Genomic DNA, 48,968 nt, shown 5'->3' with positions numbered 1-48,968 from the left:
GCGGACGACTGGCGGCCGATGGCCTGGGGTGGGGCCCGGCGGCGCAGCGGGCGGTGCGGCATCGCCCTGAAGGGGGGCGGGGAACTGCGCGCCCAGCGACGACGGTGCGGCGGCCGTCCGGCGGCCGATGGCCTGGGGTGGGGCCCGGCGGCGCAGCGGGCGGTGCGGCATCGCCCTGAAGGGGGGCGGGGAACTGCGCGCCCAGCCACGACGGTGCGGCCGACGGCCGACGGCCGATGGCGGACGGCACCGCGCGGCGGCCGGACGGCCAAGCGCGGCGCTCAGCCGGAGGCTCAGGCGTGTGCGGGCTGCGCGGCCAGCCGGGCCGCGCGCGTGCCGAGCAGCGTGATCGTCGCGACGCCCGCCACCGCCAGCAGCCCGACCCCGACGGTCCCGGCCCAGCCCGCCGCGTGGAAGGCGACCGCGCCGACCGTGCTGCCGGCACTGGAGCCTACGTAGTACGCCGACTGGTACAGGGCCGACGCCTGGGCGCGCCCGGTCGTGGCCGTCCTGCTGACCGCCGAGGAGGCGACCGCGTGGCCCGCGAAGAAGCCGGCGGTGATCAGCACCAGCCCCAGCAGCACCAGCGGAACCGACTGCGCCAGGGACAGCACCAGGCCCGCCGCCGTCGTGCCGCCCGCCAGGTACAGGGCGCCACGGCGGCCCAGGCGGCCCACCAGCCGGCCGGCCGTGGACGCGGATACGGTGCCGACCAGGTACACCAGGAAGATCGAGCCGATGATGCCCTGCGGCAGCCCGAACGGCTCTGCCGTCAGGCGGTAGCCGATCACCGTGTACACGCCGCCGAACACCGTCATGAACAGGGCGCCGATGGCGTACAGCCGGCGCAGCAGCGGGTTCGCCAGGTGGTCGCGGACCGTGCCGGCCAGCACCCGCGGTCGCAGCGAGCCCGCCGTGAAGTGCCGGGGCGCCGGCAGCAGCAGCCGGAAGGCCACCGCGCAGCCGACCGCGATCACGCCGATCACGCCCACCGCGACCCGCCAGCCCCACACCTGAGCGACCCAGCCGGTGATGACCCGGCCGCTCATGCCGCCGACGCTGTTGCCCGCCACGAACAGGCCGATCGCCGTCACCAGGGCCCGCGGGCGGACCTCCTCCGCGAGGTACGCGGTCGCGGACGCGGGCAGACCCGCCAGTGCCGCGCCCTGCAGCGCCCGCAGCCCGACCAGGGCCGGCAGCGAGGGCGCGAAGGGGACCAGCAGTCCGACGGTCACCGCGACCGCCAGCGACGCCGTCATGACCGTACGCCGTCCGAACCGCTCCGACAGGGCGCTCATCGGCAGCACGAACAGCGCGAGGCCGCCGGTCGCCGCCGCCACCGTCCAGCTCGCCTCGCTCGCCGCCACCCCGAGGTCGTCGGAGATCAGCGGCAGCAGGGCCTGCGTGGAGTACAGCAGCGCGAAGGTCGCCACGCCGGCGAGGAACAGCGCGAGGCTCATCCGGCGGTAGCCGGGCGCGCCGGGGGTCAGACGGGAGTCGGAAACGGCGGCGGACGGGACGGCGCCCACGGTGGTGGACGCCCCGGTACTGGCGGGAGACATGCCTCGAACGTACGGAGACCTCTGCTCATCCGTCCAATGCATGGAATCGGCATAATCGTTCCCATGCCGCATCAGCACAGCTCATCGAGGCGCCTGTCACCGTCCGGTGACACAGAAGACATCGTCGCGCTGCTCGCCCCGCGCCTCGTCCACTTCGCCGGCGTGGCCCGCACCGAGCACGTCACGCGCGCCGCCCAGGAGATGCAGGTCCCCCAGTCCACCCTGTCGCGCGCGATGGTCCGCCTCGAACAGGACCTGGGCGTCGAGTTGTTCGCCCGCCGCGGCCGCACCGTTGCGCTGACCCCGGCCGGCCGCACCTTCCTCGGCTCCGTCGAACGCGCCCTCGCCGAGATCGAGCGCGCCGCCGAGGAGGTCCGCGCCGACGCCGACCCCGCCACCGGCAAGGTCGCCTTCGGGTTCCTGCACACGATGGGCGCGGAGACGGTCCCGGGCCTGATCCAGGCGTTCCGCGCCGACCATCCCCGCGTCCGCTTCAGCCTGGTCCAGAACTACGGCGAGGCGATGCTGGAGAAGCTGCGCGCCGGCGAACTCGACCTGTGCCTGACCTCGCCGGTGCCGGACGCCCCCGACCTGGTCGGCCGACGCCTGGACGAGCAGAAGCTGCGCCTGGTCGTGCCCGCCGACCACCGCCTGGCCGCCCGCCGGCGCGTCCGCCTAGCCGAGGCGTCCGAGGAGGCCTTCGTCACCCTGGAGACCGGCTACGGCCTGCGCCGCATCACCGACGACCTCTGCCAGGAGGCGGGCTTCAAGCCCCGTATCGCCTTCGAGGGGGAGGAGGCGGAGACCCTGCGCGGGCTGGTGGCGGCGGGACTGGGCGTCGCCCTGCTGCCCCCGCCCGCCGTCGCCCGTCCGGGAGTCGTCGAGCTGACGGTGACCGCGCCGAGAGCGGCGCGGGAGATCGGGGTGGCCTGGCTGGACGGACACCCCGACACACCTCCCGTGGCGGCCTTCAAGAAGTTCCTGCTGTCGAGGAGGGGCAGCCTGCTGCCGGCCTGAGCCGGCGCCGCGCGCGGTGACCGACCATCCACGGGCTGGATACGCGTGATCGGTGAGTCCAATGGTGCAAGGGGTAGGCACCGGGGACCGATCTGACCCAGAGTGTGCACGTCCTGACGCCCTGCCTTCCTTGCGGGCGTTTTCCTCGGTGCACCGGTACTCCGCGATATGGCACGGCCACGGCGGCAGCCCGCCGTGCACCCGTCCCGCCCGCGTGGAGGCCTCACGTGCCCGGATTCACCTACCCACCCGCACCCGCCGGCGATGTCGCCGGCCGGGGAACCGAGCCCGTGCCCGAGACCAGGGGCGGCCTGCGGGTGGCGCTGCTGATGGCCGGCAGCAGTCTGCCGGTCCTCGCCGCGGTGCTGCTCGCCCCGGGACTGCCGGACCTCCAGGACAGGTTCGGCACGGTGCCCGGCGCGGGCACGCTGGTCCCGCTGATCCTGACGGTCCCCGCGCTCGCGGTCGCCCTGCTGGCCCCGCTCGCGGGTGTGGTGATCGACCGGCTGGGCCGCAAACCGCTGCTGGTCGTCGCGACCGTCCTGTACGCGGTGTTCGGCACCGCGCCGCTGTGGCTGGACTCGCTGCGCGCCATCGTGATCAGCCGTGCCCTCCTCGGCGTCGCCGAGGCCGTCGTCATCACCTGCTGCACCACACTGATCGGCGACTACTGGACGGGCCGGGTCCGCGACCGGTACCTGGCCCTGCAGGCGGTGTGCGCGACCGTCTCCGCCACCGCCTTCTTCGTCCTCGGCGGCACGATGGGCGCCTCGGGCTGGCGTTCCCCGTTCCAGCTCTACGCGGTCGGGCTGCTCCTGGCCCCCGCGATGGCCGTGTTCCTGCCCGCGCGCAGACCGGGCGCAGCGGCGGACGAGGAGCCCGCCGCCGGGCGGCGGCCGTCCTCGACGGGCCGGCTGCTGGGCATCAGCGTGCTGTCGGTGTTCGGCGGCCTCGTCTTCTACACCGTCCCCGCGGAGACGGCCTACCTGGTGAACGGCCTCGGCGTGCAGTCCAGCGGCATCATCGGCCTCGTCACCGCGATCGCCAGCGCCGCCTCCGTCACCGGAAGCGTCATCTTCGCCTCGATGGTCGGCCGGCCGGAGCGCAGACTGCCGGTGATCTTCCTGCTGTGCGGGGCCGGGTTCGTGGCCATCGGCCTGGCCCACGACTTCGCGGTGCTGATCCTGGGCACCTTCCTCAACTGCCTGGGCACCGGTCTCCTGCTGCCCTCGCTGCTGACCTGGGCGATGTCCGGGCTGGAGTACCGCAACCGGGGCCGCGGCACCGGCCTGTGGACCGCGTCGTTCTTCCTCGGGCAGTTCCTCGGCCCGCTCGTCCTCACCTTCCTGGAGTCCAGGACCGGAGGCCTCGCCGCCGCCGTCGGCAGCCTCGGCCTCGCCTCGGCGGCGGTGGCGGTCATGCTGCTGCCCCTCCTCCGCCGGCCGAGGCCCGCCCAGCAGCCCGGGCGGCCCTGACCCGGCCCCGGCACCGCGCCGAAGCCGCCGTGCGCGTGGAGGGATGCCTGAACGAAGGCCGGCCACCTACTGCGACCGGGAGACCGGGCCGGGCCGACGCCCCTCGGACCACCGCCCGGGACGGCCCGGGGCCGTGTCCTACCGGCGCAGTGACTTGCCGAAGCCCGCGGCCAGCGGCATCCGTAGTCCCAGCGGCGGCGGAGCCGCGAACGCGTCCACCACCGGCCGGGAGAACGCCCGCCCGAACAGCGCCCCCATCACGAAGTCCTCGGCCAGCGCGTGCACTTCACTGCGGTACTGGTGCAACCCGTGGCCGTCGGAGTGCACTTCGAACCGGCACACGTCCCGGTTCGCCTTCTTCGCGCGGGCCGCCAGCCGGAACGACAGCTCCGGATCGGTCCGCTCGTCGTTCGTGCCGTGCACGATCAGCACGCGCCGCCCCGCGAGCTGCTTCACCGGCTCCGGCGACGCCGCCACGTCCTCCTCCGGCAGCCAGGGTGCGATCGCCAGGACCGAGTTGACGGCCTCGTGCCCGGCCGCCCGCAGCGCGGCCCGGCCGCCCATGCCGACGCCGACGAGGCAGACGGGGACGTCGCCGTAGCGCCGGACGATCTCGTCGGCGGCCCAGGACGCGTCCTGGGCCAGATGAGCCTCGCTGCCGTTCCAGCCGCGGTAGCGGTAGTGCACGACATGTGTGGCCAGGCCCTCGTCCCGGCCGGCCCGCGCCAGCCTGCGGCCGAGCGCCCGCATGGAGGCCGTCGCCCACATGGGAGACGGCCTGCGCTCGGATGCCTCATCGCCGCTGGGGAGCAGCAGTACCGCCCCGCTCACGGCCGTCGGCTCCGGGCCGAGCGCTCTCCCCAGCCGGGCCCGCCGCACCGGCGTCGCTTGGTGTGCCATGACAGAACAGTGTCAGAAGGCCTGGTGTACGCCACCCTTCGGTGCGGTCACCGTTACGTATCGGCGCAGATGTACACCCTGTGATCTACGCGCGTAGGAGTTAGAGTGCGTCAATGACGAGCCAGACTGTCCAGAGTGGGAACACCCCGAGCTCCGACCAGATCCGCCGGGCGCCCAAGGTTCTGCTGCACGACCACCTCGACGGCGGCCTCCGCCCCGGCACCGTCGCGGACCTCGCCCGCGAGCACGGGTACACCCAGCTCCCCGAGACCGACCCCGACAAGCTCGGCGTCTGGTTCCGCGAGGCCGCCGACTCCGGTTCGCTGGAGCGGTACCTGGAGACCTTCTCGCACACCGTCGGGGTGATGCAGACGCGGGACGCGCTGGTGCGGGTGGCCCGCGAGTGTGCCGAGGACCTCGCCGAGGACGGCGTCGTCTACGCCGAGGTGCGCTACGCCCCCGAGCAGCACCTCGAGGGCGGGCTCAGCCTCGAAGAGGTCGTCGAGGCCGTCAACGAGGGCTTCCGGCAGGGGGAACGGCTCGCCCGCGAGAACGGCCACCGCATCCGCGTCGGCGCCCTGCTCACCGCGATGCGGCACGCCGCCCGCGCCCTGGAGATCGCCGAACTGGCCAACCGCTACCGCGACCTGGGCGTCGTCGGCTTCGACATCGCGGGCGCCGAGGCCGGCTACCCGCCCACCCGGCACCTCGACGCCTTCGAGTACCTCAAGCGCGAGAACAACCACTTCACCATCCATGCCGGCGAGGCGTTCGGGCTGCCGTCCATCTGGCAGGCCCTGCAGTGGTGCGGCGCGGACCGGCTCGGGCACGGCGTGCGCATCATCGACGACATCGAGGTCCGTGCCGACGGCTCGGTCGGGCTCGGCCGGCTCGCCTCCTACGTGCGCGACAAGCGCATCCCGCTCGAACTGTGCCCCAGTTCCAACTTGCAGACCGGGGCGGCGTCCTCCTACGCCGAGCACCCGATCGGGCTGCTGCGGCGGCTGCACTTCCGGGCCACGGTGAACACCGACAACCGGCTGATGTCCGGAACCAGCATGAGCCGTGAATTCGAGCACCTCGTCGAGGCGTTCGGCTACACGCTCGACGACATGCAGTGGTTCACCGTCAATGCGATGAAATCAGCATTCATTCCTTTCGATGAACGACTGGCGATGATCAATGACGTCATCAAGCCGGGATACGCGGCGCTGAAATCCGAATGGCTGTTCCGGGAAACCGCCTCCACCAGCGGTTCTGTCGTGCAGCAGGACTGAACAGGGGGACCTCGGCGGCACGGAATGCGGACGGGTATTCACAGCCCGTCCGCATTTCGGTGTTTGCGGCGGGCGGCCGGCCGTGTTTACGGTCGTGGACCGCTCGCATCCCCGTCATCCCATTCAAGGACGCATTCACCATGAAGCAGTCTGCCGCCAAGACCCTCGGCGTCGCCGCCCTCGGTGCCGCCTTCGCCGCCGCCGGTGCGGGTGCCGCGAACGCCGCCCCGGCCCTCCCGGACTCCGGCCAGGCCCTGGGCGGCGTCACCAAGACGCTCCCCGTGGAGAACGTGGGCAAGGCGGTGCCGACGGCCGGCCAGGCGCTGGCCCAGGCGCAGCCCGCGGCCCGCGACGGGCTGGCCGCCGCCCGGCCGGCCGTCGGCAACGTGCTCGCCCAGGGTCCCGCCGCGCAGGCCTCCGGGCTCCTCGGCGGCCTGCCGCTGCAGGGGCTGCCGGTCAACGGCCTCCCCGTCAACGGCCTGCCGGTCAATGGCCTGCCCGTCAACGGTCTGCCGGTCGGCTGACCGCCCGCCGCCGAACGCTCCGGTGGGGCGCACCCCTGATCCACGGAGTGCGCCCCACCGGCGTTCGCGCGCGGCTTCGGCTCACCAGGCGCTGCGGGCCTTGTCCTCCGAGGGCAGCAGGATCCACAGCGCTATGTAGAGCAGGAACTGCGGCCCCGGCAGCAGGCAGGACAGCAGAAAGATCACCCGCATCGTCGTGGAGGAAGTGCCGAAGCGCCGCGCCAGGGCAGCACACACTCCGCCGATCATCCGGTCGTTCGTGGGGCGGGCAAGGGCGGTCATCGTAGGCGCTCCCCTTTTGTCTGGGTCGGTGTGGGCCGGTTCACTGCTCATCTGCCCTCAACGCTACGGTCCCCAACCGGACAAAGCATCACTCTAAGGAGCCATTCCGACCCTGGGGATCGTCGGGGTCCGACCCTGAGCCGGCTCCTCCTGCCTGACGGTCGTGCGGTCCCGGCGGTCGGACCTGCGGCGCAGCCGGGCCCGTCCCGCGGGGACGACCGCCAGGTGCGCCACCGCCACGCCCAGGGTGTTCAGCAGCAGCGAGTCCACGTCCGGAACGCGGCCGGGCACGCCGGTCTGCAGCAGCGTGATGCCGAGGGAGACCAGGGCGCCGGCGGCGACCGTGCGCAGCAGGGAGCCGAGCGGGGAGGCGTCCAGTCTGCCGTGGGCCGCCGGGAGCAGGACGCCGAGCGGGGCGAGCAGACCGAGGCCCGCGCCGATGCGCCGGGCGGCCTCCATCCCGCCGAGCGCCAGGTCGGCACGGATGCCGGCGAACGGACGGAGGTTCGCGGGCATCACCCACGGGACGTCCAGCGGACGCAGCGTGAGCCAGGCGACGAACGCGAGGTGTGCGACGAGGAGGACACCCCCTGTCACACGCATGCGGATCGCGGCGCTGCCGCCGATGGAGCCTTGACGCTGCACGCCCCCCAAGACGCGGCCCCCGGCAGGATCGGTTCCGCGTTACCCCCAGGTACCTGTACGAGGCGTGCGCCACACCCGGACGACGCCCCCGTCACCGCGCACATCACCCGCCGTCCGCCGGGCCGACCGAGTCCTCCGTCCGCGACGAGCGGACCGTCCGCGCGTCCGCCGTGCGGTGGGTCGGCGGTCCGTCTGCCGCGTGGCAGGCCGTCCGTCCGTCCGCCGTGCAGCGGGTCAGCGGTCGGTGGTCCGCCCGTGCGGGCTGGGACAGCCGTCGGCCGGCTGGGCGGGGCGCCTGTCGGTTCCGCCCGTTGCGGCGGGTCGGCGGTCGGTCCGCCCGTGTGAGCTGATGCAGCCGACGGGTCAGCTGCTGGCCCTCCGGGCGGACCGGGCGGACCGGGCGGACCGGGCGGGCCGGGTGGACCTGGCGTGCCCGGGCGGGCCGGTCGTACCGGGCCCTTCGGACGGACCGGCGGTCAGCCGTCCGTCACCGCGCCGCGCTGGAGGGTGGCTGTTCGCTGCCCGGGCGGGAGCGGACCTCGTCGGTGCACTCGTAGCGGCGCGGCGGGGCGGAGCCCGGACCGCCGAGGACCACCGAGCCGTCGCTCTCGGCGGCCGCCGAGTCGGAGAACGTGCACACGACCTGGGCGAGCGCGGCCGAGGTCAGGTCGCCGGGCGCGATGCTCAGGCGCAGCGTGTCCTCCGGGTCGCCGGCCCGCGGCCCGCCCGCGGTCATGCCGCCGCGCACGTCCGTGACGTACCCGGCCGCCTGCTCGGCGGACGACGGCGTCGCGGCGAGCTCGTCGAGCAGCCCCTGCGCCACCAGCACCCGCCGCCGGGAGTCCGCCGTGCCGTCCGGGACGCGCACCGACCTGTCGACGGCGACCAGCGACGAGCTGCACAGCAGGAACACCCGGACGTCCAGCCCGCCCGACGGCTGCGCGGAGACGTCCGGCCCGGCCGACGAGCACTGCACCCGGGAGGGCGCCGCCCCGAAGTCCGTCGGCACCTCGGTGGCCCGTATGCCGCAGCCGGACAGCAGCACGGCGAGGACGGGAAGCGCCAGCAGGCGCCGTACGGTCATCAGGCTCCCCCCTTCGTGCCCGCGCCCTCGGTGGTCTCCTGCGTCAGCGAGGAGGCGTCCCGCGGCAGCCGCAGCGTGAACACCGCGCCGCCGTCGGGAGAGTTGGCGGCGGTGATCTCGCCGCCGTGGATGTGGGCGTTCTCCAGGGCGATGGACAGGCCCAGGCCGCTGCCCTCGGACCGCGGCCGGGAGGCGCTCGCCTTGTAGAAGCGGTCGAAGACGTGCGGCAGGACGTCCTCGGGGATGCCGGGGCCGTGGTCCCGCACCTCGATGACGATCTCGTCGGCCGCCTCGCGGACGGACACCCGCACCGGGGAGCCGCCGTGCTTGAGGGCGTTGCCGATGAGGTTGGCGAGGATCACGTCGAGGCGGCGCGGGTCGAGCCGTGCGTGCAGGCCGCGCGCCGCGTCCAGGTCCACGGCGTCCAGCCAGGCCCGCGCGTCTATGCAGGCGGTGATCTGGTCGGCGAGGTCGACGTCGTCCAGGACCAGCCGGGCGGTGCCCGCGTCGAACCGGGTGACCTCCATGAGGTTCTCGACCAGGTCGTTCAGCCGCCGGGTCTCGCTGACCACCAGGCGCACGGCGGGCTCGACCATCGGGTCGATGCCGCCCCCCTCCGACTCCAGTTCCTCCTCCAGCACCTCCGTCACGGCGGTGATGGCGGTGAGCGGCGTGCGCAGCTCGTGGCTCATGTCCGCGACGAAGCGACGGGACGCGTCGTCGCGCGCGGCCATGTCGGCGACCCGTTTCTCCAGCGCCTCGGCCGCGTTGTTGAAGGTCCGCGACAGGTCGGCGAGTTCGTCGGTGCCGGACACGCGCAGCCGGGTGTCCAGCCTGCCCTCACCGAGGCGCCGGGCGGCCACGCCGAGCCGGTGCACCGGCTTCAGTACGGTCGTCGCGGCGGCCTGAGCGAGCAGCGCGGAGCCGATCAGGGCGAGCCCGGTGGCGATGCCGAGCGACCAGGCCAGCGAGTTGAGGTCCTTCGCCTCCGGCTCCAGCGACTTGAGCATGTAACCGGTCGTACCGCCGCCGATCACCTTCGCACCGGCCACCAGGTACGGCGTGCCGTGCTCGACGACGCGCTGCCAGTACAGGTGGTAGGCGTACTTGTCGCCGGAGCCGGCCGTGTGCCGTTTGTCCACCGCCGCGCGCAGCGACTCGGGCACGTCCCGCAGCGAGAAGCCGTTCAGGGCGCCCGAGGTGCCGTAGACGGTCGTGCCGTCGGTGTCCTGCGCCACCAGCAGCACGCTGAAGCGCTGGCTGCTGCCCGCCATCTGGCCGGCGGTGCGCTGCAGCTGGTCCTGCGAGGGCTGCGCGGGAAGCGCGCCCGCGCGGTTCTGCATCTCCTGCTGGAAGTCGCGCAGCACCGCGTCCTGGGCGCGGGTGAGGACGGCCTCCCGGTTGAGCCAGTACGCGATCCCGGACGCCGACACGGCGGCGGTCAGCGCCACCAGCCCGAACACGACCACCAGCCGCAGCCGCAGGCTGGTGAAGCGCAGCCGCGACCAGACTCCCTTGCGCGCCGCGGACCAGCCGCGGAACCCCCCGTGCGGTCTCGTCACTGAGGCGCGTCCAGCCGGTAGCCGACACCGCGGACGGTACGGATCAGCGTCGGCGACGACGGGACGTCCTCCACCTTGGCGCGCAGCCGCTGGACGCAGGCGTCCACGAGCCGCGAGTCGCCGAGGTAGTCGTGCTCCCACACCAGCCGCAGCAGCTGCTGCCGCGACAGCGCCTGTCCGGGCCGCCGGCTCAGTTCCAGCAGCAGCCGGAGTTCGGTCGGGGTGAGCTGCAGGTCCTCGCCGTTCTTCGTCACCGTCATCGCCGCGCGGTCGATGACGAGGCTGCCGAAGCTCGCCGCGTCGTTCGCCTCCCGCTCGCCGCGCCGCAGCACGGCCCGGATCCGGGCGTCGAGCACCCGCCCCTGCACGGGCTTGACGACGTAGTCGTCGGCGCCGGACTCCAGCCCGACCACCACGTCGATGTCGTCGCTGCGCGCGGTCAGCAGGATGATCGGCAACTGGTCGGTGCGCCGGATGCGCCGGCACACCTCGAAGCCGTCGATGCCGGGCAGCATCACGTCCAGCACGATCAGGTCCGGCCGCTGCTCGCGCAGCAGTTTCAGGCCGTCCTCACCGGTGGCAGCAGTGGCGACCCGGTGTCCCTGGCGCGTCAGTGAGAGCTCCAGGGCCGTCCGGATGGCGTCGTCGTCCTCGATCAGCAACAGGGAAGGCACGAGGCTCATTCTGGCCCATGCACGGGCGGTGTTTCGACACCTGTACGGATACGTCCCATTACCGCTTTTCTCTGTGACCGTCCTGTGTCCCCGCCGATGCCGGGCCCTGTGACAGGTCTGTGACAGTCGGCGGACACGGCGATGAAGGTGCGGCGGCAAGCTTTTGGGCACAGGCAGGAACCACCGCCTGAGCAAGACGAAACACCGGAAGTCCACGACGGGGGGCGCGAGATGAACACGCTGCACAGCACCAGCACCAGCGCAGTGGTCACGCGCCTGCACGACGTGACCCGGGGTTCCGAGAAGTCCGGTGCCGCCGTGAGCGGGCGGGGGTGCGCTCGCGGCGGCGCCGGGCGTCAGCACACCGCTTACATGAAGGTGTGTGACGCACACACGGGGGAGAAGCACGGGGGAGCCGCGTACGGGGAGGACCCGGGGGAGCGTCGTTCCCTGTCGGAGGCGGAGTTCACCGCCTACGTCCAGGAGCGCCGCGCCTCCCTGTACGCAACCGCCTACCACCTGACCGGCGACCGCTTCGAGGCCGAGGACCTGCTGCAGAGCGCGCTGTTCTCGACGTACCGGGCGTGGGACCGGATCAGCGACAAGGCGGCGGTCGGCGGATACCTCCGCCGCACGATGACGAACCTGCACATCAGCGCGTGGCGCCGCCGCAAGCTGAACGAGTACCCGACCGAGGAACTGCCGGAGACGCCCGGCGACACGGACGCGATGCGCGGCACCGAGCTGCGCGCGGTCCTGTGGCAGGCGCTGGCCCGGCTGCCCGAACTCCAGCGGACGATGCTGGTCCTGCGCTACTACGAGGGCCGCACCGACCCGGAGATCGCGGAGATCCTCGACATCAGTGTCGGCACGGTCAAGTCCAGCATCTGGCGTTCACTGCGCCGGCTGCGCGAGGACGAGGTCCTCAGCCTCGGCCGTGACGAGGAGGACGCCTTCGGCGAACTCGTCGCCTGAGGGCAGGGGGGAACGGGGAAACGGGGGACAACGGGGAATCGGGGGAATCGGGGGGACGGGACGCACCGGCTCGTGCCACGGGGGACACGGGCCACGGGGGATGCGTTTCACGGGGGAGCAACACCCCTTGACCCACGGGGGACACGGGGGTCAAGGGGGGCACGGGGGAGCACAACGGGGACACCCCACGGGGGACGCGGGGGACAACGGGGGGAAGCGGGGCTGGAGGGCCGGGGGGTCCGTCCAGCCCCGCTCTCGTGTGCGCTGTGCGCTGTGCGCTCAGCGGACCTGCGCGTCGGGAGCGGGCGTCGCCGGCCGGCGGTCCGCGACGGCGGCCGCGGCGAGGCGGCCCAGGGCCTCGTCCTTGTCGCAGGGGTGTGCGCCCAACGCGGTCTGGCGGGCGACGATCGAGCGCTCCCGCCGCATCAGCCGCCAGCCGCGGCGCAGCAGGAACGGCACCGACTTGCGGCCCTCCTTCAGGTCCCGCAGGAAGCGCCGACGGAACGTGCGCACCGGGCCGCGGCTCAGGCACAGCGCGTCGGCCAGCAGTCCCGCCTCCCGGCAGCGGGCGATGATCTCGGCCGCGAAGATGCCCTCCGCTATGAACAGCGGGGTCCGCCCGATGCCGACGGTGTCCTCGCCGGTGCGGGCGCTGAGGGCGATGTCGTAGACGGGGACGTTCGTGCGGCCCGTGCCGCACAGTTCGGCGATCGCGGCGACGGCCGTGTCGGCGTCCCAGGAGTCCGGGTGGTCCCAGTCGATGTCGGAGCTCCCCGCCACCAGCGGCAGCGTCGGGTCGTCGCCCTCCTTGTAGAAGTCGTCCAGGCGCAGCACGGGCAGACCGGAGCGGGCTGCGACGAGGGACTTGCCCGAACCCGAAGGACCGCAGAGCAGCACGACACGGGCGGAAGAGGGGAGTTGGATGCTCACGGGACACCAGTTTGACGTATTCCGTACGCCTTGCCGACCCCGCGGGTCGTCTTTGGAGTGCGCGTCACACCTCAACTACCCTGCGTGTCTGTCCGACCGCGCAGAGCTTCAGAAGGTGGCCCCCAGACATGGCACGACACGCGTCCCCCTCCCGCCCGACCGTCCGGCGCGCCCTGTTCGCCCTCGCGACGACGGGGGTGGCACTCGGCGCGGGCGCGGCGACGGCGTCCGCGGACGACCGGCCGGCGGTGGACGTGCCGCACACGCGGCCCGCCTCGCTGGGTGCCATCGACCCGCAGGCCGGGACCCAGGCGCTGACCGGCACGGTCGGCCACGTCACCGGTCCGGTCGCCGGTCTGAAGCCCAACCCCCTCGCCGGCACCGGCGTCGACCCGCTCGACAACGGCGTCGCCACCCAGCTCGACGACTTCCGCCCGCTGTCCTCCCAGGCGCTGACCCGCCCGGTCGCCGAGGCGGAATCCATCGGCTCGATCCCGGTCCTGGGCCGGGCGACCACCCTGCTGGGCGGCTGACCCGCGGTCACGTACGCGGCAGCCGCGCCCTTCGGGGTGGGGTGCGGCCCCGTGTTCCGGTCAGGGCGTGCGGCCGCGATGCGTGACCATGTGGATGACGTCCTCTTCGATGACGTACAGAACCCGGTAGTTTCCGACGTGCAGGCGGCGCAGGTCGGGGGATCCGTTAGGAATGGAACCGGGGGGCCGCGGCTGATCGGCCAGGTCGTCCACGGCCTCGTACACGGCGGACAATCCGGCTGGATCGTCCTTGAGGAACCTCACGGCCGCGCTTGTGGCGCGCGGTTCCCGGATGATCTCGTAGGCCACTTATCGCAGCCCCAGCATCCGGCCGACTTCCTCGTGCGGGACGCCCGGCTCGAGCGTCCCCTCCGCCTTGCGCCGCTGGTAGTCGGCGAAGACAAGGGCGTCTTCCAGATCCTCTATCACCTGGGGTGACACGAGCAGGGCTGCCACGTGCCCGTGGTCGGTGAGAGCGATGGTCTCGCGACCGTGGGCGGCGCGACGGACCAGGTCGCCGAGCTGGGAGCGGGCTGCGCTGACAGCAATCTCGACCATGTTGCAGATCATTCCAAATGGTGCATCTTGTGGTCAATTGATGCCTGAGGTGCCACGTGCGGGGCGGGGAGTCGCGCCGCCCTGGGCCCGCCCTCGGGCGGCCGGGCGGCGCGGCTCGTTCGCGGGCGGCTCAGTACGACGAGCCCGACGCGCCCAGGGAACCCGTCGGGTGCCAGACCGTCTTGGTCTCCAGGAACGCCGTCATGCGCTCGGTGCCCGGAGTCGCCGTCCAGTCGTCCACAGGCTGTGGACGCAGGACGCGCTTGAGGTTGTCCGCCGCCGCGACCTCAAGCTCCTTCGCGAGGGCGTCGTCCGCGCCCGCGAGGTCGATCGCGTTGACGTCCATGTGGGCCGCGAGCGGCGCCGCGATCTCGGCCGTGCGGCCGGAGAGGACGTTGACGACACCGCCGGGCAGGTCGGAGGTGGCCAGCACCTCACCCAGGGAGAGCGCCGGGAGCGGCGCCCGCTCGGAGGCGATCACGACCGCCGTGTTGCCGGTCGCGATCACCGGGGCGACCACCGACACCAGGCCCAGGAACGACGACTCCTGCGGCGCGAGGACGGCGACCACGCCGGTCGGCTCGGGGGAGGAGAGGTTGAAGAACGGGCCCGCGACCGGGTTGGCCGCGCCGGTCACCTGCGCGATCTTGTCGGTCCACCCGGCGTACCAGACCCAGCGGTCGACCGCCGCGTCCACCTGGGCGGCCGCCTTGGACTTCGACAGCCCCTCGGCGTCGGCGACCTCACGCACGAACTGGTCCCGGCGGCCCTCCAGCATCTCCGCGATCCGGTAGAGCACCTGGCCGCGGTTGTACGCCGTCGCGCCGGACCAGCCGCCGAACGCCTTGCGCGCGGCGACCACCGCGTCCCGGGCGTCCTTGCGGGAGGACTGCGGCGCGTTGGCCAGCCAGTTGCCCTTTGCGTCGGTCACCTCGTACACCCGGCCGCTCTCGGAACGCGGGAACTTGCCACCCACGTACAGCTTGTAGGTCTTGAAGACGGACAGCCGCCCGGCCGTCTCGGACTTGTCAGACATCGAGGTACGCCTCCAGGCCGTGGCGGCCGCCCTCGCGGCCGAAGCCCGACTCCTTGTAACCGCCGAACGGCGCGGCCGGGTCGAACTTGTTGAACGTGTTGGACCAGATCACGCCCGCGCGCAGCTTCCGCGCCACCGCGAGCACCCGGGAGCCCTTCTCCGACCAGATGCCCGCCGACAGGCCGTACTGGGTGTTGTTGGCCTTGGCGACGGCCTCGTCGGGCGTGCGGAAGGTCAGCACCGAGAGCACCGGGCCGAAGATCTCCTCGCGGGCGACGGTGTGCGCCTGGGTGACGTCGGTGAACAGCGTCGGGGCGAACCAGTAACCGGACGACGGCAGTTCGCAGGCGGGCGACCAGCGCTCGGCGCCCTCCGCCTCGCCCCGCTCGACGAGCGAGGTGATCCGCGCGAGCTGCTCGGCCGAGTTGATCGCGCCGATGTCCGTGTTCTTGTCGAGCGGGTCGCCCAGACGCAGCGTCGACAGGCGGCGCTTGAGGGAGTCCAGCAGCTCGTCCCGGATCGACTCCTGGACCAGCAGCCGCGAGCCCGCGCAGCACACCTGGCCCTGGTTGAAGAAGATGCCGGTGACGATGCCCTCGACGGCCTGGTCGACCGGGGCGTCGTCGAAGACGATGTTGGCGCCCTTGCCGCCCAGTTCCAGGGTGAGCTTCTTGCGGGTGCCGGCGACGGCCCGCGCGATCTCCTTGCCGACGGGCGTGGAGCCGGTGAAGGCGACCTTGTCCACGTCCGGGTGGGCGACCAGCGCGGCGCCCGTGTCGCCGTATCCGGGAAGGATGTTGACGACGCCCTTCGGCAGGCCCGCCTGGCGGCAGACGTCCGCGAAGAACAGGGCGCTCAGCGGCGTGGTCTCGGCCGGCTTCAGGACGACCGTGTTGCCGGTCGCCAGCGCCGGGGCGACCTTCCACGCCAGCATCAGCAGCGGGAAGTTCCAGGGGATGACCTGGCCGGCCACGCCCAGCGGCCGCGGGGACGGGCCGAAACCGGCGTGCTCCAGCTTGTCGGCCCAGCCCGCGTGGTAGAAGAAGTGCGCCGCGACCAGGGGCAGGTCGGCGTCGCGGGTCTCCCGGATCGGCTTGCCGTTGTCCAGCGTCTCCAGCACCGCCAGCTCGCGGCTGCGCTCCTGGATGATCCGGGCGATGCGGAACAGGTACTTGGCGCGCTCGGAGCCGGGCAGCGCCGACCACTTCTCGAACGCCCTGCGGGCGGCCTTCACCGCGCGGTCGACGTCCGCCTCACCGGCCTGCGCGACCTCCGACAGCACCTCCTCCGTGCTGGGGGAGACGGTCTTGAAGACCCTGCCGTCGGCCGCCTCGACGAACTCGCCGTCGATGAAGAGGCCGTAGGAGGGCGCGATGTCCACGATCGCCCGTGACTCGGGAGCCGGTGCGTAGGTGAATGCCGACGTCTGCAATTCCATGTCCATGGTGTCTCAGTCCACCGTCACGTAGTCGGGGCCGGAGTAGCGTCCGGTGGCCAGCTTCTGACGCTGCATCAGCAAGTCGTTCAGCAGCGAGGAGGCGCCGAAGCGGAACCAGTGGTTGTCCAGCCAGTCCCCGCCGACGGTCTCGTTGACCAGCACCAGGAACTTGATCGCGTCCTTGCTGGTACGGATGCCGCCGGCCGGCTTCACCCCGACCTGGACGCCGGTCTGCGCGCGGAAGTCGCGGACCGCCTCCAGCATCAGGAGCGTGTTCGCGGGCGTGGCGTTCACCGCCACCTTGCCGGTGGACGTCTTGATGAAGTCCGCGCCCGCCAGCATGCCGAGCCAGGAGGCGCGGCGGATGTTGTCGTACGTCGACAGCTCGCCGGTCTCGAAGATGACCTTCAGGCGGGCGTGCGCGCCGCAGGCCTCCTTCACGGCGACGATCTCGTCGTACACCTTCAGGTAGCGGCCCGCGAGGAACGCCCCCCGGTCGATGACCATGTCGATCTCGTCGGCGCCCGCGGCCACGCCCTCGCGCACGTCCGCCAGCTTCACGGACAGCGCGGCGCGGCCCGCCGGGAAGGCGGTGGCGACCGACGCGACCTTCACCGAGGAGCCGGCGACGGCCTCCTTGGCGACGGCCACCATGTCGGGGTAGACGCACACCGCCGCCGTCGCGGGCGTGGCGGGGTCCGTCGGGTCGGGGTGGACCGCCTTGGCGCCGAGCGCCCGGACCTTGCCCGGGGTGTCCGCGCCTTCCAGGGTCGTCAGGTCGACCATCGAGATGGCGAGGTCGATGGCGTAGGCCTTCGCGGTCGTCTTGATGGAACGGGTGCCGAGCGAGGCGGCGCGCGCCTCGAGGCCGACCGCGTCGACGCCGGGCAGCCCGTGCAGGAAGCGGCGCAGCGCGCCGTCGGACGCGGTGACGTCCGCGAGGGCGTGGGCGTGGGCGCCGGGGGTGCCGGGGGTGCCTCCCACGCGTTCGGCGGTTGCGGAGGGTGCGTTGATGGGCATGGTCACCAGACGAGCATATCTACGCGCGTAGCGGCTGTACACCCCGGGATAACCGGCGACTGGGGGGAGGCTGGCGCCGGGCGGGTGCGGGTGTCGGTGTGTGTGGGCGGGCCAGTGGCGCGGGCTGCGGCCGGGCGGGGGCGGGCGGGTGTGGGTGGAGGGCCCGGCGGGTGCGGGTTGTGGGCCGGTGGCAGTGGACGGGCGGATTCGGGTGATGGGCCGGTGGCGCGGACTGTGGTCCGGCGGGTCCGGGTGGTGGCACCGCCGCAGCGGGTGGTGGGCCGGTGGTAGCGGACGGCGGCCCGGCGGCAGCGGAGGGCGGGTGCCGGTGGCGGGCCCGGCGGGCGTGGGTGGCGGCCGGGCGGCGTGGACGGGAGCCCGGCGGTAGCGGGCGGTGGCCGGGGGGCCGGGTGGCCGGTGGCAGTGGGCGGTGGCCGGGTGGCCGGTCGGTCCGCACGGGCGTGCGGCACAATCGGCACCATGACGACCCCCGAGCCCCAGTCACCCGCACCGCGGTCCCCGGCAGCCCAGCCCAGGGACCGCGTCTACCGGTCGCCCGCGGGCATCGCGGGCGGTGTCCTGCTGCTCGCCATCGTCGTCTGGCTCGGCATCGACGCGATCGTCGCCGGACACGGGCGCACCCCGTGGCTGGCGCTGGCCTCGCTGCTCCTGATCGTGCCGCCGGTCGTCGCCTTCAGCCTGCGCCCCGCCGTCTACGCCGACGAGAACCGGCTGCGCATCCGCAACCCCTTGCGCGTCGTCGTGCTGCCGTGGGGGCAGGTCGCCTCGCTGCGTTCCGGCTACTCCAACGAGGTGGTCACCGAGTCCGGCGCCAAGTACCAGCTGTGGGCCATCCCCGTCTCCCTGCGGGCGCGCAAGAAGGCGGCCCGCCGGGAGGACCGCGCGTCGGCGGAGCGGGCCGGGGAGAAGGCGGGCCGCGGCGGTCGCGCCGGCCGCGGCGGGGCGTTCGGAGCCGGGCAGGCGTTCGGCGGGTCCCGGCGCGCGGCGGTTCCGGACGCGCCCGTGCGCGCCGAGACCGACAAGGTCATGGACGACCTGCGCGAGCTGCTGGAGACCCGGGGACAGGCGGAGACGGCCCAGGGCGAGGTGACCGTGCGCTGGGCGTACGAGATCGCGGCTCCGACGCTGGCCGGCGCGGTGCTGCTGGCGGTGCTGCTCGCGACGGGCTGACGGGATCGCCGCGATGCGGGACGACCCCGCCCGCCGACCGCTCGCCGCGCCCGCCGACCGCTCGCCCCGCCCGCCGACCGCTCGCCTCGCCCGCCGACCGCTCGCCGCGCCCGCCGACCGCTCGCCCCGCCCGCCGACCGCTCGCCTCGCCCGCCGACCGCTCGCCGCGGCCGGCGACCGGAGCGCGCCCGCCGCCTGTGGGCGCCTGCCCTGCTGTGGGCGCTCGCCTGGACGACCGCGCTCCCGCTGCTGCCGTAGGACCGCCGCTCCTGCTGCTGCCGTAGACGCTGCTCCCGCTGCTGCCGTAGGCCGCCGTTCCCGCTGTGCCGTAGGACCTGCTGCCCGTGGGGCCGCTCAGGGTGCGCCCGGCCACAGCAGGGCCATGTGGGCGCCCCAGTACGCGGAGCCCAGCACGGCCGCCGTCAGGAACAGCGTGCGGTACCTGCGGGAGGCGCGGGTCAGGTGCAGGGCGAGCGGCATCAGCAGCGGGAAGCCCGGCAGCAGGAAGCGGGCGCGCGGGAAGTAGACGCCGCCGCTGCCCAGCACGATCACCAGCAGCACGCCCGTGAACACCAGCAGGGGCAGCGGCTGGCGGTCCCCCACCGACAGGGCGAACAGCACCACCGACGCGATCAGTGTGCCCGTCACCATCACCAGGAACAGGTGCGGCCGCGGATCCGAGACCAGCATCTCCCGGATCCGGCGCACCGTCTGCCGGCCGCCGTCCAGCTCGTTGCGCCACAGCCGCTGCACGGCGAAGTAGCCGTCCCAGCGGCCCACCCGCAGGCCCACCCAGCCGACGTACCCGCACCAGCCCAGCGGCGCCAGGGCGGCCGCCGCGAGCAGGCGGGCGTCGAACGGGCGGCGGCGCACGGCGAGCAGCGCCCACCCGGCGACCGCGGCCGCCACCGCGACACCGGTCGGCCGGGTCAGGCCCGCCAGGCTCGCCAGGCAGGCCGCGGTGAGCGGACGGCCGGTGAGCACCGCGTACAGCGCCCACGCGGCGAACGCCGTGAACAGGGACTCGGTGTAGCCCATCCACTGCACCAGGCCGACCGGGAGGGCTGCCCACAGGACGGTGAGCAGTACGCCGGTCCGGTGGCCGTACAGCCGGTCGCCGACCGCGAACACGCCCCAGGCGGCGGCCAGTGACGCGAGGACGGCGATGCCCAGGCCGGTGGAGGCGCGGCTGCCGGGGGTGAGCACCGCGACCGCCTTCACCAGGTACGGGTACAGCGGGAAGAAGGCCAGGTTGTTGGCGTTGTACGCGGTGCCGAGCTCATGGGCGTAGCCGTGGTCGGCGACGCCGAGGTACCAGTCGGCGTCCCAGTGCAGCGCCAGCACCGGCCAGACGCCGTGGTGCCGGCGGTGGGCCCACAGGGCCAGCACGGCAAGGCCCGTCAACCGCACGGCGAGGTAGGCGAGCAGGGCCGGGGCCGCCCGGCGCAGCGCGGCGCGCAGCCGGGACGGCGGCGGCGCCTGTGGGGGCGGGGAGCCCGGGGATGCGGTCGCTCGGGGTGTCGGCCGGAATGCGGTCGTGGACACGGCGGCGGCTCCAGGCTGGCTCGGCGGTGCGTTTCCGCTCCACCGTTGCCCGGCGGCCGGTCCGGAGCGTGGAGCCCGGGTCAACAGACCGCGGAAAACCACCCGACGGGGTGCCCCCCGGACGGCGCAAGGGGGGCACCCCGTCGGGTGCGGGCCGAAGTCCGCCCGGTCGGGTGCGGCCCGGAGTCCCGCAGTGCGGCATGGGTCGGACCCCGGCCCGTACCGGAGCCAGGTACGGGCCGGGGCCCGGATGCAGGCCGGAGTCCGGACACGGGCCGGAATCCGGATACGGGTCAGATGCCGGCCGCCGCCGACAGGTCCCGCCGGATGTCCGCCAGCAGGCCGGCCGCCCTGGCGCGGGCCGCGGGCAGGTCGGCGTGCGCGGAGACCGGGACGACGACCTCCAGGTAGCACTTCAGCTTCGGCTCGGTGCCGCTCGGGCGGACGACGACGCGGGCCCCGTCGAGGGTGTAGCGCAGCCCGTCCGTCGGCGGCAGCCGGTCCGTGCCCCGCGTGAGGTCCTCGGCCTTCGTGACGGTCAGGCCCGCGAGCTCGGCCGGGGGCCGCTCGCGCAGGCGCCGCATCGCGTCGGCGATGAGCGACAGGTCCTCGACGCGCACCGAGAGCTGGTCGGTGGCGTGCAGGCCGTGCTCCACGGCGAGGTCGTCGAGCAGGTCGGGCAGCGTGCGGCCCTGCTCCCTGAGGACGGAGGCCAGCTCCGTGATCAGCAGCGCGGCGGTGATGCCGTCCTTGTCGCGCACGCCGTCGGGGTCGACGCAGTAGCCGAGCGCCTCCTCGTAGCCGTAGCGCAGGCCCTCGACGCGGGAGATCCACTTGAAGCCGGTGAGGGTCTCCTCGTACGGCAGACCGGCCCGCCCGGCGATCCGGCCGAGGAGGGAGGAGGAGACGATGGACTCGGCGAGGGTGCCCCGCGCCCCGCTGCGCACCAGGTGGGCGGCGAGGAGCGCGCCCACCTCGTCGCCGCGCAGCATCCGCCACTCGCCGCCGTCCTTGACGGCCACGGCGAGGCGGTCGGCGTCGGGGTCGTTGGCGATGATCAGGTCGGGGTCCGTCTCGCGGGCCCGCGCGAAGGCCAGGTCCATGGCGCCGGGCTCTTCCGGGTTGGGGAAGGCGACCGTCGGGAAGTCCGGGTCGGGCTCGGCCTGCTCGGCGACGAGGACGGGCTCCGGGAACCCGGCACGGGCGAACGCGGCCAGCAGGACGTCCTTGCCCACGCCGTGCATCGCCGTGTAGACGGTGCGGGCGGTGCGCGGGGAGCCGTCGGCGAGGACGGCGTCCGTGCGGGCGAGGTAGGCGTCCAGGACGGAGTCGTCCAGGGTCTGCCAGCCGGACTCCGGGCGTGGGACGTCGTGCAGGGAGGCGATCGCGGCGATCTCGGCGGCGATCTCCGCGTCGGCCGGCGGGACGATCTGCGAGCCGTCGCCGAGGTAGACCTTGTAGCCGTTGTCCCGGGGCGGGTTGTGGCTGGCGGTGACCTCCACGCCGGCGACCGCACCGAGGTGCCTGATGGCGAAGGCGAGCACCGGGGTCGGCAGCGGCCGGGGGAGCACGGCGGCGCGCAGCCCCGCTCCCGTCACGACGGCGGCCGTGTCGCGGGCGAAGTCGGCGGACTTGTGCCGGGCGTCGTAGCCGATGACGACGAGGCCGCCGGTGTCGCCCTTCTTCTTCAGGTACGCCGCGAGGCCGGCGGCCGCGCGGATGACGACCGCGCGGTTCATGCGCTGGGGACCGGCGCCGAGTTCGCCGCGCAGGCCCGCGGTGCCGAACTGGAGGGTGCCGCTGAAGCGGGCCGACAGTTCCGTCACGTCACCGGCCTCGATGAGCTTGCCCAGCTCCTCGCGGGTGTCCGGGTCGGGGTCCTCGGCGAGCCAGGTCCGGGCCCGGGCGAAGAGTTCGTCGTGCACGTCGGGTCAACCTCCGGTTGCTTGTCGATGCCGGTCACGGCCGGTCACGCATTGTCCACTTCAGTCCACTCCGGTCCGCTCCGGCGAGTGCCGGGGCGGGCTCTCAGAGCCGGCCGAGCACCTGCGCCAGCAGCGTGCCCATCCGCGCCGCGCTGTCCCGCCCGGCCTGCAGGACCTCCTCGTGGTTCAGCGGCTCCCCCGTCATGCCCGCGGCGAGGTTGGTCACCAGGGAGATGCCCAGCACCTCGGCCCCCGCCTCGCGCGCCGCGATCGCCTCCAGCACCGTCGACATGCCCACCAGGTCCGCGCCGATGACCCGGGCCATCCGGATCTCGGCGGGGGTCTCGTAGTGCGGGCCGGGGAACTGGGCGTAGACGCCCTCCTCCAGGCTCGGGTCGATCTCCTTGCACAGCGCGCGCAGCCGCGGCGAGTACAGGTCCGTCAGGTCGACGAAGTTCGCGCCGACGATGGGGGAGGTGGCGGTGAGGTTGATGTGGTCGCTGATCAGGACGGGCTGGCCGGGGCGCATGCCCTCGCGCAGGCCTCCGCAGCCGTTGGTGAGGACCACGGTCTTGCAGCCGGCCGCCACCGCCGTGCGCACCCCGTGCGCGACCGCGGCGACACCGCGGCCCTCGTAATAGTGCGTCCGCCCGAGGAAGACCAGGGCGTGCTTGTCGCCGGTCCGGTACGAGCGGACCGTGCCGCCGTGTCCCTCCACCGCCGGCGCCGGGAAGCCGGGCAGGTCGGTCACCGGGAACTCGGCGTCGGGGGCGCCGAGGGCGTCCACGGCCGGCGCCCAGCCGGAGCCCATCACGAGGGCGACGTCGTGGGTCTCGGCGCCGGTGAGTTCGCGCAGCCGCGCGGCGGCGGCGTCGGCGGCCGCGTGGGGGTCGCCCTGGATGTCGTCCGGAAGAAGAGATGCGTTCACGCCGATGAGGGTAACCGCTCCGGGCCTACGCGCGTAGATGGTTGGGGCGACGCATTGGCGATCGTTGTCTTGTCGTTTTCAACGAACGGCGTGACACAACGGGATGTTTGCGTCCGCTGCGGACAGAACGTTCACCCTGCCTCGCCCGGCCGTCCTCGGCAGCGGCTCGGCAGCGGCTCGGCGGTGGGCTGAGCAGTGGGCTGAGCAGTGGGCAGTGGGCTCAGCAGGGCCGCTTGCGCAGCTCCATCACATAGTCGTACGGAGCGCCGGCCGACTCCGCGGCGTCGGCGATCTCGCCGAGGTAGCGGGCCGAGGGCAGGCCGCCCTCGTAGCCGTTGAGGACGTACACCCAGGCCGCCTCCTCGCCCTCGAGCGTGTGCACCCGCACCCGCATCCGGCGGTAGATGCCGAGCCCGACGCCCTCCCAGCGGTCCATGGACTCCTCGTCGAGCGGCGCGACGTCGTACAGCGCGACGAAGACCTGGGAGCCCGGCGCCTCGGCGATCGTCGCCAGCGCCCCTTCCCAGCCCATGTGCTCGCCCCCGAAGGTCAGCCGCCACCCGTTCAGCCAGCCGGTGGCGCGCAGCGGCGAGTGCGGGGCACGGCGGGTCATCAGCCGCGCGTCGAGGTTGCCGGCGTACGCGGCGTAGAGCGACATGCGTGAAGGGTACGGCAGCGGCCCGCCCGCCCCCGGCGTCCCCGGGGCGACACGACGTCCCCGAGGCAACGAGAGCCCCCCGGCGCGGGACGTGCCACCTGCGCGTCACGGCTTCCCGCCGCCCCGGGCGGGAGCATCTCCCGCCGTGCGGGACAATGGAGTACGTGACTCGGATCGTGATCATCGGTGGCGGACCCGGCGGATACGAAGCGGCGCTGGTGGCCGCTCAGCTCGGCGCGGAGGTGACCGTCGTCGACTGCGACGGACTGGGCGGTGCGTCGGTGCTGACCGACTGCGTGCCCTCGAAGACCCTCATCGCCACGGCCGAGGTGATGACCACCTTCGACTCCTCCTACGAGGAGCTCGGCATCATCGTCGCCGACGACACCCCGCCCCTGGAGCAGGCGGCCCGGGTCGTCGGCGTCGACCTCGGCAAGGTCAACCGGCGTGTCAAGCGGCTCGCCCTCGCGCAGTCGCACGACATCACCGCCTCCGTCACCCGGGCCGGCGCCCGGGTGCTGCGCGGCCGGGGCCGGCTGGAGGGCATGCAGGCTCTCGACGGCTCCCGCAAGGTCGTGGTCACCGCGGCCGACGGCACGGAGGAGACCCTCACCGCCGACGCCGTGCTCATCGCCACCGGCGGTCACCCGCGCGAGCTGCCCGACGCCCGGCCCGACGGCGAGCGCATCCTCAACTGGACCCAGGTCTACGACCTGACCGAGCTGCCCGAGGAACTCATCGTGGTCGGCTCCGGTGTCACCGGCGCCGAGTTCGCCGGCGCCTACCAGGCCCTCGGCTCCAAGGTCACCCTGGTCTCCTCCCGCGACCGGGTGCTGCCCGGCGAGGACCCGGACGCCGCCGCCGTCCTGGAGGACGTCTTCCGCCGCCGCGGCATGAACGTCATGGCCCGCTCGCGCGCCGCCGCCGCCAAGCGGGTCGGCGACCGGGTCGAGGTCACCCTCGCCGACGGGCGGGTCATCACCGGCTCGCACTGCCTCATGGCCGTCGGCGCCGTCCCCAACAGCGCGGGCCTCGGGCTGGAGGAGGCGGGCGTCCGGCTGCGCGAGTCCGGGCACATCTGGACCGACAAGGTCTCGCGCACGTCCGCGCCGGGCGTGTACGCCGCCGGTGACGTGACCGGCGTCTTCGCGCTCGCCTCGGTCGCGGCCATGCAGGGCCGCATCGCCATGTACCACTTCCTCGGCGACTCGGTGGCCCCGCTCAACCTCAAGACGGTCTCCTCGAACGTCTTCACCGACCCCGAGATCGCCACCGTCGGCTACAGCCAGGCCGACGTGGACGCGGGGAAGATCGACGCGCGGGCGGTCAAGCTGCCGCTGCTGCGCAACCCCCGGGCGAAGATGCAGGGCATCCGGGACGGCTTCGTCAAGATCTTCTGCCGGCCGGGCACCGGGATCGTCGTGGGCGGCGTGGTCGTGGCCCCGCGCGCTTCGGAACTGATCCATCCGATCTCGATCGCCGTGGACAACAATCTGACGGTCGAACAGATCGCGAACGCCTTCACCGTGTACCCCTCCCTTTCGGGCTCGATCGCGGAGGTCGCACGGCAGCTGCACACGCGCAAGACGAGCGGCGGGATCTGAGCCGCCGGATCCGGTTTCCCCGCTGATCACGGGGAGTTGCCGGGCATGCGGCCGGCATGGGCGGGGCCGTTATGGCCTTATACCACTTGCTGCCCCGCTGTGCGAACAACTTCTGCTATTCGGCGCAAACTGCTGAAAGCAGACGGTCGTTGGGGTTACTGTCAGTTTCGTGTTCGCTGCAGAACGTCGCCAATTGATCCTCGAAATGGTGCGCGCGAACGGGGCTGTGTCGCTCCGTGAGCTCGCCCGCGTCGTCCAGACCTCCGAAGTGACCGTACGGCGGGACGTGCGCGCGCTGGAGGCAGAAGGACTCCTCGACCGCCGGCACGGCGGTGCGGTATTGCCGGGCGGGTTCACGCGGGAGTCCGGCTTTCCGCAGAAGTCACATCTCGCGACCGCCGAGAAGACGGCCATCGCCGACCTCGCCGCCAACTTCGTGGAGGAGGGCGAGGCGATCGTCGTCGGGGCGGGCACCACCACACAGGAGCTGGCGCGCCGGCTCGCCCGGGTGCCCGGGCTGACCGTCGTCACCAACTCCCTGCTGGTGGCCCAGGCGCTGGCCCACGCCAACCGGGTGGAGGTCGTGATGACCGGCGGCACCCTGCGCGGCTCCAACTACGCCCTGGTCGGCAGCGGCGCCGAGCAGTCCCTGCAGGGGCTGCGCGTGTCGCGGGCCTTCCTGTCCGGGAGCGGTCTGACCGCCGAGCGCGGGCTGTCCACGTCCAACATGCTGTCGGCGTCGGTCGACCGCGCGCTCGTCCAGGCGGCCGCGGAGGTCTTCGTCCTCGCCGACCACACCAAGCTCGGCACCGACACCATGTTCCAGACCGTGCCGACGGACGTGATCACCCGCCTCGTGACGGACGAGCCGCCGCCGCACGACGACCGCGCGGCCACCGAACTGCAGGCCCTCGCCGACCAGGGCGTCCAGATCGCCGTGGCCGGGGCCTCGTCGGGCTCGGGGAGTGATGCGGTCCCCCCACGCAGGCCGCGCCGGGACGTGTCGCTCCCCGGCCCGCGCCGCGGCCAGGTCCCCGGCAACGGCCTCCGGACGGCCGCCGCGCTCGGTGACACGCCCCCCGGCACGGAACGCGGCCGCGTCGCGGACCTGCGCCGCCGGTAGCCGACCCGCGGGGCCGCGGCGCCACCTCCGGACCCGCGAGACTGCCGCACTCACCTCGGCCCTGCGGGCGCCGGGCCGGCCCGTGCCCCACCACGGGCCGCAGTCCCCGCGGGATCGCCCGCGCCGACTGCGGGGCAGCGCGAGGGTGATCCGCTTACGCCGGGTCAGCGGGGTCCGTACGTGTTCACTCCGGGTCAGTGGGTCCGTGCGTGCTCACTTCGGGCCAGTGGGGTCCGTACGTGTTGACTCCGGGTCAGTGGGTCCGTGCGTGCTCACTTCGGGCCAGTGGGGTCCGGGCGCTCACGTCGGGCCTGCGTGGTCCGCCCGCGCCCAGCGGGCCGCAGTCCACTCGGGATGCAACCGTGCTGACACCGCACGCACTCCGGGCCGATGGGCGTCGCTCGCGCCCCATCGCGGGGCCGCAACGCGAGTCCCGGCGAGCGGCCGGTCCGCCGCCTCTGGTCCGCGCCTGCGTCTGGTTCACGCCCCCAGTCCGCCCAGCCTCCGTCGGGCCTCCCGTCGCCGGTCGGGGTGCGCGGGCCGGTCCCGGCGACGTGGCGGACGCCCCCACCAGGGCACGCACCGCGCGGCAGCGCTCACCCCGGGGACGATGACGCCCTGCCGCCGGGACGTCAGCCCCGCCCGGTGCTGAGGGGGAGACGGGGCGGGCGACAGGCGTCACGCGCCGGGCCGCAGGCCGGTCGTGTCCGTCGTGCGGTGAGACGGCGGAGGGGGGGGGGGGGGGGGGGGGGGGGGCGGGGGGGGGGGGCGGGGGGGGGGGGGGGGGGGGGGGGGGGGGGGGGGGGGGGGGGCGGGGGCGGCGGGCGCGGGGGCGGGGCGCCCCCCCCCCCCCGCCCGGCCGCGCCCCCGCCCCCCCCCCCCCCCCCCCCCCCCCCCTGTCTGGATGCGGACGAGGGTCAGCTCTTGGCGGAGCGCGTGAGGCATCCCGCCGGCACCTGCCCGCCGGGGACGATCCGCCACAGAGAGCCCCCGCCGCACTCGTGGTACTCCGACCACCCGCCGCGGCCCACCGCGACGATGCACGACGTCACGGTCTCGCCCCGGCGCAGATGCCGCACGATCGGTGAGTGCGTCGTCGCGACTGCGCCCTCGTTCCACGCCGGTTTGCGCACGGCGATGCGTTGGACCGCCGTCCACTTGGACGTGCAGGGCGACGACGCGGCGGCCGTGGACGTGGCAGGCGCGGTGATCAGCGCGGCGCCGAGGACAGCAACGGCGACGGCCGCAGCTCGGCGGACGCGAGGGTGAGTGTTCGTGGATCGCATGCCCGGCCAACCACTCTCCCCCGAGCCGAGTCACGCGCCGCCCGGAGTGATCACCTCGACGAGCGACCGCACGGCGCGGCCCCGAAACTCCGAAGGGTTCCGGGGCCGGTTGCCGACGCGAGACGCTAACCGCGCCAGACGCCGGGCGGGACGTCCTCGGCGGGAAGGTCGGCGTCGCAGTAGTAGAAGGTGCCGCGCTCGGGGTCCTGAACCTTCCAGATCACGGGCCTGTCGCACGGCTGGCCGTTCGCGCGGATCGGCGCCGCGCACAGCGGATTGACGAGACCGGACGACGGATGTCCCTTGAGTTGCCGCTCGGCCGTCCGGATGCTCCTCGCCCCGGCGGGCCGCCACGTGAACCGTGCGCCCCCGTCGCCGAGCTGTTCGCCGTAGCGGCCTTCGATCCGGCTGGACAGAATCGGGAGAGGGGGCACGCCGTTGCGCGCCGCGTACTCCACGACCAGGCCGACGACGTCCGCCACCGCGACCGGCACCCGGTGGCCGTGCGAGAGGTGATCGGCCACCTGCTTGAAGATGGCCGCCACCGGGGCCGGGACATAGGTCGTGATCGGCACGCCCGCGGGAGGCGACACCTCGGGCTCGCGCTGCCCGGCGCCCGCCCCCTCCTCGGCCGCGGTCTCCTCCTCGGCCTCCGCGGGTGCCGGCGCCGTCTCGGCGACGGCGGCCCGCTGCTCAGGCACTACCACCCCGTTCGAGTTTTCCGCGGAAAATCCAGGGTCTGCCGACGAGGAGTCACCGGCCCCGGCGGGTGCCTCCGAGGGCTCGGCCGGTGTCGGCCCGGAAGACTGCGGGCGTGGCTCCGGGGTCGGTTCCGGGGCCGGGGCGGGCGCGTCGGATTCCTCGCGGGCCCTGCGCCGGACGGCCTTCCGTTCCTGGCTCGCCTTGTCGTCGCCGCGCAGGAGTTCGGCGAGGGCCTGGCGCTGCTCGCCGAGCCCCATGTCGCTGATCCCCTTCACGGAGCCGAGGCGCCGAGCGACGTTGATCGAAAGGCCCTCCTCGCCGCGGGCCCTGGCCCGTACCTCCTCCTGTAGTACGGGGTGGATCTTGAGGAGGTTCTTTCGGTGCGAGATCCACGGCTGAGACCACCCCTGTGCCGCCGCGGCCTCCTTGGCGGTCTCGTACTCCGCCACGATCCCCACGACGGCGAGGGCCTCCTCGATCGGGTCGAAGTCCCGCCGCTTCGTGTTCTCGTCGTACGCCGCCCTCATCACATCCGCGCGGCTCGTCGCGATCGTGTCGTCAGTGACGACGTACAGGTTGCTGCGCCCGTACTTCTCGGCCGCGCGGCGGCGCCGGTTGCCGTTGATGATCACGACGTTGGCCTCGGCGTCGAAGTGCTGCCGGTCTGCCGGCCACAGGTGCAGATAGGCGCCAACCGTGATGGCAAGACAGCTTTGGAGCTGTCGCTCCGCGATGCCTTCGAGGTCGGACAGATCGTCGGGGAGCCCGTTGTCCCGGGGGTTGCGGGGGTTGAGAGCGCACTCGGCGAGGGGCATCCAACGGCCCTCGGGGGCCGCCTCCTCCTGGTCCATGTGCTCGGCCAACTCGACATGCGACGTCTGGTCAGTCATCAGACACCCCCCCGTACCGCGCTCATCATCATGCAAGTATCCGTCGGGCACGCCGGATCGTGATCACGGATTTCCGGCGGGGTGCCCGCTCGAACGCCGAAGGCCCGCGTTCCGCGAGTGCTTCGCGGTACACGGGCCCTCGGCCGCGGCTGTCTCCTACACGTCCGGGAAGTTGTCCGCCGCACGCGCCATGTGGTCCCGCACCTGTTTGGCGATCTCATCCGCCTTGGCCTTGTCGGCGCCCGCGGCCTTCTCGTAGGCCGCCGACATTCCGCGGGTCTTCTCGGCGAACGCCTCCACGACGGCCACGTACTTACGGAACACCTCGACCGGATCGGTAGCGGCCTTCTTCTCAGCGGCCTCCTTCTCGATCTGCTCTACGGCCAGGGTGCGGACGCGCTCCTTGAGCTCGTCCCCGCTCAGCTCCGCGTCTTCCTTCCGGGGAAGCTGCTGCACGATGCCGGTGATGGTCTTCTGGCTGACCTTGTCCTTACCGGTCACTTCGGCAACCGTGCGGTACGTGTCGGCCGCCGCCTCGGCGCCGTAGTCCTTCTGCACACGGGTGAGGGCCTCGGCCGCCCGTTGGCTGATCACGAGAGGCTCGGGACCGGGTTCGGGCTCGGGTTCCTGTTCGGGCTCGGAGTCCCGCACTTCCGCCGAGTCCCGCATGCGGGACAGATCGTTCGATTCAAGTTCGAATTTCGGGGGAGAGGCCAGTACCGCCGCCACCTCGGCGCCCGCGATCTGACGGTAAGCGTTCGACGTCGACATGCCGGCCACATCACCGATGAACGCCTCGGCCGTGTCGTACTCGGCACGCCACAGCCGCCCCCGGAGCGAGATGTCCAACGCCTTGGCTGCCACCCACCAAGCCTGTTGGTACTGCTCAAAGCTGCGCTTGCACAGCTCCCACCGCTCTGCCTCGTCACTGCTGAGGGGGCCTTGCGCCTCGGGCGCGTCGATGGGGTCCGGGAGATCCTCGGCCCTCAACATCGGCTGTGGGCGCCCCTGAGCGAACACCAGCTCTCCGCCCGCCTCGACAGTCCCGGAAGTGCCGTCCCCGGTACCTTCCGCATCACGGCCCCGGCCGCCGTTCCGGCCGCCTCCGCGCCGCTGCTGCCGCCGCCGCCGCAGCTCTTCAGGATCTACCGTCGGGCTCACTTGCTGATCAGTCCCCGCGTTTCCATCTCCGTCACGAGCTCGTCGAACGCCGACCCGGCCGCCTTGATCGGTACTCCCTCAGCTGTGCTCGCGTACAACTGAGTCCCCGGGATCATGGTCGTGAAGACGTTCCACCCGTCAGCCTTCAGGCCGTTGCGGATGCCCTTCGGCTGCACGGTGCTACCCGGCTGGACGCGGCACAGCAACACCCACGTGTTGGGCCGCTTCTTGTCTGCACGCTTCGGAATGACTTGGTCGATGAAGTGGTCCATCGGGAGCTCTTCCATGCGCTCGACATCGCTGTTGGTCGCAGCGCACGCGACGATGGCGAGGTCCGCGATACGAAGGACGCTCCAGCCGATCCCGGCGTGATTCTCCAAGTGGCCGCAGTCGACGCCGCCAATGTGCCCGTCGGGCAGCAGCCTCGGGGCTTCCTCATGGAACCGGCCGTTGGCGAGACGGTGAAGCTCGAACGGATAGCTACCGTCCGGGCTTGCCTCCCACCAGCGGTACAACTGCTCGGATTCGTCGGCGTCGAACCCGGTGACGGCGTAGCCGCGTTCATGGAGCGCATGCAGCAGCCACGCCATGATCGTCGTCTTTCCCGTCGAGCGGGGGGAGATGGTGGCAATGAACATGAGCCGCACGATACTGGGGCGGCCATGGTCCAATCACCGCTTGGCCCCTCGTCGTACCCACATTGACGCCTTCTCCCCCTGCCCCGCCGCGAGCTCCTACCGTCCGTAGGCGCTGCGGCACAGCTCGACGAGCGACGGCGAGGTGACCCCCTGCGCCGCCCGGCACACCGCACGCATGTCGTACCCGGACGACGTCGGCGACCGGTGCGCCGGACGCGACACAGCACGACGAGACGACGGCCGGACTGGTGCCGGACGAGCAGCCCGTGACGGAGTCGGTCGGACGTGACGCCTCGGTGCCGGCGCCTGAGCGCGCGGCGGCGGAACCGCGCGGCGGGCAGCCGGAGCGGGAGCCTCGACCGCGGGGGCAGAACCCCGCCGACGCGGGGCGGAGGACGACGGCGCCGGGCCCGTGCGCGTGAGCGCCGCGCGGGCCGGGGCCTGACTGGCTTCGGCAGGGCTCGGCAGCGAGGCCGGGGCGGGCGCCGCGGGCCGGTGGTGCGGAGCCTGCGGCTTGCTGTCGGCCGCCGGGACGGACACGCACCCGGTGGCGAACAGAGCGAGGGCAGCGGCGACGGTGACGGAGATCAGGGGGCGCACGCGCTCACGGTGCCCGATCACCGGGAGCTCGGGGCCGCGCCGCGCGGTAGTCCACCGGTACGGGTGACTTGGCGATTCCGGCTGCTGTCGTGTCCGCCGCAGCACCGGGGGAGTAGGGGAGTCGCCGCAGGTCACACCACACGACAGGGGGCCACGCGACAACCCGCGCGACAACCGTCCGCCACAGCTCCGGCGCCCGGACCGGACGGCGCCGAGCTCGGCCGCGCGCGTCGCCGCCGGCACCCCGAGGACGGGCTCGGTGAGCTCCTCGGCCGCCGCCTGGTCCTCGACGACGTCCTCGGCCGCGGCCTCCTCGACCGGCTCCTCGACGGCCGCGAACTCCTCCGCCGCCTGGTCCTCGACGAACTCCTCGACCGTACGGCGGGCCGGGGAGTAGATGTCGGCGAGACGCGCGAGCTGGTCCCCGATGCCGCGCGTCCCGTCGAGGGGTACCTCGAAGTCCGACCAGACCTCCCCGGCCAGAGACACATACGCCCGCCCGCCGAGGACCGTCACGGCCGCGCCCGCGATCCCCAGCTCGTGAGCCTGCTGCCGAAGCGTCTCGCCGTCGACCGTGCCCGGGTCACCGGCCTTGAGGTCGTAGTTCAGGGTGTGCCGGTCAAGTTCGACCAGCCCCCACTTAGCCGACAGGATGAGCACGCGTCCGCCCCGGCCGCCGCGGGTGAGGACGTCGGCCGCCCGCCGCATCGCGCGGTGGTAGCTCCCGACGTAGAGCTCACCGGCCCGCGCGCCGATGACCGGCTTCCCCTTGTGAATCCCGCTGTCGTACACCGCCTTACGACCCCCGCACGCCACGATCACGACGCGCTCGCGCTCCTCGCGCGCCGCCCGGCGGCGGCCCGCCGCGGTGAGTCGGACCTCGCCCGGGTTCGGCTTGTACGAGTCGGCGATCCGCAGGCGGCGGCCGTGGTTGTACGGCGGCGCCCACTCGACGTATCCGGCCGCCTCAAGGGCCGCGAGGGTCCGCAGGTTGCAGCCGTTCGGGAAGTGCCCGGCCGGGTGCGCGGCGGCGGTGTGCAGCCAACGGCGCTGTACCCGGGTGAGTGGGACGAGGGGGAGCTCCTCCTCCTGGTCCTCGACGACGTCCTCGGCCGCGGCCTCCTCGACCGGCTCCTCGTCGGCCGGGAGCTCCTCGCCGTCGAGGGCGGCGAACAGGCGGGCGGAGCGGCGTCGCTCGGCGGCGTGCAGCTCGGCGAGTTCGCGCTCGTACGCCATGGCGGCCGGGCCGGGAGTGCGGTCCGCGGCGGCGAGGAGCTCCTCGACCTCGGCCTCGTCGTGCAGCTCGGCGAGCTTCACCGGCTCCTCGGCCTTGACGAGGTCATAGGCAACACGGTGCGCCTGGTCCCACAGCGGAAGCGACGGGTCGAGCTCGCAGGGCGGCAGGGTCGTGATGCCGAGATAGTCGGCGACGCCGCGAACCGCCTCGGCGCGGAAGCGTGCGGCGTACCCGCGGCGCCCGCCGGCATCGGTGTATTCGAGCGCGGACTCGCCCGCCGCGCTGCGCGTCCAATGGCCGTAGCTCCGGGCCGCCTTGGTCGCGAGGGCCTCGACGCGGGCGAGGTAGCGCGGGGCCGCGGACAGCAGTCGGGCGATGCGCTCGGGGTCGCCGGACAGTTCGAGGCGCAGTTCGTCAGCCGTCGGGAGAGGAGCGTCCAGACCCGCCGGGTTGTAGTGCCGGACCCGCCGGGGGTGGTGAGCACTCACCTTGTAGATGACGGCGAGCCGCCAGACGGCGGAGGCGCGAGCCTTCCCCTTCCCGGCCGAGGCGGCGAATTCGAGGGCGGCCTCACCGCGGCCGTGGTGGTCGACGGCGATCCGGGTCCGGGTGACGTACTCCGTGGGCATCGGCGCTCTTCCTGTCTCGGTGGGGTGCTGCCCGCCCACCTTTCCACGGCTGTAAGTCAACTGCAAGTTCAACTGTGAGTTGTGCTGAAACTCGGATTGTTGTGACTGGGCATCCGAGTTGGCGAGCTGAGCACAACCGGGCCCCACACGGAGGAAGTTCCGCCGGTTCAGCAGCAACACCGCCTCGGGCAAACCACCATGGAAGACAGCCGATCAGGGGAGATGCGATGGCTTACGATCACGACGGCTCAGCCGACCAGGGGTTCCCTCCGGATGACGAGCACGCGATGGCCTTGTATGAGCACGCCATCGGCAAACTCCGGGAAGCACGGTCGGCGCTCGGTCTGCTCATCGAGCGAGGACCGACCGACCATGACGAGCGAGTGCCTGGGCTCCCTTCGGCGAACTCGGCAGACCCACCGGGCGGGGCCCGCGTGGAAGCGGCTTTCTACGCGTCCAACGCCGCCGTACACCTGCTCTACGAGGCCGTTGGGCAGCGTAAATCGGGCCTCCTGCCTCCCGTTGAACGGGCACAGGCAGACCTTGGTATGGCCCTCGGGTATGTCTCTGTCCTGAAGTTGAGGGAGGTCCACCGCGAAGTGTGGAAGGACCGGCCTCCGTCTGCGGGGGAATGAAAGGCGAGGCCGCTCGGCGCGCCAACTCGGGTACTCAGCCACGGTCGCTCGTGTGAGGGATGGACACCCGCGCCGTCCGGCGAGACGCTGCGCAGAAAGCTTTGAACCACCGGGGCCCGGAAGCGCAGCGCGACCGGGCCCGCGCGTCCCGCGTGGCGCACGGTGGAGAACACGAAGGAGCCCCGGCAGATGCCGGGGCTCCTTTTTAGGGGGTCGGGCCCGCTTCACACGTTCTCGAAGGTGCGCCAGCCGTACACGGCGGCGATGAGGACGCCCAGCAGGCCGCCGCCCACGTAGAACCACAAGGCGCCGCCCCCGGGGAACTCGATGCCGAGTAGCCAGGCGGCTAGGGCCCCGGCCGCGATGCCGGTAAACGCGCCGGCGACCAGCACGGCGACGAACCTGCGGTACATGCGTGTCTCAAAGTCCACGGGGCGAGTATTCCCTTCCTTCGGGGGGAGCTTGGGGCATCCCCCACCCAATCGCGGCCTTGCGGTTCGCCATCTGCCGACCCGTCATCACTCGCCATCCCGGACGGCGTCGCCACCCTTGATGAACCTCGCCGGGTTGTCCCCGGCACCTCCCGTTTCGAGGTACCACGCCATGCTCTGTACGCCCTCCTCCTTGCAGTAGCCGGGGTTCGGGCCGAGCCGGAACCCGCCCGGCATCGGGGAGCCGTCCGGCTTGCGCGGCACCACCGCGCGGGCCGTCGGGTGGGCGGACGCGTAGACGACACAGTCCGCCAGCCACGCGAGCGGCACGGCCCCCGTGGTGACCCACGTCTTCACGGCCTTGCGGTGTGCGCCGACCCTGGACGCCGCGACGATCGCCGCGCGCATGTCGGAACGCCACGTCGGCCGCTTGAGCGCCGGCCACGGAGCGTTCTTACTGGCGCGCTTGCCCTGCGGCTTCTCGCGCATCTTGCCAATGCCGCCCTTGGCGGTCTGCTTGATGGCCGCGAGGACGGCGACGGCCTCCGGGTCCCGCTGCTTGACCGTCGCCATGGCCGTGAGGAACGACTCCTCGTCCATGTCCTCGGTGATGCCCAGGTCGGCGAGCGTGTCCATGTACGCCGAGCGCAGGCGGCCGTACCAGAGATCGAAATAGCCCGAGGGCTCATCCCGCAGCCACGCCGCGGTGGGGCGCACCTCGACCCCGAGCTCGACCGCGTACGCGAGGGTCTGCGTCGTGTACCAGGCCGGGCCGGTCGGCGCTTGCCCGTTCGGAGTGAACGGCGACGGGAAGTCCGCCGGCAGCTCGACCCACTCCTTCGTGACCGGGTTCTTCGTACGCAGCACAGCGCCGGACAGGTCGACCAGCCACGCACCCGGAACCTTCTTGTCGAAGACAGGGCCGTCGGTGTAGCGGGCCTCGCCGAGGCCGACGAGGAGGCGGTTTGCGGCGGCGAGGAACGCCGTATTGATGTCGAGCCCCACGACGTACGGCATGCGGGCCTCGGCCTCGGTCGGCTTGCGGTACCAAGCGAGGGCCTCCTCGAACATGATGTGTTCGGGGGTGCGCTGGTCCCTCGTCCGCTCGGCGGCGACGGGGTGATCGTCCGGCGCCTCCGGCGGGGCCGGGTCGACCGGCTTGAAGAGGGACCCCTCGACCGGCACCCGCCGCATCTTCCCGGTGCCCCGGTCGAACTGCACACGCGTCGGGGGCCGGAGCGCGGTCATCAGGGCGATACCACAACCGGCGGTCGAGCCGGTCGGGCTGATGACCCGCTCGGCGTACACGCCGAGGGCGTACGCGAGCGCGCCCGGGTTGGTGGCCACCTCGGCGAGCCCGCCCCATCGCAGATGATCAGAGAAGGCCCCCCACGGGATGACGGCGACGCGCACCTCGGCGCGGTCCTTGAACAGGAAAGACCAGGCCCCCAGCCCGGCGCGGCTCAGGGTCCACCCCGCCGCGTCCACGGCCTTGACCGCGGGGTGGTCGTCGGTCACCCGAAGGTTCCGGCGGTCGTTGAGCTGGAGCGGCAGACCGAGGGCCCCGGCCGCGGACTCGTCCAGCACCAGGAGCGGGCCGGAGGGCTCGTCGTACTTGGACAGACCAGGGGCGCCCAGGCCGTACGCGAGGGCCCACTCGGCGGCCGTTGCAAGATCGGTGACGTCCGCCGGCACATCGACGAACTGTCCGTTGGGAAGGCTGGCGCGCAGTCCGTTGCCGACCGCTTCGAGGACGGCCAGGGGCGCGGTGTACGAAACCTCAGTCATGGCGTCCTCGCTCAGTGGAAGTCGATGTAATCAATGTCGGAGAACGTCACGTCGAGCCCGTCCGCCCGGGTCCCGCCGTCGCGGAAATACTCCCTGGCGAGGGCCTCGCCCGCGATCTCCTGCGCCTTCTCCTCGTCCCCGTTGCGCAGGGCCTCGAACAGGTCGTCGAGGAGCTCCTCGGGGACGTCCTCGGTGAGACGCCTCATCCGTGCGTCATCCGTCGACCCCGCCGCGGCGTGGAAACCGAAGCTCGCGCGTGTCTCGATCGTCAGGCCGCGGCGCTTGGCGTCCTTGATCCCCTTCGCAGTGACGCGCGGCTGATGATCCTTCGACACCTCACGGCGGAGAGCGTCGAGCGTCTCCGGCTTGCTCTTGCGGATGTCCCGATCACCCTTGACGATCCGCTGGACCTGTCGCCGCGAGACGCCGAGACGATCGGCCACCCGCTGTGTGTTGCCCTTCTCCCGCCGCATCAGAGCGTTGAACAGCCCCCGCGGTGTCTTCGGCAGATCCCGAGTCTGAAGCCGAGCCCGCAGCGCATCAACAACCTTGCCCATGGTCAGGCTCCTCTCAGGCGATCTTGTAAACGGTCGAGCCGGGCGGGATCACGGCCCTTTCCGGTGTAAGGCAGATGGCACCGCCGCACAGCACGTTGCCGGGCAACCGGGTCTTGAACGGCGTGTCACAGACCGGGCAGTCGATCCGCCGTTCCGGGAACTCCCCGCGGTGCGACTGCTGCGCCGGGACGACGTACGACACCGGCAACTTCCGCAGCAGCTTGGACAGATAGCCGCCCGGCCGGTACGCCTGCCGGTTCTCGGACGAGTCCAGCGCGCGGAGGAGGGCCTCCTCCGGCCACCCGTTGCGCAGGCACCACGTCACCGACTTGATGCCGTTGTCCCGCTCCTCGGCGGTCGTACCGACGAACCACCGGACGCGGTTGATCACGGCCTCGGCCCGTGCCGGCGCCTCGTCCCATGCCGCGCCTTCGAGCCTGGCCGCGGCGAGCCCGGACATCAGAGTGAACCGGTCGGGGCGGCGGCCGGTGACGTACCCGGACGTCCCCGAGGCCCGCACGGTCACCGGGCGGAAGGTGACGAGGTCCGCGGCCACCAGGTGCGGCCGGTGACGCTCGATCGTGCGCAGGCTGACCCCCGCGAGCTTGGCCAACTCCTCTTGGCTGACCTGTCCTTCCCACCCGATACCGGCAAGAGCGATCAGGCACTTTGCGCACGTCGGGTCGGGGGCAATGACGTTCCGGGCCCACTCACGCGCGCCCGGCAACAGTGGCTGACCGATCCCGCTCTTCAGGGGAGTGCGCTGGTCCTCGTCGATACGGCCGTGCTCGTACAGGTGGGCAAGGTGGTACTGAGTCGCCCTCTTCTTCAGGCCGACCAGTTTTCCGAGCTCTACCGTTGTGAGCCATGTCTCAGGGTCGGCCAATTGGTGATCTCCGAGAGCCCCGAAAATTCTGATGCAGGGGTCGCATTCATCAGGGCTGATAGCCCGGTGTGGTGCCACGATTACATTCGGCCTTTCTGGCCACTGCGGTGTGGGGCCCCCGGGGGGCTGGGTACACTCCGCACTAGACCTAGAGCAGGGTCGGCGCGAGAGCCTCGACGGGCGGGAGCTGGTAACTCCCGGTAGATCCCCGGCGGGGCTTTTGCAATTCGATGGGTAATTCGCAGGTGGATAGGCGTACAGCCTGTGATCACCGGCTAAACCGTGATGACCTCCTGCGTACCGCCGATCATGTCCGCCAACCGGCGAGGCGAGAGCATGCTCACGGCGTGCGACGGGCCGCAAAGCAGGTCGGGGACCGGGACGCCGTAGTGCGCCGACAGTTTGTCGATGTCCCCCATCGACCACACCGCCTTGCCGTTCTGCTTCCGGCTGACCTGCCCCTGAGTGATGCGCAATCCCCGGGCGAGCTTGGTCTGATTCTCGCCGCACGCCTTCATCAGGGCGGCGACGGTAATCCTGAGCGTGGCCTCGCTCGTGCTGGCCGCGTTCCCCAACTTCCCCATGCTTTGACCTCACCATTTGTGAGCTGGACTCATAACGACTGCTAGACCGGTCCGCTCGGTTCCGCGCCGATCACCGCACACTCTTGCACGGTTGCAGCACAACTACAAGTCTCGCTTGTAGTGCACCTGCGTTCGTGTCATCCTCGGGGTATGACTACCAAAGACACCGACGCCGGCACGGAAGACACGAGGACGCTCGCGGAGCTGAGGGCGGCGTCCGAGGCGGCCGAGGAGGCGGCGAGGAAAGCAAAGGCCCCTCTCCTCGAACGGGCGGTCAAGGAGGCTATGGCGTCCACCAAGTACGGCCATCTCAGCGCTGTAGCCCGAGAGGCCGGTATCGCCTCTCAGTACCTCCGTGACCTCATTGAGAAGGAACACCCCGGTTGGCTCGACCAGGCCGCCGAGGAGCGCGAGGCTGCGAAGGCGGCGGCGTCCAAGGGAAGGAAGGCCGCTAGGGCGGCCTAACGAACAGCGGGCGCGGCCGTGCCGGCGGGGACTCAACTCGAAGACCGCCGTCGCCTCGCCCTCACTAGAGCCGACCACTCCGTACCCGAGAGGAGCCCCCGGACGTGACCGCAGCCCCGGCCGAGAGGCCCGACCCGTACCGCACAGACGAACACAGCGGACCGCGCACCCTCACACAGCTACGCGCCGCCCTGTCCGCCGCCTCGCCCGCGGACCGTGAGGAGTTCGAGCAGCAGCTCGGCGAGCTCGAACTCAGCAGCACCGAGGAGTACGAGACCCTCATCCGTACGTGGCGGCACCGCCTTGTCATGCGTACGAACCCGGCGATCCTCGCCGCCGTTGCCGCCAGTGCCGACCCCGCCGCCCCGCGCTACACGTCCGAGGAGATCCTCGGTGGCGCCCAGGGGGCGGGCCGGTGACCCAAGGCGCGATGTGGTCCGTCGTCTACAGCGAGACCGGCCGCGCCGGGCTCGCCACGGCCACCACCGAGGAGCGGGCCGCCGTCCTCGCGTTCGAGAAGGAACTCGCCCAAGAGCCCTACGGCCGAGGCGAGTTGTATCCGGACCGCGTCGGCGGCCTCTACACCGCTCTACTCACCGTCGCGGGCCGCCTCGCCTGGACCAGCGTCCTGTACCGAGTCGACGAGACCCGGCGCGAGGTGCTGATCGTCGCCCTCGTGTCCGGCCCCTGATTCGAGGGGAACAAGCCTGTGGGGGAGAACTCGACCGAGGCCCGCGTCGCGGTGGCCGTCCGGCGCCACGCTCGGTTGCGTACATGGCGGGAGGCGGAGGCGCGCATCAAGGCCGTCATGTCTGACCCGGAAGTCCGGCGTCTGGGGGAGGAGATCCGGCAGGAGGAGGCCCGCCTCGGGGCGGAACTGCGCCGCCGTCTCCAACCCTTCCAAGATCGGTACGACTGTGCGGTACGCGAGGGCAACATCGACGTTCTCACCCGGACCTGTCACGGCAAGCATGGCCGCTGGGGACGCATCTGCGTGTTGTCCGCAGGGCATGAGTCGGCCGAACTGCACTGGGGGATCACGGCGGAAGGACAGCCTGTCGCGTGGGTCGGCAGTGCACCCGACGATGATTGATCGGTCCGGCCCGTGCCGGCGGCGGATTCCGGCACGGGCCGGACCGCAGTCTTACAGATCTCAACACGACGGCGCCCGGCCTCCGTCCCCTTCGAGGGGAGGCCGGGCGCCGTCGTGTTGAGATCACGTGCCGCTGTAGCCGGTGACGCTGAGGGGGAGGGGGGAGTACGCCAGTCTCAGGCGGTGGGCGGGGCCGATGAAGCGCGCGAGCTCGACGGCTCGGCCGGTCGTGTCGCGCGTGACGCGGTCGACCAGGAGGACGGAGGCTCGCGCGCCTAGGCCGAGCTGTGCGGCCTGTTCGGGAGTGGCGTCCTCGGCCGTGAGGAACTCCTCGGCTTCGGCCGGGATGATGCCGGCGCCGACCAGAGCGCCCAGGGCTCCCCCTTCTCCATGGTCGGAGCGGTCGAGTCCGGCGGCCTGTGCGATGTCGAGCGGGTACCAGTCTGCGCAGAGGCCGACGACTTCGGCTTTGATCATGGCGCGATGGCGGCGGCAGGCGGCGGGCGTGCCTGTGGGTAGCGCGAGGAACTCGGCGACGTCGGCCGGTGCGTCGAGGATTTCAACCGGGGGCGTTCCCGCCTCGGTTCGCCCGTCGAGACCCTGCGCGGCCGTGGTCGACTCCCACGCGCTGAAGTCCCCAGGGGTGAGGGTGCGCTCATACCGGCTCAGTGTCACCCGTGGCTGTGAACGGTCGAGGACGATCGTCCCCCGGCCGCGGTGGGGGGCGACGAGGCCCCGCGCCTCCAGCTCCTTATATGCCTGGTGAATGGTGGCCTTCGAGCCTCTGCCCGCGGCGACGAGTTCGGGGATGAAGGGAAGAGTCGAACCGGGCAGCCGTTTCCCGCTGCGGATCTCGTCGGCGAGCTCGTCGGCGAGCTGCTGCCACTTAGGGGTCATCCCCTGTGCTCCTCCCGTTAGTGCACTCAGTAGAGCACATGCCGGCACCCCGACATTCCCCATTCCTAGGAATGGCGTTGACATTGGGTTGTGTGGGTGGCATGGTCGTTCTCGGGCCGATCATTCCTAGGAATGGGAAGCCTTGGACCGTGACCCGCTGTCCCCTAAAGGGGCGCGGCCCCGCTGCGTCTCGTCCACGCATGGGGCCGCTGGGCGGCAACTACTGAGGAGTTGATCCGCGTGCGCACCACCATGCCTGAAACCGTGCTCAACCTGCGAATCGGCACGGCCAATTCCGCCGCCGGTACCGTCCCGAGCCGTCTCGACCTCTCCGCCGAGCTGGGCCTCGACGTCGACCTCGTCCTCGGCCCGATTGGCGGCGACGCCGACGAGCTCGACGAGTACACCCGCCTGTGCGCCCTGGTCGACATGGCCGACGCCGGGTTCATCCCCCGCGACGCCTCCCTCGACGTGATCGCCGGAATCGTCGAGGACATCGAGCGCGAGGACGACGCCAAGGGCTACGAGGCCGACGACATGTTCACGGGGCGGTGGGCCGCGTGAACCGCGCCTCTTCCCTCACGCTCGGTCACATCGGGGCCGAGATCCGCACCGTGGCCGTCAACGTCGCCGACGCGATCGAGGACGCGCACCAGTTGATGACCGTTCCGGCCGTCCTGCTCGCGCTTCTGGTCCTGGCGACCGGCGCCGCCGTCGTCGTCCTGGCGGTCCTCGCCGTCACGTTCTTCGCCGCCCTGGGCGGCATCGGATACCTGCTCTACCGCGCTCTCGCGTACGTCTGCGACTGGGCGCCCCAGCCGAAGGGAGCCCGCACGTGAACGGGCCGGAAGCCGCCACCCCCGAGAGTCCGACTGCGCCCCGCACCCGCGCGGCACGGGTGGCCTTCGACCAGATCACCGTCAACCGTGAGGCCGCTGCCGCCGCCGAGGCCGCCAAGTCCGGTGCCGTCGTCGGCCGCGAGGAGCGCAAGACCGCTGCCCTGCGCGGCAAGCTGGAGCGCCAGGCCCTGAAGGAGAACGGCAAGGGCGCATCCAAGCGCCGCCGCTCCCGGGCCCGCGCCGAGCGCGTTGAGCGAACCGGTCGGATGATGACCAAGCGCCGGTCGCTGATCATCACCGCTCTGGCGTTCGCCGTCTCCGTCGGCGCGAGCATGCCGCTTCAGATCGACTACTTCTCCGGCCTGCACAACGCCTCTACCCCCGGACAGGTACTCGGCTGGATCGGTGTCTCCCTCGCCCTCGTCGTCGAGACCGCCGCATGGGTCTTCGTCATCCACGGCTTGGACGCCGCGTTCAAGGGGGGAGCCGTCGGCCGCTACCGTGCCGGCGCGTTCGCCCTTGCCTCCGTCGCCGCCTACATCAACCACCAGCACGGGACCGAGCTCTTCGGCCCCGTCGCCGGATGGGCGCTCGCGCTCGCCGCCCTGCTGTCTGTGGCGGCCGTCGAGTCGTACGTCTCCCTTCAGAAGGAGACCGGCGCCACCAAGCGCAAGCGCCGCTCGCTGGACGAGCGCCGCGCCGACTGGGCATTCCGCATCGCCCACCCGATCGCCGCGTTCTGCTCATGGCGCCTCAAGACCATTCACGGACTGGACATGACCCCCCGCGAGGCCCGCGAAGCGTGGTGGGAGCTGAAGCACCAAGCCGGACTCGGCCTGACGAAGCGAGTCATCGGCCACGCCGCCGAGAAGCGCGCCGAGGTCGCGACCGCGCTTGCCGAACTCGCCGCCGCCCCCTACAAGAACACCGCCGAGGACGACGTCGACGGCCCCGTACTCGTCATCCCGGGCGTCACCGCCGCGCCGTCCACCGTGACCCTCGTAGACGTCCTGGGAAGGCCCCTCAAGGGTGCGAAATTCCCCGTCCCGTCTGGGAAGCAGGGGTCTCGTACATCTGCCGGCGGAGCCCGGATCGAGCGGACCGAAGACGAGTGGAACGCGCTCATCGACGCCGCCGCCGAGGCTCTGCCGAAGCTGGAGGAGCGGGCCGAGCACGACGGCCGGTTGATCGGACCCGAGGGCACGGTCAGCCCGCGCACCCTCGCCAAGGCGGTCGGTATCCGGGCCGAGCAGGGCGCAGAGCTGATCGACCGGCTCGGCTCGGCCCGCGGGATGACCCTGCGGAACTTCCACCGGGTGAACGGCCACGCCTTCGGTGAACCGAAGCGCCTCGAAGGGGCGGGGATCTGACGATGGCCACCACCAACACGAACGACCACGGCGGCCGGGTAGAGGCCCCGGCCGTCAGGCCGCACACGGCACCGGTCGTCATCGGGGGGCGCCGCCGGATGCTGGCCGTCCCCCCGCCCCCCGGACGGGGCCGCACCCTCCTGCCCCGCCCCGTCCGCACCGCCCTGTCCAACTGGGGCTTGGTCTACGACTCAATGGCCCAGCCCCTCATCCCCTCCGCCCACCTGATCCAGCTCAAGCACTTGTTGCAGGCGTGGGGATGGGGACAGTCCTTCGACATCAGCCCCTCCGGTCGCCTGTGCATCCGAGGCGGTCAAACCGTCCTCGAATACCACGGCTACGTCACCCCCGCCGGACGGGCCCGCGCTGTCGCGTACATGCAACAGACCCTCGCCGCCGATGGCGTCTCGATGGAGTTCTTCGCCTGGAACGACCTGACCGGCCGCACCTTCGCCGAGGTCGAGCACCTCATCACCCGGTCGGCCGCCGCCGCCCTGAGCAACAAGGAGTAACCCCGATGTCCCCCGACGACGAGCGCGAGACCTTCGACCGGCTCACAGCCCAGTTCCACAGTGAGCCCGTCGAGATCATCGACCCCACCCCCTACGGCGGCGCCCCGGCCGCTAAGACCGGCCTCACCCCGCGCGGCAAGGTCGTCATGGGACTTGCCGGCGCGGCCATCCTCGGCGCAACCCTCGTCGGCTACACCGCATACTCCGCCGACTCCGACCAGGCCGACGCCCGAGCCCAGGAGATCACCCTTCAGCGCGAGCGGCTGGAGCTGGAGCGCATGAAGGAGATCAACAAGGCCAACGCCGACGACCGCAAGGCCGCCGCCGCAGCCAGCACCGCCCGACAGACCGCGCTGAACAACTGCGTCAAGGACGGCTCGGCGCAGATCGGCAAGACCGGCGGCCCCTGGAGCCGCGCTCAGGTCGTGGACGAGTGCCAGAAGCTCGGCGACGGCGCCGACTGGTCCAGCACCAAGACCGGTACGGACATGGCCAACGCCGCGAGCTCCAGCGACCTGAACACCCACGACAGCGGCGACGACTCCGGAAACAACGGTCTGCTGTGGATCGTCGGCGGCGCCGCGGTCCTCGCCGTGATCGGCGCCAAGAAGGCCAAGAAGGCATAGCCACCGACTTACTTACTTACTACTTCCCAGGTCAGAGGCCCTCTCACGCGCCCGCGCGAGCCCGCGCGGGCCTCCCGGCCGGGAAGTAGTAAGTAGGTACGACCGAGAGTGACGACTCATGGACGAGACCACCGGCACCCCGGGAACCAGCCCGGAGCCCGCCCCGGCCCCGGCCCTGCCGGCGGACGAGCCGCGCGGCTTCCTCGCCTCCGCCCTCACCCCGATTGCCCCCGCCCACCCGGCCGCCGACGACGCCGACGACGAGGCCGCCGGATCGAGCGCCGACTATCACTCGGGGGAGTACGCGGAGACCGAAGAGGCCACCACCGCACAAGACGGCAGCGTGATGCGCGCCTTTCTGCTCGCCGCCGTCGAGCGGTGGCGCAAGGGCGCCGGGACGGCCGTCAAGGCGCTGGAGGTCGAGAAGGCCAAGGCGCAGTCGCGGCAGACCCGCACGAATCACACGATCAGTGAGAACCGCGTCGGGGGCGCCACCACGACCAACACCAACGACAACAAGGGCAACAAGGACGTCAAGTCGGCGAACAACCGCACGCACGCGGTGAACAACGCCAACCAGGCCAAAAGCAACCGGGACGACAAGAACGCCTCAAACCACAACCGGGACGACAAGAACCACCGGCAGAACCAGGGCAGGACCAACCGCGACGACAAGACGTCCTCGAACAAGGACGCCAAGAACAGCTCGGCCAAGAACAGCTCGGCGACGACGTCCAAGGACGACAAGAACCACGACACCGACGCGAACACCAACAGCCGGTCGACGAAGTCCTCGACCGACTCGAAGAACTCCGGCGACTCCAAGACGGCGAGCGACTCGAAGAACGCCAAGGGCGACCAGCGGACCACCACCGTTCATGACGGCGAAGGCGGCGGAGCCCTCGCTCCGAACAGCAAGGCCACCCCCAAGACCGGCAAGCCGACCGGCCCGCAGAACCAGCGGCCCGGCGCGACCGATCCAGAGCAGGGCCAGTCCCAGGGGCAGCCGGGACAGCAGCAGCCGGACGGCAAGCAGTCTCCCGAGCCCGCCGACACCACCCCGGCCGCGACCCGGCCCCGCACGCAGACCGCCCGAGAGACCGGATACCGCGACGGCCACCGCGCCGCACGTGGCGTCGCCCAGGTCCGCGCCTACGTGGACGGCACCCGAGACGGATACGCCGACGGCACCGAACAGGCCGCCAAGGAAAAGGTCCAGCTCGACAAGGCCCACGCCGGCCGCAAGGCCCAACGTGCCAGCGCCCAGCAGAACCCGCAGCAGACCAACACGAACGGAGCACAGCAGCCGGTGAGCGGCACGAACACCGTCGTCCCGATCACGGTCAAGGGGATCGACAAAGAGCGCGTCTACCTCGGTGACGGCGCGGCCCGCGACTCGATGACTCGCGGCGAGGTCCGCAACCTGAAGACGTTCGAGCGGCGACTCAAGGCGCGTTCCGCGCAGATGATCAAGGCCGCTGAGGTTCTGAAGGCACTGGTGGCCTACGAGAAGGAACAGGCGCGCAAGGCCCTCGCCCTGGTGGAGAAGGCCAAGAGCGTCAAGGGCGGCGAGAAGCTGATCCCGAAGCTTCAGCGGCTGGCCGAGGCAGCCAAGCAAGAGGCAGCAGCGGCCGAGGAGGCATACAAGCAGGCCGTACGCGCCGCCGAGTCCGTAAAGGTGCTCCTCGCCAACGTCGAGAAGCGCGACGGCCTGATCTACAAAGCCGTGGTCGACAGCCCCGAGACGATGCCCGCCGAGATGGAGTTCTACAAGGAGGCCGCGTAATGGCTGTCAAGATCACATACAAGCAGCTCCGCACCGAGGTTCAGGCCCTCGCGAAGAACGTCCGCAAGGGCGGCGAACAGGTTCGTCAGCGCGCCAAGGCCATGGAGAGCGCAGCGAAGGACACCGGGCGCGTGGCCGAGTCCATCGGCCGCATGGGAGTCGCTCAGGCCACCATCGCCGAAACCGCCGAGCTGGCCAAGATCATGGACGGGACGTCGAAAGCGATCCTGGCGTACTCGACCAGCACGGACACCACCGGGAAGGCCGCCGATGCGGCCGACGCCCAGGCGAAAGCCTCCCACGACGGCATCAACACGGCCGTCGGCCGCAGCCCGGACCACGCCACGGATCACCGCTGGTATCAGCAGGAATAGCAGCCGGACGCACAAAACGGGGCGCGCTTCCAATGCCCGGCAGCGCGCCCCGCCCATGGCCCCCATCAGCTGAGAACCAGGAAGGACCCTACCCCCGATGAACACCGCCACCGAGCGCCGCGTCGCCTACGTCACCACCGCGGCCCCCGTCATCATCGGCGCTGGCGCCCCGTTGCTCGACTCCGGCGCGGCCGGTCTCGCCGGTCTGATCGTCGGCGGCGCCGGGGCCTTCGCCGCCGCCAACTACATGAACCGCGTTCCGAACTCGGTGATGGAACAGCTCCCCGGGAACAAGATCATTCGCGGCCACCGCTCCACCCTCTTCCTGTCGTCGGTGACGTCCGCGACGGCCCTTGCCGTCGGTGCGCTCGGCGGCGGCAGCGGTGCGGACAACCTCGCCTTCGGCTTCCTCGACGGCTTCCCCTCGGTGCCCGCGCTGGTCTCCCTCGCATGGTGGGGCGGCGTCGCCCTGGTCCCGTTCAAACTGCGCGCCGTGTTCAGCTCGAAGAAGCCGGGCAGGGCCAAGGCCGCTCCCTCCGCGCAGGCCGCCACCAAGACGGTGCAGGCATCGGGCGCCGTCGCCGACATCTACCGCAAGTGGGCGGAATTCATCAGCGGCGAGGAGGGCACCAACCCCTACCAGGAGCTGACCGTACGCGGGGTGTCGGCCGACTCGTGGCGCGGCGTCATCCGCGCTCCCATGCCCCAGCCGGTCAGCGTCACCCGGGAGACCGTAGGCGCCCTCTACGAGGTCCCTGCGGAACAGGTGACCATCACCCCCGGCACCCACCCCGGCGAGAAGCTCATCACCGTGCACCTGGTGCCGCCGCCGGAGATGGACCCCAACACCCTTGAGGGCGCATGGCTGTTGCGCGTGGCCCGTAAGAGCGGCCCCATGCCGAACACCCACCTCGAAGGCGTTCAGGACGACCCCAATACCGGAGGGAAGGCTGCGCTCGTCGTCGCCGACGAGAACATTTCCAAGCTGCCCTCACCCGACCGCATGGAACTTGCCGGCGCGCTGCGGACGAACCCGCTGCTGATCTCGTATGAGCCGCGACTCAACCCGCGCGAGGGCGTGATCCGCATCATGCACACCAACCCCCTCGAAGAGGGGCGGGTCTTCCCCGGCTCGCACGTCCTGAAGACCAACGCGAATGGGTACGTCGTGCTCGGGCAGGGGATCAGCGGGCACCCGGCCCGGGTGCAGATGGCTGACCCCAAGCTGGGCGCACAGCACATCTGCATCTGTGGCGTCACCGGCTCCGGTAAAGGCGGTGTCGGTCAGCTCGTGGCCCTCTCCGCCCACGCCAACGGCCACGCCGTCATCTACGCCGACCCCAAGGGCTCCAGTAACCCGGCCGTAGAGGAGCTCGCTGCGCACTCCGGCACCGGCCTTAAGGGCGCCCTCGGCGCCCTCCGCGTGGCCTACAACCTTCTTCAGCACCGCATCGCCGAGAGCGCCGAAAAGGGTCAGAAGAACTTCGCCGCCACGAAGGAGCGCCCCCAGGTCACCGTCATTCTGGACGAGGCGTCGCGGCTCCTGGGCGAGGAGGCGCCCGACAGGAAGGAAGCGGCGTTCATCGTGGACGCCATCGCCACACAGGGCCGCAGCCTCGGTGTGCAACTCGTGCTGATCAACCAGATTCTTCAGCTCGACCAGCTCGGCGGACTTTCCTCGATCCGGGACAACATCATCTATGGCGGCGCGCTGATCCTGCTGCGCTCCGACTCCAGCCAAAAGAACCTCGTCGACCTGCCCGACCACTTCGAGGGCTGCAACCCCGCCGACATCCCGGCCGTCTGGCGTGAGGAACGCGGGATCATCTTCGACCCGGACATGCCCGAGGACGACCCCCGTAGGACGTTCGGCCTCGGCTACATCGCCGGGCCCGGCGGCCACCCCGAGATGATGCGCGTCTGGATTCTGGAAGACGCCTCCCCGTACATCGACCACGACCAGATCGCTGCCCCGGTCGACATGCCGAACTGGGACGACCGCGAGGAGCTCGCCCTCGTCTGCGTCCTGGAAGACGAGGAAGGCAACTGGTCCGTCGGCGAGATCACTGTCACTGCCGGCCGTGAACCGTCCGCCGACGACAAGGTGTTGGCCGTTCTCGCCGAGCACACCGACCCGCTCGAACTGGAAGTGATCTACCTGCACAAGGACGCCATCGGTGAGGCCGCCGGACTGGAAGGCTCGACCCTCAACAACGCGCTTTCCAAGCTGACGAAGGCCGACAAGATCCACCGGCAGAAGAAGGACGGCAAGGAAGTGCGCGGCATGTACGGCGCGGGCCCCGAGCCCATCACCGGTTGACTGCGTCGCGGGGGGGGGGGGGGGGGGCGCCGCCCCCCCCCGCCCCCGCCCCCCCCCCCCCCCCCCCCCCTCCGGGTGGCGTGCGGGACGCCCCTGCGGACGTCAGTCCTTGATCTCGCAGATGGCGGCGCCGGAGGTGACGGAGGCGCCGATCTCGGCGGACAGGCCCTTGACGGTGCCGGCCTTGTGGGCGTTG

General features: G+C 71.9%; 50 protein-coding genes. 22 read left to right on the top strand and 28 right to left on the bottom strand.

Annotation, left to right across the window (positions count from 1 at the left end; all coding sequences use genetic code 11):
• Positions 1–293 precede the first annotated feature (293 nt).
• On the bottom strand, positions 294–1,562 hold the full coding sequence (locus tag ACH4ZX_RS35405) for an MFS transporter (protein WP_398282135.1): 1,269 nt from the start codon (positions 1,560–1,562) through the stop codon (positions 294–296).
• Between the two features lie 63 nt (positions 1,563–1,625).
• On the opposite strand from ACH4ZX_RS35405, the gene ACH4ZX_RS35400 reads away from it, so the two are divergent.
• Together ACH4ZX_RS35400 and ACH4ZX_RS35395 are read left to right on the top strand one after the other, a co-directional pair.
• A complete protein-coding gene (locus tag ACH4ZX_RS35400; RefSeq protein WP_398282132.1) occupies positions 1,626–2,579 on the top strand; it encodes a LysR substrate-binding domain-containing protein in 954 nt (317 codons plus the stop codon).
• A gap of 290 nt (positions 2,580–2,869) precedes the next feature.
• Positions 2,870–4,054 (top strand): MFS transporter, encoded by a 1,185-nt coding sequence (locus ACH4ZX_RS35395; protein ID WP_398282129.1) that lies wholly within the window; start codon positions 2,870–2,872, stop codon positions 4,052–4,054.
• Positions 4,055–4,192: 138 nt separating this feature from the next.
• Here the strand turns inward: ACH4ZX_RS35395 and ACH4ZX_RS35390 are convergent, their stop codons facing one another.
• Positions 4,193–4,954, bottom strand: coding sequence for a prolyl oligopeptidase family serine peptidase (locus tag ACH4ZX_RS35390; protein WP_398282126.1), 762 nt, complete (start codon positions 4,952–4,954; stop codon positions 4,193–4,195).
• 113 nt (positions 4,955–5,067) lie between these two features.
• Between ACH4ZX_RS35390 and ACH4ZX_RS35385 the strand changes: the two genes are divergently transcribed.
• Entirely contained in the window at positions 5,068–6,231 is a 1,164-nt protein-coding gene (locus ACH4ZX_RS35385; RefSeq protein WP_398282123.1) for an adenosine deaminase, read from the top strand.
• A 140-nt stretch (positions 6,232–6,371) separates the two neighbouring features.
• Positions 6,372–6,755: an ATP-binding protein gene (locus ACH4ZX_RS35380; RefSeq protein ID WP_398282120.1), complete on the top strand. Its 384-nt coding sequence runs from the start codon at positions 6,372–6,374 to the stop codon at positions 6,753–6,755.
• An 81-nt stretch (positions 6,756–6,836) separates the two neighbouring features.
• Here ACH4ZX_RS35380 and ACH4ZX_RS35375 read toward each other — a convergent pair whose 3' ends face one another.
• From ACH4ZX_RS35375 to afsQ1, 5 genes are all read right to left on the bottom strand, one after another.
• Positions 6,837–7,037, bottom strand: coding sequence for a PspC domain-containing protein (locus ACH4ZX_RS35375; protein ID WP_324788965.1), 201 nt, complete (start codon positions 7,035–7,037; stop codon positions 6,837–6,839).
• A gap of 93 nt (positions 7,038–7,130) precedes the next feature.
• Positions 7,131–7,682 (bottom strand): VanZ family protein, encoded by a 552-nt coding sequence (locus tag ACH4ZX_RS35370; protein ID WP_398282117.1) that lies wholly within the window; start codon positions 7,680–7,682, stop codon positions 7,131–7,133.
• A gap of 487 nt (positions 7,683–8,169) precedes the next feature.
• On the bottom strand, positions 8,170–8,766 hold the full coding sequence (locus tag ACH4ZX_RS35365) for a hypothetical protein (protein ID WP_398282114.1): 597 nt from the start codon (positions 8,764–8,766) through the stop codon (positions 8,170–8,172).
• The gene (locus ACH4ZX_RS35360) at positions 8,766–10,328 is read right to left on the bottom strand and encodes an ATP-binding protein (protein ID WP_398282112.1); all 1,563 of its coding nucleotides are present in this window, start codon (positions 10,326–10,328) and stop codon (positions 8,766–8,768) included. Before ACH4ZX_RS35360 ends, ACH4ZX_RS35365 begins: the two co-directional genes overlap by 1 nt.
• Positions 10,325–11,002: a two-component system response regulator AfsQ1 gene (gene afsQ1 / locus ACH4ZX_RS35355; protein WP_398282109.1), complete on the bottom strand. Its 678-nt coding sequence runs from the start codon at positions 11,000–11,002 to the stop codon at positions 10,325–10,327. The genes ACH4ZX_RS35360 and afsQ1 overlap by 4 nt, the downstream gene beginning before the upstream one ends.
• Before the next feature lie 231 nt (positions 11,003–11,233).
• Here afsQ1 and ACH4ZX_RS35350 point away from each other — a divergent pair, with 231 nt between their 5' ends.
• The gene (locus tag ACH4ZX_RS35350; RefSeq protein ID WP_398282106.1) at positions 11,234–11,977 is read left to right on the top strand and encodes a SigE family RNA polymerase sigma factor; all 744 of its coding nucleotides are present in this window, start codon (positions 11,234–11,236) and stop codon (positions 11,975–11,977) included.
• A gap of 279 nt (positions 11,978–12,256) precedes the next feature.
• Here the strand turns inward: ACH4ZX_RS35350 and ACH4ZX_RS35345 are convergent, their stop codons facing one another.
• Entirely contained in the window at positions 12,257–12,907 is a 651-nt protein-coding gene (locus ACH4ZX_RS35345; RefSeq protein ID WP_398282103.1) for a uridine kinase, read from the bottom strand.
• Positions 12,908–13,035: 128 nt separating this feature from the next.
• On the opposite strand from ACH4ZX_RS35345, the gene ACH4ZX_RS35340 reads away from it, so the two are divergent.
• Complete coding sequence (locus ACH4ZX_RS35340) at positions 13,036–13,440, top strand: hypothetical protein (protein WP_398282101.1); 405 nt, start codon at positions 13,036–13,038, stop codon at positions 13,438–13,440.
• 60 nt (positions 13,441–13,500) lie between these two features.
• On the opposite strand, the gene ACH4ZX_RS35335 is transcribed toward ACH4ZX_RS35340, so the two are convergent.
• The 5 genes from ACH4ZX_RS35335 to deoC all read right to left on the bottom strand — a co-directional run bounded on the left by ACH4ZX_RS35335 (position 13,501) and on the right by deoC (position 17,492).
• Positions 13,501–13,749: a type II toxin-antitoxin system RelE/ParE family toxin gene (locus ACH4ZX_RS35335; protein ID WP_398282098.1), complete on the bottom strand. Its 249-nt coding sequence runs from the start codon at positions 13,747–13,749 to the stop codon at positions 13,501–13,503.
• Positions 13,750–13,998, bottom strand: coding sequence for a type II toxin-antitoxin system Phd/YefM family antitoxin (locus ACH4ZX_RS35330; protein WP_398282095.1), 249 nt, complete (start codon positions 13,996–13,998; stop codon positions 13,750–13,752).
• Positions 13,999–14,128: 130 nt separating this feature from the next.
• On the bottom strand, positions 14,129–15,034 hold the full coding sequence (locus ACH4ZX_RS35325) for an aldehyde dehydrogenase family protein (RefSeq protein ID WP_398282092.1): 906 nt from the start codon (positions 15,032–15,034) through the stop codon (positions 14,129–14,131).
• Positions 15,027–16,472 (bottom strand): aldehyde dehydrogenase family protein, encoded by a 1,446-nt coding sequence (locus tag ACH4ZX_RS35320; protein ID WP_398282089.1) that lies wholly within the window; start codon positions 16,470–16,472, stop codon positions 15,027–15,029. Before ACH4ZX_RS35320 ends, ACH4ZX_RS35325 begins: the two co-directional genes overlap by 8 nt.
• Before the next feature lie 12 nt (positions 16,473–16,484).
• Positions 16,485–17,492: a deoxyribose-phosphate aldolase gene (deoC, locus tag ACH4ZX_RS35315; RefSeq protein ID WP_398282175.1), complete on the bottom strand. Its 1,008-nt coding sequence runs from the start codon at positions 17,490–17,492 to the stop codon at positions 16,485–16,487.
• A gap of 480 nt (positions 17,493–17,972) precedes the next feature.
• On the opposite strand from deoC, the gene ACH4ZX_RS35310 reads away from it, so the two are divergent.
• Positions 17,973–18,683 (top strand): PH domain-containing protein, encoded by a 711-nt coding sequence (locus ACH4ZX_RS35310; protein WP_398282087.1) that lies wholly within the window; start codon positions 17,973–17,975, stop codon positions 18,681–18,683.
• A gap of 354 nt (positions 18,684–19,037) precedes the next feature.
• Here the strand turns inward: ACH4ZX_RS35310 and ACH4ZX_RS35305 are convergent, their stop codons facing one another.
• The 4 genes from ACH4ZX_RS35305 to ACH4ZX_RS35290 form a co-directional block, all read right to left on the bottom strand.
• A complete protein-coding gene (locus ACH4ZX_RS35305; protein WP_398282084.1) occupies positions 19,038–20,228 on the bottom strand; it encodes a hypothetical protein in 1,191 nt (396 codons plus the stop codon).
• A gap of 293 nt (positions 20,229–20,521) precedes the next feature.
• Positions 20,522–22,153: a phospho-sugar mutase gene (locus tag ACH4ZX_RS35300; RefSeq protein ID WP_398282081.1), complete on the bottom strand. Its 1,632-nt coding sequence runs from the start codon at positions 22,151–22,153 to the stop codon at positions 20,522–20,524.
• 103 nt (positions 22,154–22,256) lie between these two features.
• Entirely contained in the window at positions 22,257–23,081 is an 825-nt protein-coding gene (locus tag ACH4ZX_RS35295; protein ID WP_398282078.1) for a purine-nucleoside phosphorylase, read from the bottom strand.
• Between the two features lie 220 nt (positions 23,082–23,301).
• Positions 23,302–23,739 carry a gamma-glutamylcyclotransferase gene (locus ACH4ZX_RS35290; protein WP_324788953.1) on the bottom strand — a complete coding sequence of 146 codons (438 nt, stop codon included), beginning with the start codon at positions 23,737–23,739 and terminating at the stop codon, positions 23,302–23,304.
• Between the two features lie 155 nt (positions 23,740–23,894).
• On the opposite strand from ACH4ZX_RS35290, the gene ACH4ZX_RS35285 reads away from it, so the two are divergent.
• Together ACH4ZX_RS35285 and ACH4ZX_RS35280 are read left to right on the top strand one after the other, a co-directional pair.
• Positions 23,895–25,343, top strand: a complete 1,449-nt coding sequence (locus ACH4ZX_RS35285; protein ID WP_351896471.1) for an NAD(P)H-quinone dehydrogenase — start codon at positions 23,895–23,897, stop codon at positions 25,341–25,343.
• Between the two features lie 169 nt (positions 25,344–25,512).
• Positions 25,513–26,466: a DeoR/GlpR family DNA-binding transcription regulator gene (locus ACH4ZX_RS35280; RefSeq protein ID WP_360756744.1), complete on the top strand. Its 954-nt coding sequence runs from the start codon at positions 25,513–25,515 to the stop codon at positions 26,464–26,466.
• A gap of 917 nt (positions 26,467–27,383) precedes the next feature.
• Here ACH4ZX_RS35280 and ACH4ZX_RS35275 read toward each other — a convergent pair.
• From ACH4ZX_RS35275 to ACH4ZX_RS35255, 5 genes are all read right to left on the bottom strand, one after another.
• Positions 27,384–27,752 (bottom strand): hypothetical protein, encoded by a 369-nt coding sequence (locus ACH4ZX_RS35275; RefSeq protein ID WP_398282073.1) that lies wholly within the window; start codon positions 27,750–27,752, stop codon positions 27,384–27,386.
• Positions 27,753–27,877: 125 nt separating this feature from the next.
• Positions 27,878–29,344 carry a ParB/RepB/Spo0J family partition protein gene (locus ACH4ZX_RS35270; RefSeq protein WP_398282070.1) on the bottom strand — a complete coding sequence of 489 codons (1,467 nt, stop codon included), beginning with the start codon at positions 29,342–29,344 and terminating at the stop codon, positions 27,878–27,880.
• 156 nt (positions 29,345–29,500) lie between these two features.
• On the bottom strand, positions 29,501–30,505 hold the full coding sequence (locus ACH4ZX_RS35265) for a hypothetical protein (RefSeq protein ID WP_398282067.1): 1,005 nt from the start codon (positions 30,503–30,505) through the stop codon (positions 29,501–29,503).
• Positions 30,502–31,143, bottom strand: coding sequence for a plasmid partition protein (locus ACH4ZX_RS35260; RefSeq protein WP_398282064.1), 642 nt, complete (start codon positions 31,141–31,143; stop codon positions 30,502–30,504). Before ACH4ZX_RS35260 ends, ACH4ZX_RS35265 begins: the two co-directional genes overlap by 4 nt.
• A 96-nt stretch (positions 31,144–31,239) precedes the next feature.
• Positions 31,240–33,609, bottom strand: coding sequence for a DUF6884 domain-containing protein (locus tag ACH4ZX_RS35255; protein ID WP_398282062.1), 2,370 nt, complete (start codon positions 33,607–33,609; stop codon positions 31,240–31,242).
• A gap of 227 nt (positions 33,610–33,836) precedes the next feature.
• Here ACH4ZX_RS35255 and ACH4ZX_RS35250 point away from each other — a divergent pair, with 227 nt between their 5' ends.
• Positions 33,837–34,244: a hypothetical protein gene (locus ACH4ZX_RS35250; RefSeq protein ID WP_398282059.1), complete on the top strand. Its 408-nt coding sequence runs from the start codon at positions 33,837–33,839 to the stop codon at positions 34,242–34,244.
• A 224-nt stretch (positions 34,245–34,468) separates the two neighbouring features.
• Here the strand turns inward: ACH4ZX_RS35250 and ACH4ZX_RS35245 are convergent, their stop codons facing one another.
• The 5 genes from ACH4ZX_RS35245 to ACH4ZX_RS35225 all read right to left on the bottom strand — a co-directional run bounded on the left by ACH4ZX_RS35245 (position 34,469) and on the right by ACH4ZX_RS35225 (position 38,490).
• A complete protein-coding gene (locus ACH4ZX_RS35245) occupies positions 34,469–34,675 on the bottom strand; it encodes a hypothetical protein (RefSeq protein ID WP_398282056.1) in 207 nt (68 codons plus the stop codon).
• An 87-nt stretch (positions 34,676–34,762) separates the two neighbouring features.
• On the bottom strand, positions 34,763–36,463 hold the full coding sequence (gene tap, locus ACH4ZX_RS35240; RefSeq protein ID WP_398282053.1) for a telomere-associated protein Tap: 1,701 nt from the start codon (positions 36,461–36,463) through the stop codon (positions 34,763–34,765).
• An 11-nt stretch (positions 36,464–36,474) separates the two neighbouring features.
• Positions 36,475–37,020, bottom strand: coding sequence for a telomere-protecting terminal protein Tpg (tpg, locus tag ACH4ZX_RS35235; RefSeq protein WP_398282050.1), 546 nt, complete (start codon positions 37,018–37,020; stop codon positions 36,475–36,477).
• Positions 37,021–37,033: 13 nt separating this feature from the next.
• On the bottom strand, positions 37,034–37,984 hold the full coding sequence (locus ACH4ZX_RS35230; RefSeq protein ID WP_398282047.1) for a hypothetical protein: 951 nt from the start codon (positions 37,982–37,984) through the stop codon (positions 37,034–37,036).
• Positions 37,985–38,181: 197 nt separating this feature from the next.
• Entirely contained in the window at positions 38,182–38,490 is a 309-nt protein-coding gene (locus ACH4ZX_RS35225; protein WP_398282044.1) for a helix-turn-helix domain-containing protein, read from the bottom strand.
• A gap of 150 nt (positions 38,491–38,640) precedes the next feature.
• On the opposite strand from ACH4ZX_RS35225, the gene ACH4ZX_RS35220 reads away from it, so the two are divergent.
• From ACH4ZX_RS35220 to ACH4ZX_RS35205, 4 genes are all read left to right on the top strand, one after another.
• Entirely contained in the window at positions 38,641–38,955 is a 315-nt protein-coding gene (locus ACH4ZX_RS35220) for a hypothetical protein (RefSeq protein WP_398282041.1), read from the top strand.
• A 104-nt stretch (positions 38,956–39,059) separates the two neighbouring features.
• Positions 39,060–39,374 (top strand): hypothetical protein, encoded by a 315-nt coding sequence (locus ACH4ZX_RS35215; protein ID WP_398282038.1) that lies wholly within the window; start codon positions 39,060–39,062, stop codon positions 39,372–39,374.
• On the top strand, positions 39,371–39,646 hold the full coding sequence (locus ACH4ZX_RS35210) for a hypothetical protein (RefSeq protein ID WP_362872815.1): 276 nt from the start codon (positions 39,371–39,373) through the stop codon (positions 39,644–39,646). The genes ACH4ZX_RS35215 and ACH4ZX_RS35210 overlap by 4 nt, the downstream gene beginning before the upstream one ends.
• Before the next feature lie 18 nt (positions 39,647–39,664).
• Positions 39,665–40,048, top strand: coding sequence for a hypothetical protein (locus ACH4ZX_RS35205; protein ID WP_398282035.1), 384 nt, complete (start codon positions 39,665–39,667; stop codon positions 40,046–40,048).
• A 123-nt stretch (positions 40,049–40,171) separates the two neighbouring features.
• On the opposite strand, the gene ACH4ZX_RS35200 is transcribed toward ACH4ZX_RS35205, so the two are convergent.
• Entirely contained in the window at positions 40,172–40,945 is a 774-nt protein-coding gene (locus ACH4ZX_RS35200; protein WP_398282032.1) for a GntR family transcriptional regulator, read from the bottom strand.
• Between the two features lie 240 nt (positions 40,946–41,185).
• Between ACH4ZX_RS35200 and ACH4ZX_RS35195 the strand changes: the two genes are divergently transcribed.
• The 8 genes from ACH4ZX_RS35195 to ACH4ZX_RS35160 all read left to right on the top strand — a co-directional run bounded on the left by ACH4ZX_RS35195 (position 41,186) and on the right by ACH4ZX_RS35160 (position 48,772).
• Entirely contained in the window at positions 41,186–41,509 is a 324-nt protein-coding gene (locus ACH4ZX_RS35195) for a hypothetical protein (RefSeq protein ID WP_398282029.1), read from the top strand.
• The gene (locus ACH4ZX_RS35190; protein WP_398282026.1) at positions 41,506–41,784 is read left to right on the top strand and encodes a hypothetical protein; all 279 of its coding nucleotides are present in this window, start codon (positions 41,506–41,508) and stop codon (positions 41,782–41,784) included. The genes ACH4ZX_RS35195 and ACH4ZX_RS35190 overlap by 4 nt, the downstream gene beginning before the upstream one ends.
• On the top strand, positions 41,781–43,154 hold the full coding sequence (locus tag ACH4ZX_RS35185; RefSeq protein WP_398282023.1) for a hypothetical protein: 1,374 nt from the start codon (positions 41,781–41,783) through the stop codon (positions 43,152–43,154). Before ACH4ZX_RS35190 ends, ACH4ZX_RS35185 begins: the two co-directional genes overlap by 4 nt.
• Positions 43,155–43,156: 2 nt before the next feature.
• Positions 43,157–43,666 (top strand): hypothetical protein, encoded by a 510-nt coding sequence (locus ACH4ZX_RS35180; protein ID WP_398282021.1) that lies wholly within the window; start codon positions 43,157–43,159, stop codon positions 43,664–43,666.
• Between the two features lie 5 nt (positions 43,667–43,671).
• Positions 43,672–44,292, top strand: a complete 621-nt coding sequence (locus ACH4ZX_RS35175) for a hypothetical protein (RefSeq protein WP_398282018.1) — start codon at positions 43,672–43,674, stop codon at positions 44,290–44,292.
• A gap of 118 nt (positions 44,293–44,410) precedes the next feature.
• The gene (locus ACH4ZX_RS35170; protein WP_398282015.1) at positions 44,411–46,078 is read left to right on the top strand and encodes a hypothetical protein; all 1,668 of its coding nucleotides are present in this window, start codon (positions 44,411–44,413) and stop codon (positions 46,076–46,078) included.
• Positions 46,078–46,452 (top strand): hypothetical protein, encoded by a 375-nt coding sequence (locus tag ACH4ZX_RS35165; protein WP_398282012.1) that lies wholly within the window; start codon positions 46,078–46,080, stop codon positions 46,450–46,452. Before ACH4ZX_RS35170 ends, ACH4ZX_RS35165 begins: the two co-directional genes overlap by 1 nt.
• A gap of 97 nt (positions 46,453–46,549) precedes the next feature.
• The gene (locus ACH4ZX_RS35160) at positions 46,550–48,772 is read left to right on the top strand and encodes a hypothetical protein (RefSeq protein WP_398282010.1); all 2,223 of its coding nucleotides are present in this window, start codon (positions 46,550–46,552) and stop codon (positions 48,770–48,772) included.
• The last annotated feature ends 196 nt before the right edge of the window (positions 48,773–48,968 follow it).

The sequence above is a fragment of the Streptomyces sp. NPDC020490 genome, from assembly GCF_044335305.1.
Taxonomy (GTDB): Bacteria; Actinomycetota; Actinomycetes; order Streptomycetales; family Streptomycetaceae; genus Streptomyces.
The sequence above is the reverse complement of the archived record's forward strand: the minus strand, read 5'-3'. Positions and strand labels throughout refer to the sequence as shown.

What these genes read in the sequence shown, in the direction of transcription:
- ACH4ZX_RS35405 (WP_398282135.1), bottom strand. Translation starts at nt 1,562, where the DNA reads ATGTCTCCCGCCAGTACCGGGGCGTCCACCACCGTGGGCGCCGTCCCG.
- ACH4ZX_RS35400 (WP_398282132.1), top strand. Translation starts at nt 1,626, where the DNA reads ATGCCGCATCAGCACAGCTCATCGAGGCGCCTGTCACCGTCCGGTGAC.
- ACH4ZX_RS35390 (WP_398282126.1), bottom strand. Translation starts at nt 4,954, where the DNA reads ATGGCACACCAAGCGACGCCGGTGCGGCGGGCCCGGCTGGGGAGAGCG.
- ACH4ZX_RS35385 (WP_398282123.1), top strand. Translation starts at nt 5,068, where the DNA reads ATGACGAGCCAGACTGTCCAGAGTGGGAACACCCCGAGCTCCGACCAG.
- ACH4ZX_RS35380 (WP_398282120.1), top strand. Translation starts at nt 6,372, where the DNA reads ATGAAGCAGTCTGCCGCCAAGACCCTCGGCGTCGCCGCCCTCGGTGCC.
- ACH4ZX_RS35375 (WP_324788965.1), bottom strand. Translation starts at nt 7,037, where the DNA reads ATGACCGCCCTTGCCCGCCCCACGAACGACCGGATGATCGGCGGAGTG.
- ACH4ZX_RS35365 (WP_398282114.1), bottom strand. Translation starts at nt 8,766, where the DNA reads ATGACCGTACGGCGCCTGCTGGCGCTTCCCGTCCTCGCCGTGCTGCTG.
- ACH4ZX_RS35350 (WP_398282106.1), top strand. Translation starts at nt 11,234, where the DNA reads ATGAACACGCTGCACAGCACCAGCACCAGCGCAGTGGTCACGCGCCTG.
- ACH4ZX_RS35340 (WP_398282101.1), top strand. Translation starts at nt 13,036, where the DNA reads ATGGCACGACACGCGTCCCCCTCCCGCCCGACCGTCCGGCGCGCCCTG.
- ACH4ZX_RS35330 (WP_398282095.1), bottom strand. Translation starts at nt 13,998, where the DNA reads ATGGTCGAGATTGCTGTCAGCGCAGCCCGCTCCCAGCTCGGCGACCTG.
- ACH4ZX_RS35325 (WP_398282092.1), bottom strand. Translation starts at nt 15,034, where the DNA reads ATGTCTGACAAGTCCGAGACGGCCGGGCGGCTGTCCGTCTTCAAGACC.
- ACH4ZX_RS35320 (WP_398282089.1), bottom strand. Translation starts at nt 16,472, where the DNA reads ATGGAATTGCAGACGTCGGCATTCACCTACGCACCGGCTCCCGAGTCA.
- deoC (WP_398282175.1), bottom strand. Translation starts at nt 17,492, where the DNA reads ATGCCCATCAACGCACCCTCCGCAACCGCCGAACGCGTGGGAGGCACC.
- ACH4ZX_RS35310 (WP_398282087.1), top strand. Translation starts at nt 17,973, where the DNA reads ATGACGACCCCCGAGCCCCAGTCACCCGCACCGCGGTCCCCGGCAGCC.
- ACH4ZX_RS35290 (WP_324788953.1), bottom strand. Translation starts at nt 23,739, where the DNA reads ATGTCGCTCTACGCCGCGTACGCCGGCAACCTCGACGCGCGGCTGATG.
- ACH4ZX_RS35285 (WP_351896471.1), top strand. Translation starts at nt 23,895, where the DNA reads ATGGAGTACGTGACTCGGATCGTGATCATCGGTGGCGGACCCGGCGGA.
- ACH4ZX_RS35275 (WP_398282073.1), bottom strand. Translation starts at nt 27,752, where the DNA reads ATGCGATCCACGAACACTCACCCTCGCGTCCGCCGAGCTGCGGCCGTC.
- ACH4ZX_RS35270 (WP_398282070.1), bottom strand. Translation starts at nt 29,344, where the DNA reads ATGACTGACCAGACGTCGCATGTCGAGTTGGCCGAGCACATGGACCAG.
- ACH4ZX_RS35260 (WP_398282064.1), bottom strand. Translation starts at nt 31,143, where the DNA reads ATGTTCATTGCCACCATCTCCCCCCGCTCGACGGGAAAGACGACGATC.
- ACH4ZX_RS35255 (WP_398282062.1), bottom strand. Translation starts at nt 33,609, where the DNA reads ATGCCCACGGAGTACGTCACCCGGACCCGGATCGCCGTCGACCACCAC.
- ACH4ZX_RS35250 (WP_398282059.1), top strand. Translation starts at nt 33,837, where the DNA reads ATGGCTTACGATCACGACGGCTCAGCCGACCAGGGGTTCCCTCCGGAT.
- tap (WP_398282053.1), bottom strand. Translation starts at nt 36,463, where the DNA reads ATGACTGAGGTTTCGTACACCGCGCCCCTGGCCGTCCTCGAAGCGGTC.
- tpg (WP_398282050.1), bottom strand. Translation starts at nt 37,020, where the DNA reads ATGGGCAAGGTTGTTGATGCGCTGCGGGCTCGGCTTCAGACTCGGGAT.
- ACH4ZX_RS35225 (WP_398282044.1), bottom strand. Translation starts at nt 38,490, where the DNA reads ATGGGGAAGTTGGGGAACGCGGCCAGCACGAGCGAGGCCACGCTCAGG.
- ACH4ZX_RS35220 (WP_398282041.1), top strand. Translation starts at nt 38,641, where the DNA reads ATGACTACCAAAGACACCGACGCCGGCACGGAAGACACGAGGACGCTC.
- ACH4ZX_RS35200 (WP_398282032.1), bottom strand. Translation starts at nt 40,945, where the DNA reads ATGACCCCTAAGTGGCAGCAGCTCGCCGACGAGCTCGCCGACGAGATC.
- ACH4ZX_RS35180 (WP_398282021.1), top strand. Translation starts at nt 43,157, where the DNA reads ATGGCCACCACCAACACGAACGACCACGGCGGCCGGGTAGAGGCCCCG.
- ACH4ZX_RS35175 (WP_398282018.1), top strand. Translation starts at nt 43,672, where the DNA reads ATGTCCCCCGACGACGAGCGCGAGACCTTCGACCGGCTCACAGCCCAG.
- ACH4ZX_RS35170 (WP_398282015.1), top strand. Translation starts at nt 44,411, where the DNA reads ATGGACGAGACCACCGGCACCCCGGGAACCAGCCCGGAGCCCGCCCCG.
- ACH4ZX_RS35165 (WP_398282012.1), top strand. Translation starts at nt 46,078, where the DNA reads ATGGCTGTCAAGATCACATACAAGCAGCTCCGCACCGAGGTTCAGGCC.
- ACH4ZX_RS35160 (WP_398282010.1), top strand. Translation starts at nt 46,550, where the DNA reads ATGAACACCGCCACCGAGCGCCGCGTCGCCTACGTCACCACCGCGGCC.